Here is a 55,199-nt window from a genome sequence, read left to right as displayed (position 1 = left end):
CAGGGCCTGCTGACGGGAGACCTCCAACTCGTGAGTGCGATCGAGGACGCGCATTTCGAGATCGTTGGCCAGCACAGTCAGGTGGCTGTTGGCGTTGTAGAGCTCAAGCGACTTCGCCTCGAGCAGCCATTCGGCCGCTTCACGTGCTCGCCGTTCGCGTTGGAGACGCCGTTCGAGACGCGCAACGCGGTCCTCGAAATGGCCGGCTTCCGAGAGCATTTAAGCTATCGCACCTGTCTTCTGGATCGAAAAACGAACGAATTTCTCGCCGCCGTTTTCGTGGGAGCTTCGCTCTATTCGCACAGTCTCACCGTAGATCTGAGCCGCGCCAAGAATGAGGCCGGAGGCAAGCGCCTCGAAGGGACGGCTGCTGCGATAATCAAGGTTCATTGCCCCATGACCGACGCGCTCGGCCCGAAATTCGGGCAGCTCGGCATCGGGGTAGAGCTTGCGCACCTCCACATGGATGTGCCTATCGATGCTTTCGAGGAAATCAAAGAGGGTGGCTGCCGTCCTGAAGAAGTCGGGAAACGAAGCCTTGAAACGCCCGATCAAATGCTGGCCGAATAAACCCAGCAAATCGTCTGGGGGCGTGTGGCTTTGCACGGCCAATGTGGTGACGAGAGTTTGCATCTCCTTGTGGTCATAAGTACCCACCGCGGTGTAGGCGCCACCGCTCGGCAGATCGGAAGCCTCTATGAGGTCATCCACCGCATCAGCCCCATAGGTCTGTTCCACGAAGCCCAGCAGCTCGGTGAATACCATACCCTTCATGTTGCCCTCACTCGCCTATTGGAGCGGCCCCAGTTCTGAGCCTAAACCGCAGCATAGAATGTATAGTTAAGGGTATAATTAAGAATGAAAAAAACATCGGTCACATAAGTTGCCTCTCCATGCGCTGGGCCGCCTGTCTCAAGGCGGCGGTCGCTTACTACGAAAAGCCTCGGTATCACCGTCGCCCCGGTCATGACCGACAACGGATCTTGCTACAGATCGGAAGCTTTCGCCAAGGCCTGCCGCGATCTCGAGCTCAAGCACGTCCGCACCAAACCATACACGCCCAAGACCAACGGCAAGGCCGAGCGCTTCATTCAGACCGCGCTCAGGGAATGGGCCTACGCCATCGCCTATCCGACATCCCGATGCGGCGCCCAAGACTTGCCCAACTGGTTGCATCGGTACAATTGGCACTGGCCACATGCCAGCCTAAAGTCCAAAACGCCTATCAGTCGCCTCGCTCTAACCGAGGACAACCTGTTGAGGCTCCACACCTAGAGGAGCGGCCGGACCTCCGCGACGGCGTGGATATTGGATCGCTGGCGACCCTCACTCCCACTCAATTGTTCAAACACCCTATAACTAATTGAAATTACATTTAAATGCCGACACCAAGACCGTCAAAAAAATTATGGTTTTGATGTTAAAGGAAAAATCGTCGCAACAATTTTTTTGCGGCTTCATCAACTATCGATACCAATCGAGCATGTTTTGACCTTCAGGCGTTTGACGAAGCGCCTGTTCAGATTCAGAGAAGCTGACTTCATGATTTTGACAGGGGGCAATGTTGTGAGGCGGTACTCAACCTCTCCTCGTCCAGTTACCCCAGAGCGCATCGAGCGAGCGCTCGACCGCGTTGCAGAGATCATAGTCGCGCGTGGCAAGCAAGGCGAGGCATTGCTTCCTCTTTATGATCACTTAGAGCGTGCTTTGCAGGATCTCCACAACAGTGATGAACGGCTCGCCGAAGTGCGCGAGCGTGTCAAACAATTTCACAGCTGAGCGAAGGCACGATCTTCGTAAGCTTTCTTTCCATATCTGCGGGCTGATCGCGCTTCGATCGGCGCGCCAATCATGCCCGTCTCCAACCCGACATACTGGCGGGCGTCGATCAATTTGTTGCCGAGCATGACGTTTGGCGTCCCGAAGCCGTCCGATTGATCATTCTTGACTGGCTGACCAGACACCCAGTGCTGAAGGCCGAGTGAAACCGCACCTGCTGGCCCCCTTCAGGCGGGTTTCAAGGAGGCCTACCAAGCAGCGGTCGACGGCCGGAAAGTCCCCAAGCGCTCCGGTCCTCCAATTCTTGCGGCGCGCCCATGCTTCGCGCGCATCATGCCCACTCGTTCTGACGTTAGCGTTGGTGCGCAATCTACGTCTCGCCTACCCATATGGCAAAATTGCAATGCTTTGGAAGCGCCCCGCTAAGGACGGTGTCTCGATGCAACAAGCTCTGCCTTGCGCCGTGCCGTCTCCAGCCCAAGACCGATGAAGGCGCGCGCGTGCTTGGCGAGTGCCAGATTGTCTGTCCACAGATTGCGCCAGATGGCGGTCTTCTTCGACAGGTTCTCATCGACGATTTCCGACGAGAAGGATTCGAAGCTGAGGTCGTCGTTGTAGCCTATAGCTGTCAGCGCATCGAAGATCGCGGCGAAGTCGATATTGCCGGTGCCAAGGAAGCCGCGATGGCTCTCGCCGATATGGACATAGCCGATCTTGCTTGCGGCATGGCGGATAGCCAGCCCCACATCGGCTTCCTCGATGTTCATGTGGAAAGTATCGAGATGCAGGAAGATATTGTCCGACCCGGTGTCTTCGATGAAGGCCAGCCCTTGCGCGGCGGTGTTGAGCAAATTGCTTTCGAAGCGGTTGACAATCTCGAGATTGAGCGTGACGCCGGCCGCCTTCGCCGTCTCCGCGACCTTGGCCAGCGTGCCGGCGCTGCGCTGCCACTGATCACGCGTGGGCGCAAGCGTCTGCAGTCCGTGGCTGGTGCTGAGAACGCCGCCAATCTTCTGGCCGCCCAGATCGCGCGTCAGCGCGATGGTGTCCTTGAGGATCTCGACGCCACGCGCGGCAATCGCTTTGTCGGCGCTCGAAATGTCGCCATCACCAGGCAATCCGATGCTGATCGCGACGCCGAGGCCGAGATCGGCGATGCGTCTGGCCAGCCCTCTGATGTCGACATCGGCCGGGTCGAGATAAGAGAATTCGATGAGGTCGAAGCCGGCCTCTTTGGTCTTGGCCAGAGTGCGTTCGAGGTTGGCCTGTGCCGAACTCGCCGACCAGACGAAAGAATGGATTCCAATACGCGACATCATCGTCTCCGGCTTCTGCGCATCGGACCCAGAAGCGGAGCCGATGCCTGACAAGACGTGCGGCCGGTGACCCCGGCCGCACGCTTCTGAAGGACGTTAGCGGGCCGCGGTCCAGCCCTTGTAGTCCTTCAGGTTCTCGGCCGTGATCAGCTTCGGGTCGAGCAGCACGGTGGCCTCGGCCGGCTTCTTGCCTGCAAGCAGATCAGCCGCCATTGTCAGCGACTGCCCGGCCATCACATAGGGATCCTGCGAAGCCGAGGCTTTGATCATCGACGTGCCGGAAGCGAGTTCCTTTTCGATATCCGGCGCGCCGTCGACCGCGGTGAAGATGAACTCCGAGCGGTTGAGCTGCTTGGCCGCAAGCTGGGCGCCGATCGCCGTCGGATCGTTGATGGCGAACACGGCGTCGATCTTGTCGAAGCGGGTCAGCAGCGACTGGAAAACCTTCAGGCCGCCGTCGCGCGAGCCTTCGGCATTCTGGTCGTCGGAGAGGATCTTGATGTCGGGGTGTTTTGCGAGGACCTCTTTACAGCCCTTGACCCGCTCCAGGATCGACGATGATGCCGGGCCGTTGAGGATGACGTAGTCGCCCTTGCCGCCGGTATGGTCGACCAGGTACTGGCAGGCCTCTTCGCCGGCCTTGACGTTGTTGGTCATCACGGTGACGTCAGCGCCCGGCGCCGAAACGTCGAATGCGGCGACGATGACGCCGGCCGCCTGCGCCTTCTTCACCGCCGGCGCGATCGCCTTGGCATCGACGGCGTTGAGCATGATGACGTCGACGCCGGCGGCGATGAACGAATCGACTTGCGAGACCTGCTTGTTCAGGTCGTAGTCGGCCGATACCGACGTCACCTGGACGTTCGGGTTGATCTTCTTGGCTGCGTCTTCGATGCCCTTGATAGTAGCGACGAAGAACGGGTTGCCGAGCAGGCCGACCGAGATGCCAACTTTGTTCAGATCCTTGGCCGATGCCGGCGCGGTCACGACGGCCGCAAGGGCGACGCCGCAGAGCAGTTTAGCGATAGTCTTCATTGCTTGTTTTCCTCCAATTGCCCCGCGCCTCTCACGGTGCGTTACACATGAAACCGGCTCCCTTGCCGGCGACTAAGGGCCATCACGTTCTTGCTCCTGCCTGGAGCCTGTAGCGGTCGAGGGCGACTGCCACGATGATGACCAATCCTTTGATGATGTACTGCCAGATGTCCGAGACACCGGCCAAGATGAGCCCGTTGGAGAGCACCGCGATGATCAGGCCGCCGATCAGCGTGCCCCAGATCGAGCCGACGCCGCCGATGAAGCTGGTGCCGCCGAGAATGACCGCGGCGATGGCATCCAACTCGTAGGACTGTCCGAGCTGCAGCCCGTTGGCGGCGTACAGCCGGGCCGCCGACATGGCGCCCCCAAGACCGGCCAGAAGGCCGGAAGCGCCATAGACGAAGAGGAGCACCAGCGGCACCTTGATGCCGGTTAGCCGTGCCGCCTCGGCATTGCCGCCGACGGCGTAGATCCAGGTGCCGAGCACGGTGCGCTTGAGCACCAGCCAGGACAGCACGACGACCGCCAGCGCGATGATGACCAGCCAGGGAACGCCGAACAGCGAACCGTTGCCGATAAAGTCGAATGGCAGGTCCGAGTTGAACACCGTGGTATCCTGGCCGAGCAGGCGGGCGATGCCGCGCACGGCCGTCAGCGATCCCAGCGTGACGATGAAGGGCGGCAGCCTGATATAGGCGATCAGCAACCCGTTGATGACGCCGAAGCCGAGGCCGACGAGAATGGCCGCCGGCACGCCCAGCAGTCCCCAATCGGGCACCAGCGACACCATCACCGCCACCATCGCCGAGGCGGCAAGGATCGAGCCTACGGACAGATCGATGCCGCCGGTTAGGATGACGAAGGTCATGCCGGCCGCAAGCACGATGTTGATCGACGACTGCTGCATGACGATCAGCAAATTGGTCTGGGTGAAGAAGCGCGGGTTCATCAACTGGAAGCCGACCGCCAGCAGGATCAGGATCGGCAGCATGCCGAGCGCGGCGAAGGCGGTGCGCCACCTTCTGCTCGTGCCGACCGCCCGGTCGTCCGCTTTTGTCGTGTCGGCCACCTTGTCGGTCATCGCTGAGCCGCTCCCGTTGCAAGTTCCATGATCGCTTCCTGGCGCAACGGCTCGCCCTCCGACGCCGTCACCTCGCCGACGATGGCGCCGTCGCGCATCACCAGCACGCGGTCGGCGATGCCGATCACCTCCGGCAATTCGCTGGAGATCATCAGGATGGCGATGCTTTTCTTGGCGAGATTGTCGATCAACCGGTAGATTTCCGACTTCGCACCGACATCGACGCCGCGGGTCGGCTCGTCGAGGATGACGACCTGCGGCTCTGTTTCCAGCAGCCGGGCGAGCAGCACCTTCTGCTGGTTGCCGCCCGACAGCGAGCCGGCATTGGCCTGCACCGAGCGGGTGCGGATGGAGAGATCGGAGACCGCCTTGGCGGCGCGCCTTTCGGCGGCATTGAAATCTCGCAAACCACCGGCCTTCGCATCCATGGCCAGCACGCCCATGCTGATGTTGTCGGAGATCGACATGTCGAGGAACAGGCCAAGCTGCTTGCGGTCCTCGGTGAGGTAGGCGATGCCGGCGTCGAGCGCCTCGCGCGGCGAATCAATGGATATCGGCTTGCCGCCGAGCTCAAGCGTTCCAGATGTGCGCCGGTCGGCACCGAAGATCAGCCGTGCCAGTTCGGTGCGGCCAGAGCCGACCAAGCCGGCCAGTGCCAGCACCTCGCCTTTGTGAAGGTCGAAGGAACAATTCTTTAAGAGATTGCCGTCCGACATGCCGCGCACCGACAGCGCGACGGCGCGCTTCTCGTCCGGCGGGCGGTGATCCTTCTTGTAGAAGGTCGACAGATCGCGCCCGACCATCATCGATACCAGGCGCGAGGCGTTCAGATCGGAGCGGTCGAGCGTGCCGACATAGCCGCTGTCGCGCAGCACGCTGACGCGGTCGGCGAGCTGGTAGACCTCTTCCATGCGGTGGCTGATGTAGATGATGGCGATGCCTTGCGACTTCAGCGTCGCGATCACCTCGAACAGCCGGTCGGTCTCACGCGAGGTCAGCGACGTGGTCGGCTCGTCCATGACGATGATGCGCGCATTGGTCGACAGCGCCCGGGCGATTTCCACCAGCTGGCGTTCGCCTAGCGATAGGCTTGCGACCGGGGTGCGGACCGAGAAGGTCACGCCCAGCCGCGCGATGATCTCCCCGGCGCGCCGATTGCACTGCTCGCGGTCGACGATGCCGAACCGTCGCGGCTCGTTGCCGAGAAAAATGTTCTGCGCTACCGACAGATTGGGCGCCAGCGACAGCTCCTGGTAGATGACGGCTATGCCCTGGGCGCGTGCCTTGATCGGGTCGCCGGTGGCGGCCGGCACGCCGTCGATCAGGATCTCGCCGCCGGGATCGGGCCTATAGGCGCCGGAAAGCACCTTCATCAGGGTCGACTTGCCGGCACCGTTCTCACCCATCAATGCATGCAGTTCGCCGGCATGGACAATCAGCGATACATCCTGCAAGGCGCGGATCGGGCCGAACGTCTTGGAGATGTGGCGCATTTCCAGCACCGGCTGGCGGGCCGTATCGATCCGGGCGGCGGCGCTCATCGTGCGCCTCCAGAGGCTGCTCCGGCTGCACGCCGGTTAGCGGCGAGGCCGCGCCAGTCGTTGCGGTAGCCGGCAAGGCCGCCGAAGCTTGCGGGGCGCACCGCCTCCGGCGCCTCGGTGGCAAACGCGGGTCCGGTGCTTTCGAAGGCAAGTGCGGCGGCACCGGTGGCGCTGCCCTCGAGCGTTGCTCCCTGCAGGAAAGCCTGCCCCGGTCGCAATTGCGCCAGCAGCGAGGCAAGCATCCCGCCAGTGTTCAGGCCGCCATCGACGATCACGGTGTTGTCGGAATGGATCAGCTCGAGGCACCGATCGACCATCAGCGCGACATAGAGCAGCGCCACGGCTGCGCGTTCCTCGGCACTGGGTGTACGCCCGACCAGTTCGCCGCGGCGGTGAGGCATCGGCCCGCCCGGCGCGAAGCTCGGCAGCGCCATGATGCCGGCATCGATCACCCGCTGCACTGCCGCCGGAGCAATCGGGCCATGCCAGCCGGGGCTGATCGTGGCGAATTCGCGGCCGCCCATGAAGCGGATGGTCGGCACCGGGCCGCCGTCGACATCGACATTGACCAGCATGTCGCGCTCGCCGTCGAGCGCGTCGATCGGGCAGTCCGGATTGAGCACGATGACCCAGGTGCCGGTCGAGACCACGGTCACCGGCCCAAGCTGCTGGCGGCGATAGGCATGGAGCGCGGCATTCGAGTCATGGACGCCGTTGTGGATGGCGACCGGCTTCGGGGCCTGGCCGAAGCGCTGCTCGCCGATCACAGCGCCGGCGCGCTCGAAGCCGGGCATCTGGCCGCGCCAGCCTTCGGCGTCGACCAGCGAGGAGAAATCGCGATTGCGCGGCGCCCATAGATGCGAGTGGCAGCCGAGATAGGACACTTCCGATACCGGCCGGCCGCCAAACCGCCAGCTCCAGTATTGCGGATAGCCGAGGATCGATTTCGCGGCAGTGAATGCACCGGGTTGCACCGCCTGTAGCCACAGCATGTGGCGACCGTAGTTGAAGCCGAGTGGCAACCGTGGCGAGAAGGTCTCGGCGAAATCTGGAACGCGGCGATCGATTTGCGCAGCAATATCAGCCGGCGGCTCCTGCTCGTAATCGAGTATCGGGTGCGTCAGATCCGCCTCATCGACGAGGGCAAAGGTGCAGCCATGGCCCGATACCATCAGCCCATCGATATTGTGGATATCGACCGCGTCATCGATGGCGCCAACCGCCCAATTGTGAAGTGCTGCCTCGTCGAGCACGCTGAAGCCGCCTTTGCGGATCCAGCTCGGCCGGGTGCGGCGCTCGTCGAGGATGCGCCCGTCCGGGGCGAAAACGAACAGCTTCGAATTGGTCTTACCGAAATCGAGGACGGCTATGTTCACTGACCGCCTCCCGAAGAAGAGGCGATCCGCACCATGACGCCGGCGTCTTCGAGCATGCGCGCATCGGTATCGGACAGGCCGTCATCGGTGACCAGCGTGCCGATGCGCGATAGCGGCAGCGCCACGTTGCGCGCGTGGATCGACAGTTTGCGGCTGTCGGCCAGCACCACGATCTGGTCGGCGCAGAGGCTGAGCTCGACGATCGAGCGGACCAGCAGCGGGTGCGATTCCAGCAAGCCGTCCTGGCCGATGCCTTGCGCGCCGAGAAAGAATTTCGAGGCGTAGAACGGCACCGCCTGGGTCAGCGAATGGATGATGCCCGGCTCGCGGTAAAGGTCGCCGCCGGCGACGGTCAGGCTGCAATGGCCGTGGTCGCTGAGATAGGCCGCCAGCGGCATCGAGTTGGTGTAGAGCCGGATGTTGCGATCGGCGAGCTTGACGCCGAGATGAAAGCAGGTCGAACCGCCATGCACGATGACGGCGTCGCCGTCACGCACCATGGTCGCTGCGAGCGCGGCGATCTGCCGCTTGGCCTCGACCGCAAGGTCGCGGTTCTCGTCATAGGGCCTGGCATAGGCGACACCCGCTTGCGAAGAACCATCGAGCGCCGAGATGCCGCCATAGACCTTCCTTGCTTCGCCGGCCTCGTCGATCTTGTCGATGTCGCGCCGCACCGTCGCCGCCGACACGCCAAGCCGCTCCTGCAGCTCCCGTACCGATGCGAAGGGGCGATCCCGCAGCAACTCGACGATCTGACGCTGGCGGCCGGAGTCGCTCAATCGTTTTTCCTCCCGGAAGCCGTTTTGCCACGGCCTTTGATGTAACTTACTCAAATGCTCTCTGATTGCAAGAACGTTTGATGATATTAGATCACTGTTGACGTAAGTCGCTCGCGTCTGCGATACAAACATCAACGTTGGCCCCTGCGACGGTGTATCCGAAGCTGCGAGGCTGGCGGAGCTGACAGAGGAAATGGGCCATGGCGACCTATGCGGATGCGCAGGAAATGGCTGCTTTGCGATCGCTTTCGGCCAGCATCGGGCGCAGCCCAAATTTGACCCAGGCCGCCGGCGGCAACACCTCGCTGAAAGCCGGCGACACGCTGTGGATTAAGGCTTCCGGCACCTGGCTGAAGGATGCGCTCTCCGAAGACATCATGGTACCGGTGGCGATGACGCCACTGCTCAGGGCTGTCGAACAGCACGACAGCGCCGCCGACCAGCCGCAGATCTTCGCCATCGAGACGCTCAACGTCGGCCGCCTGCGCCCTTCGATTGAAACCACCGTTCACGCGCTGATGCCGCAGCGCGTCGTCCTGCATGTCCATTGCGTCGAAACCATTTCGCTGGCGGTACAGGCCGATTGCGAGGTGGAGGCCGCCAAGCGCCTCGATGGTCTCAAATGGGCGTATGTTCCATATTTCCGGCCGGGCCTGCCGCTTGCGCAGGGTATTGCCGCGCGGCTTCAGCCGGGGGTCGACGTGCTGATCCTTGCCAATCACGGGCTGGTCGTCGCGGCCGATTCCGTCGCCGAGGCCGAAGTGCTGCTGCGCCGCGTCTCGCTGCTTCTGGCGCGGCCGGCGCGCCAGGTGGTGGAACCGGATGTTGCGGCATTGACGGCACTGGCTGGGAACACCGGTTACAGGCTGCCGGCGGAAATCGAGGCGCATGCGGTCGCCATCGATCCCGAAAGCCGCCGCATGGCGTCCGGGGGCAGCCTCTATCCCGATCATGTCATCTTTCTGGGCCGGGGATCGGTCCTGGCGAAGCCCGGTGAGGATGTGCCGCGCGTCACAGAGCGGTGCGGTGCCAAACCCGCGGCGATCCTGTTTCCCGGGCTGGGCGTGCTGATGCGCGGCGACGCCAGTGCCGGCGCCGACGCCATGCAACGCTGCCTTGCCGACGTGACGGCACGGATCGACATTGCGGCGCGGCTGAACTACCTCACCGCCGCCGAGAATGATGAGCTAATCAACTGGGACGCCGAGAAGTATCGCCAGAAACTCAATGCCGCCAGCCGCTGACACACCGCTTGCCATAGGCATCGACATCGGCACGTCCGGTGCGCGGGCGGTCGCCATGCGTCCGGATTTTTCCATTGCCGCCCGGTCCGCCGTTCCGCTCGAGTCGTTTGGCCAGAATGCCCGCGACCCGGCAGTGTGGTGGTCAGCGGTCGGCGCAGCGCTGGCGGAGTTGCTTTCGCGCATCGATCGAAGAGCGGTCCGATCGATCGCTATTGACGGCACTTCAGGCACGTTGCTGCCGGTCGACGGCGCCGGGCGGCCGCTGGCCGGGCCGCTGATGTACAACGATACGGTCGCCGACAACGCCATTCTGGCCGCTATCGCTCGCGAAGCCCCAGCGACCAGTGCCGCACTTGGGGCGACGTCCGGTCTCGCCAAGGCGCTCTGGTTCCAGCGCACGCCCGGCGTTGCCGCAGTGCTGCATCAGGCGGACTGGATCGCGGGACAATTCTCCGGTCGCCTCGATGTCAGCGACGAGAACAATGCCTTGAAAACGGGTTACGACCTCGCGGCCCAGTCCTGGCCGGACTGGATTGCGGCGACCGGAATGCGCATGGAGTTGCTGCCCGGTGTCGCCAGGCCGGGCGATGTCGTCGGCAAGCTCACCGCGGATGCCGCGGACATGTTCGGCTTACCGCGCGAGATGGCCGTCGTCGCCGGCACGACTGATGGCTGTGCCTCGTTCCTGGCGACAGGCGCCGCCGCCGTCGGTGACGGCGTCACCGTCCTGGGGTCGTCGTTGACCGTCAAGATCCTGTCCGATCGGCCTATCTCGGCGCCACGCTTCGGCATCTACAGCCATCGGCTTGGAGATGTCTGGCTGGCGGGCGGCGCATCGAACTCCGGCGGCAAGGTGCTGGAACAGCATTTCCCTCTGGCGCGCATCATCGAGCTAAGCACGGCGATCGACCCGATGACCGAGACCGGCCTCGACTATTATCCTCTTGCCGCTGCAGGCGAACGCTTTCCGATCGCCGATCCGGAACTGCCGCCGCGGCTTGTGCCGCGGCCGGTGGAGGACGCCGACTATCTGAAAGCGATGTTGGAGGGTATCGCGGCGATCGAGGCGCTCGGCTATGACAGGCTCGCAGAGCTCGGCGCGCCGCGGCTGACGTCGGTCAGAAGCGTCGGTGGCGGTGCGGCAAATGCCACCTGGACGGCGATCCGGCAGCGTAGACTGGGCGTTGATTTTCTGCCGCCGCTTTCGGACGAAGCCGCTGCCGGCACGGCGCGGTTGGCGCTAATGGGCGCAAGCATGGCGGGACTTCTATGAGCGCCAAACCAGTCGAACACCTCAACGACATCAGGCCGCTGGCCGAGCGCTATGATGTTTTCCTGCTCGATCAGTTCGGCGTGCTGCATGATGGCACCAGCCCCTATCCAGGCGCGGTGGAAGCACTGTCGGCCCTGAAGCGCGCCGGCAAGACCATTGTGCTGATCTCGAACTCGGGCAAGCGGGCAGGCCCTAATGAGAGCCGGCTGCTAAAGCTCGGCTTCGAACCAGGAAGCTGGGACCATTTTGTCTCTTCCGGCGAGGTAGCATGGGAGCTCTTTCACGACATGGCGGCATCCGGAAGGCTGCCGCCAAACACGAAATGCCTGCTGATAAGCCGCGACGATGACCGCTCGGCGATCGAAGGTCTGCCCTTCGCATTGACCAAGGACGGTGACGATGCCGGGCTGGTGCTGATTTCGGCCAGCGAGGGCGACCGCTACGATCTTAACCACTACCGCAGGCTTCTTGCACCGGCTGCAGCGCGGCAGGTGGCATGCTTCTGCACCAACCCGGACAAGATCATGCTGACGACGGTGGGGCCGCGCTTCGGTGCCGGCCAGCTGGCGGATCTCTACGAGAACCTCGGTGGTAGCGTCACGCGTGTTGGCAAGCCTTACCCCGCGATATTCGACACCGCGCTAGCTCTGGTAGGCAATCCGCACCGCAGCACCGTGGTCTGCGTTGGCGACAGCGTCGAACACGACATCGCCGGCGGATTTGCTGCCGGCGTGTCCACGGTGCTGGTTCAGTCTGGAATATTGGCGGACACCGTTGACCTGATCGACTTGTTCGACACGATGGACGCCTACCCGGATTACACGATGGATCGCTTCAGGTATTGCTGATTTGATTGGCTTGATAGGCTCGCGCCTGAATCCGGCCGAGCAGTTTTTCCTAGCGGCGGATCATTTGCCGAGCGCTGTGGCGTTGTGCCTATGTTTCGAAATCGAAAAGCTTCCGCGTAACGAGAGCCGCATCGGACCAAACGGCACATCGCCAAACGGTACTGCTTCGCCGCCGCTGACAATCAGCGGATCGCCCATACCTGTCTCGGTTTCAGCGCTCGTTTGGCCCCGACCTTCCTTCCTGCATTCCAAGCGTGTCGATCATGCGCCGCAGGATCGCACTTGAAAGCCCGCCCTCCGCCTAAAGCCCGCGCCTAACGCAAAGCCCCCCGGCCAGGCAGCGGGCTTACTTTTTCTCCAGATCAGCGACGAGTGCTTCCAGCGCCTTAACGTCACTGTCATAGGAGGCGGCGTGAGCAGGGTATCGCTCGCGTTGGTGGCGGTAAAAGTCGAGCCACTTTGGAAGATCGGCAATCGGGAAGGTCCCGCGCCATTTGTCTTTCACGATTGTGAAAGTGCCAGTCCCCGAATCGTAAGTCGCAGTCGTTTGCATGCCCGGTTGTAGACGCGCCCGCGATTTGCGTCATGTGAACGCGTGCAGCTAGACGCGACATCCAACCTCAGGAACGATCTCCAAGAGCCCTCGGTGGCGTCCATCACTGGCTGTCAACTTCCGACTGGAGTGCGAGGATCCATCTGACAAGGCGGCCAGCGGCTGAGTTTTCACGACAACTGCCGGGAGGATCGCTAGAAGCGGAAATAGTTCGTTCAAGGTCCGATTAGGCATTAGGTTGATGTAAACATGCCAGGGATCAACGGACGCCGATGCCGATCCTTTCTGTCAAGCACACCACTGTCTATCGCTATAACCAGCCTGTGAAGTTTGGCGAGCACAGGCTCATGTTCAGGCCGCGCGACAGTTTCGATCAACGACTCCTGGATCACGCCTTATCCGTAAGACCCGAGCCGAGGGAGGTTCGATGGATCCATGACGTTTTCGGAAACTGCGTAGCCGTGATCGATTTCCACGGCTCGGCCAATGAACTTCATTTTGCGACAGACATTCGGCTCGATCACACACCTCAGCATGCGCCCGATTTCCGTATCGATGAGGCCGCGTTGAACTATCCATTCTCCTACGACCCTGACGAGGTAGCCGACCTCGCGCAAACAATGGAGCGCCATCACGCCGATGATGGTGACGAGGTCGGCAAATGGGCACGACAGTTTGTCAGGGCCGGAGGGCAGACCGAGACCGGAAAACTGTTGATGACCCTCTGCTACGCCATCCACGAGAGCTTCGTCTATTCCCGTCGGTTCGAAACTGGAACGCAACCACCGCTCATGACCTTGCATCTGCGCAACGGCACATGCCGGGACTTTGCGCTTTTCATGATGGAAGCCGTTCGCTCTCTTGGCTTTGCTGCTCGTTTCGTGACCGGTTATGTGTATGTGCCGAGCCGCGACAGTGATGCTTCCGCGGCGGAGGCTCAACGCATGCCTGGTGCCAAGTCTACTTGCCCGGGGCCGGTTGGATCGAGCTTGATCCAACCAACGGCATTGTCGGCAACCGGGATTTGATCAGGGTGGCTGTGGCTCGCCATCCCCGACAAGCCGTCCCACTTTCTGGAAGCTACTACGGAAGCGCGTCAAGTTTTCTGGGCATGAGCGTGGAGGTGAAGGTGGCGAAGGAAACCACGCCAACAAAAATTAGCGCTGTCTGATGTTCTCAGGAACTGTTTGGCAAACACGGAGTTTGCCCAGTTCCTGGATTAGAACATTGGAGCATCGATGCGGATCCGCGCAGGTTTCAGCCTTACCTACGAATGCTCGCAGCCGACACCGATGCTGCTGGTCCTTGAGATCCATCCCTCACGCCGCGTCGATCTGCTCACGGAACAGGTCATAGGTTTTGATCGCCCGATCGAGGCCCGCGGCTACATTGATGCTTTCGGCAACGCATGCACGAGAATAGAAGCGCCAGCAGGGGTGACCACGATATCGACGAGCTTCGAGATATACGACACCGGCAAGTCCGACGTTGTCCTGCCGAACGCTGTTCAACACGATATTAAGGAACTCCCGGACGAGGTGCTTAGGTTTCTGCTTGGAAGCCGCTATTGCGATACCGATCGGCTTGGCGACCTCGCTTGGGCGAACTTTGGCAACACCACGCCTGGATGGACCCGGGTTCAGGCGATCTGCAATTTCGTGCACGATCACATCGCTTTCGATTACCAAGCCGCCAATCCGCTGCGGACCGCCTATGGCGCCTTCGAAGATCGAGCCGGCGTCTGTCGCGACTTTGCGCACCTGGCCATCTCGCTATGCCGCTGCATGAATATACCGGCGCGCTATTGCACCGGCTATCTCGGCGACATCGGCGTGCCTCCAGTGCCGGATCCCATGGATTTCAGCGCGTGGTTCGAAGCATATCTTAGCGGTCACTGGTTCACATTTGATGCTCGGCATAACCGCCCTCGAATCGGTAGGATCCTGATGGCGACGGGTTGCGACGCGACTGATGTTGCCCTCTCAACCAGCTTCGGGTCATCGAGACTTGCCGGCTTCGAAGTTGTCACGGAAGAAATCCCGGCGGAGCACTTGTTGGCGACCCCTATGACCGCGCAAGGCCATGTCGTGAAGTGGACGTGACGGCTGGATAGCGCTAGCCGAACAATGCGCGAGAATCAGCGGGCGCTTCGGAACGCCCCTTCAAACTGTAGTCCATAATCAAGCGATGCTTTTCAAGATTGCGCCAGTGTGCCAGCGGAACTTCGTCGCGCCAGAGTGAAAAAGAGAGGAACTTTCCGGGTTCTTGGCAGCTTTCGAACCGCTCCGCAGAGATGAAGCCGTCGATCGACTCCAGTAGCGGGTGCAACTCTGCTGCCAAGGAGACGTAGTCACTTTGGCGGTCCGGGTAAGGCCACAATTCCGAAATAACAGCGATCATAGGAAAATCTCCCGCCGATGAAACACACTTCCTAGTAGGTAGGAACACCCCTTCCTCAAATGGCGCTTAAGCCAGCCCTGATCTCCGCAACCGAGCGAAGCTGCTGGCCGTCCGCGAAATTTCCGGGATCGAGCCAGGCCTCAAAAGCTGAGCGATGGGCTGGCCATTCTCTGGAAAGCATCGAATAGACGCAGATGTCGCAAGGCTTGCCCTTCAGGAACAAACCCTGGCGCTGCGTGCCCTCATAGACGAAGCCCAGCCGCCGCCTTGCGCGAGCGCTGGTTGGTCGAGGTGCATGTCCATTCAAGGCGCCGGTAGCCGAGATCGTCGAAGACATGGCGCAGGATCAGGTAGAGCGCCTCGGTGGCCAGCCGCGTGCGCTGCAGCGGCGGCGTGTAGAGCACATAGCCGAGCTCGACGACACGATGGGCGGGTCTTGCCTCCATCAGGCAGAGCCACCCCAGCGGCTTGTCGTCGAGGCCGGCGACGGCGAAGAAGGCCCGTTTCTTGTCGGCCAACAGTTCGGCTACGTGGTCGGTGAACGCTTGCTCACTGGCGAACGGGCCGACCTTCATGTCGACCCAGGTGGCATGCATATGCTCGTCGTGCGAGAGTGGGTAGAGACGGGATGCGTTGCGCTCGGCGTCGAGCGGGCGCAGGCTTCCCCAGCGACCGACCAGCACGACGGCAGCGGGAACCGGAGCGTCGCCCGGCGGGATCTCACCCGGTTTCGCATTTGATGACACGGTCGCCCCGACGCGCTGGCTAGTTCCAGTAGCGGAATACTCTGCCCATTCTGTTGGGCATCATGAAAATCTCCTCCGCGCGGCGAAACCCGGCATCCCGCCCCATGCCGAGCCATGTGTCGGCGGTTTCGGGGAAATCGGCCACAAGCATATGCCGTTTCATGGCAGCGAACTCCTCGTCGGAAAGGGTTGACCATCTATCGCGCTGCAAGGAGAAGCGGGCGAGCCAGGCGGCGCGATCCTCTCCCTCGAACAGGGTCGGCTCCCAGATGACGAACAGGCCCAGGCCGCCCAAGGCCCTGCGGGCGTGCCGCATCAGCCTCGCCTTGCCTTCGGTCGCCAGGTGGTGCAGCGACATGCCGATCCAGATCACGTCGACGGGTTCCGACCAGTTCGCCATCGCTTCCGCGAAATCGCCGCGGCGCAGCTCGACCGGGCACGGGAGCCCTTCTAGCGCGCGATCGGCCAGCCTCAGTGACGCTTCCGACAGGTCGATGCCGACGTAGCCGCCGATCGCGGTCGTCTTCAGCATCGCGGCCGAGGCAGCAGCATCGCCGCACGCCACGTCGAGGAACCGAAACGACCCTGGAGCATGCTCGACGAGCAGATCGCGCAGGAGCCCGTAGACCTCGCGGTGGAACATGAGGTTGGTGGCCACGACCCTGCGATACGTCTCCAGCTCCTTGTTAAATATGTCCTGGGTGCCGGTTGGCTCGTCAGCTGTCGTCACCGGTATACTCTCGCTCGACGAACTTGCCATGTTATCCTCCATTGATGGGACACCGCTAGGGCGTGGCACCCGCTGCGTAGAGGTGCAAGGCGCGGAAGACTGCCGTGTGGCCCGGAGTTGCGACACTGAACTTGTTTCCCAACTCGTGCATCCGCCCGGAAAGCCAGGCGACCTCGATCGGCTTGCCCCTTTCGAGGTCGTTGGCCATCGACGATTTTACGTGCGGGGGGAGTGCGGTCCATCTGGTCGTGACGCGCCCTTCGAACCCCTCGGCCATCGGATGGCCGGCCGCCGCCGCGACCGCCATCCCCTCGTCGCGCAGTTGCTCGATGAAGACACGTGCCTCGGGGTCGTCGAGGATCGGACCGATTCCGGAGCGCATGAGCGACGTCCCTCCGGAAAAGGCCGCGAGTGTCACGAACTTCTCCCACAACACATTTTCGATGTCGGCAACCGGCTTCAGCTCGAGCCCGACAGCACGATCGCAGAGCGCCTGAAGGTCCTTGATGAGAGGGTCGCGGTGCCCGCCGACCAGGATGTCACGCAGCCCGCCAGCGTGGACGACTTCTCCCGGCTGTTTGATGAATGCGGACAAGTAGGTGGCTCCGCCAATCACCTGGTCGCCAGGAACATGACGACCGAGCGTCTCGACGCTGTCGATGCCATTTTGCAACGTCACGATACGCGTATTCCTGCTGATCAGCGGTCCCAGCGCTGCGGCGGCCTTCTCACTGTCGTAGAGCTTGACCGCAAAAATCGCGAGATCGACGGGACCGATGTCGGCCGGCGCGTCGCTCGCGGACACACTCGGGAGAAAGACGTTGCCGAGATCGCTTTGAATTCGCAGGCCGCCCTGGCGCATTGCCTGCAAATGGGCACCGCGAGCAATGAAGCTGACGTCGCCCCCCGCCTCGGCCAGCCTTGCGCCGAGATAGCCGCCGATGCCGCCTGCCCCTATCATTGCGATCCGCATGCCGTCCCCTCGACGCCAGCTGCCGCCATTAGCCGCGCGAAGATGGAATGGTATTCGCCGGCCCGACCAACATTAGCATTTCCTTGAATACAAGGCCAGCCGACAGGGTAGACGTCCGACGGCAATCCGATCACGACGAGCCCTCACCTACCTTACCGCCCGCCACGCCGCGATCATGCTGCGACGCTACACACATCTAAAGCCCGAGACGCTTCATGCCATCCACGCTTCGAAGGCAGCATAGTTGAGGTGCGAGGGGCGGGAGCAAGAGCTGGCCACCCTGAGCGCAGTGTGCGCGCAACCACGGCAGGGCTTCGAAGAAGCGGCGGTTTTGGAGACCGAATAGCCCATTTCGTGCATAATCAGGCAATGACCTCTCTCGAAATTCTCATAGGCACCCTATAGAGCACGCATCGGAACGGGCTACCCTTGTGCTCGCGGTTGAGACCCTGTCGGCATATGGCATCCCAGCGGTTGTCCTTGCCAACGCGAATTTCGGCGGGCGGCTAATTGATCTCGTGGCCTCGGTTGGAGCCATTGGTGTGGAAGCGGTAACCCAAATCGGGTCGAGTGCTGCACCAATAAGGAAGGATCAGTTATGGAGTGAGCGACTATCCTTTGGTCAGGCCGCGCGCGATCAGCCGCGCCAGACGCTGCGAAAACGCACTGGCGTCCGCTGGTTTGTCGCCGTCGAGCACGCGAGCCTCGTCGTAGAGAAGGTGGGCTGCATCGTCCTTAAAGGCCTGCTCGTCTTCGCCGAGGCTGGCGAGCGCCAGCACGCGCTCATGCCGTGGATTAATTTCCAGGATGGGCTTGGCCGCCTTGTCGAGGCGGCCGGCGGCGTTCATCAGCCGCTCGAACTGGCGGTCCGGACCGTGCTCGGGGGCGACAAGGCAGACCGCGCTTTCGGTCAGGCGGTCGGAGGCCTTGACGTCCGAGACGGCGTCGCCGAGAGCCGACTTCACGAACGCCAGGAAGGCATCGACCTCAGGCGTCGCCGCCGTGTTCAGCTTTTTCCTGTCGTCGAGCAGCGGAATGTCCGATAGCTCCGCCACGCCTTGCGTCACCGACTTGAAGGGCTTGCCCTCGAAGTCCGGCGCCATCGTCACCCAGAAGCTGTCGACAGGATCGGTGAGCAGCAGCACCTCGATGCCGCGCGCCTTGAACCCTTCGAGCTGAGGCGAGGCTTCGAGCCGGGCCTGGTCGTCGCCGGCCATGAAGAAGATCGCTTTCTGGCCTTCTTTCATCGAGGCGACATAGTCGGCGATGCCGCGCCAGCCTTCGCTCGAAGCAGTCGAGCGGAAGCGGGCGAGTTTCAGCAATTGCTCGCGCCGCTCATAGTCCTCATAGAGTCCTTCCTTGAGGACAACGCCGAAATTCTCCCAGATCTTGGAATAGGCCTCAGCTTCGTTTTCCGACAGCTTGCCAAGATCGCCAATCACGCGATTTGTCAGACCCTTGCGGATCGACGCTAGCAGCGGGCTTTCCTGGATCATTTCGCGCGAGACGTTGAGCGGCAGGTCGGCCGAATCGACCAAGCCGCGAACGAAGCGCAGGTAGCGTGGCAGAAGGTCGGCATCATCAGTGATGAAGACGCGGCGCACATAGAGCTTCAGACGGCCCTTACGGTCCTGGTCGAACAGGTCGAAGGGACGCGAACCGGGCACGAAGGCTAGCACGCTGTATTCCTGCCTTCCTTCGGCGCGGAAATGAATGGTGGCGGCGGGCTCGTCATACTGGCCCGCAACACTGCGGTAGAAGTCGGTGTATTCCTCGGGCTTGATCTCGCTCTTCGGCCTAACCCAGAGTGCCGTGCCGTCGGCAATGTCGCGCGCGTCGGCGCCGGGTTTCTCGATGAGCGTTATCGGCACCGGCACATGGCCCGACTGCGACTTGGCCAACTGCTCAAGCCGGTAGGATCTGGTATAGGAGATGGCGTCGTCCATAAGGTGTAGCACGACGCGAGTGCCGCGCATGGGGGCTGCTTCAAGCGGAGCCGGCGCGATCTCATAAGAGCCTTTGCCGTCGGACGACCAGCGCCAGGCCTCGTCACTTCCCGCCAGGCGACTGATGACATCGACGCGTTCGGCCACCATGAAGGCGGAATAAAAGCCGACGCCGAATTGGCCGATAAACTGCGTATCGTCGGCCGTGCCGCCTACGCCGACGCGTTCGACGAAGGCGCGCGTGCCCGAGCGCGCGATCGTGCCCAATGCTTCGGCCATATCGTCACGGCTCATGCCTATCCCGTTGTCTTCGACGGTGATCTGCTTGTTATCGGCATCGGCGGAAACGGTGATCCGCAACTTCGGGTCGTCAGCTAGCAATTCGGGCCGACTGACCGCTTCGAAGCGCAGCTTTTCGCAGGCGTCGGCGGCGTTGGAAATCAGTTCGCGCAGGAAGACGTCCTTATCGGAATAGACAGAGTGCACCATCATGTGCAGCAGCCTCGAAACATCCGCGTCGAACGCTCTGGTTTCTTTCACCTTCGTGTCTATCGTCATCTCACGTTTCCTGTTGTTTGCTGCTTGGTCTCCGCACGAGGTCGTGTCGGATGTCAATCGTTTCAGACGGTGTTGCTTGTCCTGGATGCGCCGCCAGCCAAACCCGCGGGCGCCGACGAACCATGGCGGCGGACGAAGGCAATCAGGGTGCGCGGACGGTTCCGGCGCGCTCTCGCCTGCGACGCCCGCTTTTGCGGCTGCAGGCCGGCTAATCCTGAAGCAGGGCATACGCTCCCACCACGCTCTCGATCTAGTCGGAAAACCCATTCCGACCAGCAGGTCACCGGCGTGTCAAACTGCCTGTTAGTCATCGCTTGCGCTTACTGTCGACGGTGCAGGACTTGGAGCGGACCGAGCAGCAGAAAGCGCGGCCTTTCACAACCGGCCAGTGATCATGTCTCCACCTCCAAAACAATTTGTTTTCATCACATGGCAATGGATCGTCGAAAGTGTTCCCGGTCAGCCACCAGATGCCTTGGAGGCCGCCGATACCCGCTGCGCGGAGAGACACATCAGTGCTGACGCCACCGTGACCTAGTTTTCCCTTTTTTCAGTTTCAAGAGGCCGGCCATAAAAATGACACCCCACGAATGAGAGCGCCAACAGACTGTTATCATGCAGCTATTTTGTTAGAGCACGGGACTTTCCGCTTGATTTCCATGCGATCCGAAAAATTCGATCATTCCCTTTCTTGCCCCCGAAACATACGATCCGGTGAGCAAGGTCGCTTGAAAGCGCAAGGACCCTTGTAAAGGTCTCTATCGGATGGCGAAGAAACTCAAAGTCTATCAAACCTCGATTGGCTTCTTTGACCTTGTCGTCGCAGCACCATCGATGAAAGCTGCCGCAGAGGCTTGGGGTGCCGATCCCGACATCTTTAAACGCGGATTCGCGAAACCGACAGAAGACCCCAAAGTGGTCGAGGCAACAATGGCCGCGCCAGGCGTCGTGTTGCGGCGGCCGGTCGGATCGCATGGGAAATTCACTGAGAAGGCTGTGCTTCCGAAAGCACTCGAGGGGGTCCAGCGGGCTCCGCAGGGTCGTGCGCAGCGCGCGGACACCAGCAAGCAAGCCGACATGAAATCCGACGAGAAAGCGAAACGGAATGCGGCAGCCGCTCTCGAAAGGGAAAGAAAAAGTGAGGCCCTGGATCGCGCAAAGGCGGAGGCCAGGTGGGAGCGTGCGAAGAAGCAACGCGAGCGGATGATCGCCAAGGCTAATGCCGCCTTCGCGCGCGCTCGTAGCCGCCATGAGAGCATCACGAACTCCATCAGACAGCGACGAGAGGAGCTGGACAAAGAGGAAGCCAACGAGAGCCAAAAATGGGAGCGCGAACAGCAGGCGCACGGTGACGCGCTGAAGGAGGCAGAAGAGTAGGCAAGAGGTTCCCGTTGCTCCTTGCTCCTGCGAGCCGGCTGCTAACGCAGGGCTGGCGGCCTTCAGCACTCGGTAATCGCCATCGGTTGAACCTCTCCAGGCTTAGGAGATGTTTATCCGGCGTCAGGCGCGACGGATGGGCCGGAGCGTGGGGTCCTGGCCTCTTCGGCTACGACGAGCAAAGCCTCGAGTGTGATCGCGACTCCCGACATGAGGATGGCTATGTCGCCGCTAGCACCGGTTAACGAGAGCTCTGTCGCGCGATTTTGCAAAGTGACGCTGAGGTCCTTAAGTCTCCTGCGGAGGTCGTCGTCCATTTGTGTTCTCCAAGGTTAGCCCTGGAGCAACGTGCCTGCTGACAACCTGTTCCGCCGTGGCGGCAAGTAACAACGGCTGACCGAGATTACACTTTTGGCTTTCGCCTGCTCTTCGGCAGAGCCGGTTTGGGATTGAGCCTTATCCGCTGACGAGCCGCAAAATTTCGCGCGAAGTCTTCGGTCTCGAAGAGATGCTGGGTGACCGGCCGTCTTCCATGACCTGCATAGCCCATTGGCCGTCTAGCTGCTCAATCGAGACACTGTTTTTCGGATGGTCATCCAACGCGCTGCACTCCCACAGATCGGAAATGAAAACCAATCATGCCGGTCAGCTTAGCCGTAATGGAGTTTTGGTTTTGGCTCGGTGCCGGTAAACTTCACACCGATGCGGTCGTTTCGCCGCCAACGAACCTCGCAACGGTAGGCAATTCCGTCGGTTGGCACGTATAGCAGGAAGTGCTCCGGCACCCTTGTATCGGCGGCTACGCGCAATTCTGCACCCTCATCATGTTGGTTCCTAAGTGAGCAAGTGACCTCCGAATTTTGTATTCCGGTTATTATCGCCCCGCCTTGCAGCACGCGTTGGCGATGCTGGCGACGGTTGCCATCAGAGGGAAGATTTGGTGACATACATTTTTCCGCGAAGCTTTTGCCCGTCCAATGTTGTCAGAATGAATTCTATCATAGCACCTCCTAAACCTAGCGTCTTGCTATCCTGAGTAACAGCGCACGAAGGCGCAGATCGTGGTCCGTTCAGGAAGCGCCTTTCGACGACCAGTTCAGCAGGAAACTACCTACTACTCGACCTCAAACATCCCTTTTACAGTGGCAATCGCCTCATCGAATGTCTTGTGCGGAGTGGTTATTCCGGTCTCGCCCAATCCTGGCAGCACAATGAACAGCAGCCAGCCCGTATCGGTGCGCTCAAGTTTGACTGACGAATTCACGGGTAGCGGAGGTTTCTTTTTCAACGCCGAATTGCCTTGGTCTGCCGGTGACAGAACGGCGATTGGCCCGCTCTGTTCCATCACTTAGCGCACCCGCGCAGACCGGGGAGACCATCCATGCCAGGAACCGAGTTGACGGCGAAGCTGTCGCGCTCGGTCGATGAGTTCATGATCGACCTCAACGTTGGCTATTTCAGACGCCGCATCGCCGGGAACGGCAGCACCTTGGCCGTGCCTTCTAGTTCCAACGGATCGTGACCCGGCGCTTCGTGATAGAAAACTTGCCGGGCGGTCGGCTCGGCGCCGCGTCGCTTACTGGGGATTGGTGGGCCAAGATCGGACAGGTTGGTCATTTTCGGCCTACGCCTTATCGACAAGCGGCGTTTTCCGCTTCGGCGTCACATAGCTCTCGACCAGGCGAACATGCTCAGCGTCGACAGTCACCAATGGCCGAAGGCTAATTGTCACTTTGTCGCCCTCGACGCGCGTGACCTTGCCGGTCAACTCCATGTTCTGGCCGATGACGGCCTTCGAAGTCGAATCGACAACCGAATGTGGGAAGGCGTAGGAAGGAATGGTTACGCTGATGCGATCGGGTGTCACCCGACCGCGCACAACCGCTGTGACGGCAACCTCGTCGCCCACCTTAAAGCTGTTACCCCTAGCCATGCCAAGAGTCTGGCGCGGTCTGCCGGTTAGTCAAGGGGCTGCTAATATGCGGTTCTCAAGGGCTCTATCCGTATGCTTTTCTCTGCCAGCGGCGCCACATTCAATTGTCGGTGACGATACGGCTTTCACCTTCAGGGCCGGCCCGCGATGACCCAAGGCATCCGGTCCAAGAGATCGACGAAGAAATCGCGTAAGGTTCCAAGACTCATGCATCCGGAACGTAAGTGATCGTCAAATCTTGAGCTAGGACTAGGAGGCCGACGGTCGTTTGGGACAACTGCATCGTGGAAGCGGTGAGTGTTACTCCGGCTTAAGTTTCGCAGATTACTGGCGCGCTCGGAACCACATCCGATTTCGAGCGCGGCAAAGGAGTCTGCGGTAGCTGCACCCAGGCCAAGACCGTGATCCGTCCAAAATAGCAAATTGGCAGAGAATGCCCGCGCGGGCCATGACCTGGTGAGTCATCCCACAGGTAGTCCCCAGATGGCCTATCTAGGTGCCGAGCGCGGCACGAACATCGTCTGGAATATTCCGGACCAGGAGCGCTAGTGCGGTGCTGATATCCAGTCCAGTCATCCCTTCTGCGGTGCCGGCCTTGACGGCGCTGGTGAAAACCAGGGTGCCATAGTCCTCCCCGGCTGCCCTGAGATGTTCGGCGGCAACGATCGGGTCGGGCGTTCGCAAGCAGTGCTCGACAGCCAATCTCTGGACCAGCCATTCGATCGCGCAAAGCCGGTCATGTCCGTCTGGAAATGACATTTTGTAATCCCCCTTATCCCACAAGGGCGGTGATAATGCAGTATCTGTAGCCAGATTGTCGAATCCCGAGGCACTGTGATGCGCGATAGCGAGCTCCTGATTTTCTTGGAACCGTCGTTTCGGTGAGATGTTTCGTCACCGAAGGGACGTGCGAAAATCGGAGTTCACCATGAAACGGCTTCTTTGCGCTGCAGCCATTGCGGCATTATCAACCGGGTTCGCCTTTGCACAATCGACCAGCACCACCACGGGCGGATCCTCGACAACGACAGGCGGATCGTCAACAACCACGACGATGCCGAGCACTACGACTGACCAGAGAACCGACTCGACTACCACGAGTGGGACGAACTCGAATTCGGCTAAGGATTGCGCGCCAGGTCAACAAACAGGCAGCGCCAAACAGGCGGCACCCGGCCAACGGGATACAGATGCAAAATCTGCAGCTCCTGGTCAGATGAAAACGACGACGGAAGGTTGCTGACGAGTAGCTATCAGGACGTAAACCGCCCGCTGGCGCGAGCCAGCGGGCTTTTTTGTATCCTAGGGAACACGAACATCTCGCCAGTTGTACTATGGCAGCGTTTCCTTGCGCTGCGTCGTCGAATGCCAAAGCTCATCGCGGAGACCGGCTGGCCAAGGTTCCCGGCTGCGTCAAGACCTTTGCCGGGCTCTGGCGCATCGTCGGGACTTCCTCGATCTCGTCGGCGGAAGCGCATCTGACATTCAAAGGTTTGGCGGATGGCGAGATCGCCTTCAAGGCGGCCGTCACCGGAGGGAATACCCAGCGGCCGGCCCAGTGAGCCATGCATGCCGATGAAGAAGGCGCCCGTTGCAATGAAACGGTGCCGTTGAAGCGCGAATATCGCTTCCTTCTTCGGCCGGTGTGATCGATCGACCCGACCCAACGACTTCCTGCTGCTGAAGGAACCGAAGCGGCGCGGCATCGTTGATCAAGTCGCAGACGGGGCTTCAAGTCTTGCTGATGATCTTGATGCTTTCGATGGACCGATTTTATGGCTGGCAGCGCCATCGAGCCGGCGAAGCCTGGCTCGCTATCGCAGAGTGTGGCGCCATCACCTGTTGAGACACAACTGGCGCTTGGAGATATGGCCCGCGCAAACGCTGGCGGTCGCCTTTGGGTCATCGCCGCTGCGGTTCCGCTCCTGTTCATGATCAGCGGGCTTGTCATTCGGTATGCTGCATTCCATTCAGTCTCGGCAGTACCAGGCTTCGAAGCTTATGCGCGAGCGCTCTGCAGGTGGTATGTGGACATTTCCGAACACGGCTACGAGGGTTTTCCCATTCCAGGCCAGAGCAACGTCGGACGCTGGGGCTTCTTTCCATTGTATCCCATGGTCGTGGCGACTCTTCGGTTTGCTTTTCCTTTTTCCACGATTCTGATCGCAACGATCACCTCGATTGCATGCAGCTACGCTGCCTGCCTTGTGGCATGGCCACTTCTGGAAAAGAACATGCGCGCTTATATACTGTACTGCGCTTTCCTGCTTAGCGGCCCGTTCTCCTTCCACTTCACCACGTTCCTTACCGAACCTCTTTTCGTGCTCCTGACGGCGTGCGTCTTTTTGGCACTCAAGCGCTCCAACTACCTGGCCGCTGGCGTTTCATGCGCTTTGCTTTCGGCAACGAGGCTAGTCGGGGTCCTTGCTGTGTTTGCAACCGTCATTCAAATGTTCGAACAGCACCGCCAGCAGGGCGGGTCGGCGGTGTCTTTCTCGCGATGGGTGCTTGGTCGCCCGGATATGCTCGTAGCTATCTTCATCTCGCCCGCCGGCTTGTTTGCTTACATGCTCTTTTTGTATCTCCATGTCGGGGACGGGTTTGCGTTCTTGCACGTCCAGCGCGCGTTTGGGCGGGTTGCTGGCGATCCGCTCCTGTTTCTATGGGACGGTCTCACTGCTGTGCCTACAAAAGGATGGCTGCCCACGGCGCCGCAATGGAGCGCGCTCGCAGCGATTATAGGGCTGACCCTGTCGGTCGTTCTGGCGGCTCGCAGGCGATATGGCGCCGCGCTCTTCTGTGCGAGCAGCATCATCCTGCCGTTGATCACCAACCTGGCTTCCATGGTTAGATACGTCATTGGGCTTGCGCCGCTTATGATGTTGATTGCCGAGCTGCTGTCGGTATCGAAGCTGACCTATCTCATGATTTTGGCTCGCGGGGGCCAGGCGGCAGCGAAGGAAATGCCGAGGGTTCGCCGTTCAGCGGCACCGCGATGGAATAATCGCGGTGCCGCGCACAGCTAGCAGTTCGCATCAGTCTGCGGATCGCACGCTTTGTTTTTTTGCTTCTGTGGCTTGGGCTTGGCCGCCTGCTCGGGCTCGGCTTGCTGCTGCTCGGCGGCGGGCTGCTCCTTGGCCTTCGGCTTCTGAGGTTTGGCCGCCTGCTCGGGCTCGGCCTGCTGCGGCTCGGCGGCGGGCTGCTTCTTGCCCTTCGGCTTCTGAGGTTTGGCCGCCTGCTCGGGCTCGGCCTGCTGCGGCTCGGCGGCGGGCTGCTTCTTGCCATTCGGCTTCTGAGGCTTGGCCGCCTGCTCGGGCTCGGCCTGCTGCGGCTCGGCGGCGGGTTGCTTCTTGCCCTTCGGCTTCTCAGGCTTGGCCGCCTGCTCGGGCTCGGCCTGCTGCGGCTCGGCGGCGGGCTGCTCGCCGACCTTCGGCTTCTCAGGCTTGGTGGTTTCTTCGGGCTTGGCCTGCTCGGGCTCGGCGGCGGGCTGCTTCTTGCCCTTCGGCTTCTCAGGCTTGGCCGCCTTTTCGGGCTCCGCCTGCTGCTGCTCGGCGGCGGGCTGCTCGCCGACCTTCGGCTTCTCAGGCTTGGTGGTTTCTTCGGGCTTGGCCTGCTCGGTCGTTGCAGCGCCTTCGGTCGGCTTCGATTTCCGGCCAGCCTGAACCTGCTTCACCTCGTCGATGTCTTTGAGCTTGGCGGGTTTGGCCTTGGGGTCGGCTTTCACCTTCCCCTCAAAGATAGCGACCGTATTGTTTTCCAGTTTGCCGGACTGCTCGAGCGCGTCGGTCTTGCTAACCTTGACGGTAGTCACCTTCTGGTTCGTCTCTTTTTCGATCACATCGACATCAATGATTTTGTTGATCACCACGTTGTTCTGGATCGTGACGTCGCCGGCCGGCTCGGCCGCCTCGACGATGCGCACAAACTCCGGCTCATCACGGATAATGACGGTAGAAATGTCGGCAGCAAGGAATTCGCGGGTGGGGACCACAACCCAGTAATAATCAGGCGTCGTGTCGAAAGTCACCTCGATTGAAATCAAATCCGGATCGCGGCGCGGCGGCAGCGGAGCCCAAATCATGTACTCCCTGTCACGACGCCAACTCACCCATGCTGGCGCCCAACGAGTGCCCGGAACCCAGTACCAGCCGATATCGTCGGCATAGCCCCACCGGCCGTAATGGTACGTCGCCCAGCCGAATGGCTCGTCAGATACCCACAGCCAACCATACTGCTCGGTATAGGCCCAGTGTCCAACGGTATACGGACGCCAATCGTCAGGTACATCAACCGGCACGAAAACGAACGCGCCGTGGTACGAAACCCAATCACCATGAGGAGACAGGTCTTCATAGAATGTGCTGATCGAAAGCTGGGTGGCAGCCGCCGCCTCGGACACAAGCGACAATGGCATAATCGGGTTTGGAATCTCGACGACGGTGAGCAGACAGGCGGCCACCCCGCCCAGCATCAATCGCACCGCATTTTGGGCAAGGACGCGTTTCATCCCGGTCTTCCTCCGAAACAGATCGCCCTTCATCTTAAAAACTCGCCGGGTGTCGGATTGTTCCACGTTGCGAATGTGGCCCGCATCCACATCGGGCTGGCGTCGCACCATGTCACTGGCAATCAATTGAGGCGGTGAACCTGGTCATCTCCGTCGTCACAAATGCGTGCCGAAGAGGCAACGGGAAGCGCTTTGCTCACCGATCACGGTCGCCCGCGAGGTTAGGAGGAACCTTCGCTAGTACGATAGGTTGAGTCTAGTGACGGCGAAGCATTTGTTTGTCCCTCAACAGCGATGTCGGGTCTCGGACCCTAATTCGCCGTCACAGTTTACCCCCAAATCATCGTTCCGTGCTGGATCGTTTCGACGCTCACCGCGTTGGTGGAAATCCAACAAGGAGGATCACCATGGGCGAGGATCGGCACCAAAGAATTCGGCAACGGGCATACGAAATTTGGGAGCGCGAAGGCGGCGGGCATGGCGACCCGGAGAAACACTGGCATCAGGCCGAGGCAGAAATCGAGCGCGAGGACCAACTGGAAGCCGAGCAGGCATTTACAGATCCAAGCGCCGTTGGAGCGACGGTACTGTCGGCCAAGTCGAGAAAGCCGCGCCGCGCTGAGACCGCCAGTTCCGACGTCATGACGGTAGAAGCTTTGGCGATGCGCACCGGCATTACTGGCGACCAAGCCCAAGACCTAATTGATAGGTTGGGCAATGACCGCGAGGCGATCGAGGAAGCGGCCCGGAGTTTGGCGACAGGTCAACAGAATTTCAGCAAATAGGAAGCCCGGCCGAAGCGGGCTTCGGTCGTTGCGATGCGGTGGGCTAATGCAAATATCCCAAGAGCCACAGAATGATAATGATTGGGATCGGGATCCCGAGGAGCCAGAGTAGTCCGCCTCGTAGCATGATTTCCTCCCTTAGTTGCTGGCGGTGAACGCTCCTCGATTGTCTTAGTTCCGCGGCGGGCTCTTTGTCGTTCTGAGATGCTGAGAGCGGTCAGTTTTCCGTGTCCAAATCGTCGCCGACGAACAGCCGCGAAACGCGCGACCCTTGCGAAAGAAATCAACAAGGTATGTCGGTGGACCGTCTTGGAATTCCGACCGATACTTCGATCCTGCGTCAGGAGGTCGAGAGCCCTGATCTATCGTCTTTTCATCCACCGGCTCACCGGATCAGAGGCGGCGATGTAGGAGAGATCGCGCAAGGTGGCGGGGATAATGCGGGGGGTAATGAGGCACCCAAGCGGTAGGTTCGCTTCCCGCTAGCGGGCGGAGTGTCGGAGGTCTTGACCGGCCCCGTTGCCAGTGACCTACTTCGGACCCGCACGCTATCGGTTATCCAGGAGACGGGCGAATGGACATTCGATCGACACTGACGGAGCTATGCGATGCCTTCAACGCGCACGACCTCGATCGCATCATGGCGTTCTTTGCCGACGACTGCGTCCTGGAGATGCCGAGGGGAAGCAACCCCTGGGGCTCGCGCTTCGAGGGCAAGCGCAACGTGCGCGACGCGCTGGCGACACGCTTCGAAGGCCTGCCCGACGTCCACTACGGCGACGGCGAGCATTTCGTCGATGCGGCTGCCGATACCGGCATGTCCAAATGGATCCTCACCGGCACCACCCGCGAGGGCGTGAAAAAGGAGGTACGCGGTTGCGACTTTTACACGTTCCGCAACGGCAAGGTTATCCGCAAGGATTCGTATTGGAAGATCGTGGAGTGAAAGCTGGCTCTGTAGCGCCAATCCGCGAGATCGCGGCAAGACTGGCAGCCATGTTCTGAGATCGCACGGGTGCCGGGGAAGCTCTGAAAGCTGACGTCTCGGCCAGGGGCCGCCGCCAGCGCGTTCACCCTTGTGTCTTGGCGCCTCGCTGTGGCCTGCAGACAGCGTTTCTCAACCCGCTCCCGGAATAGGTCGAGATCACGCTGCTTTTGGCGCTCTCGCTCAAGCCGATAACGTTTTATTAGACGGCCCGATCAGAACTCTTCTTCTTCCGTTCGAAAAGCGCAACTTTGGCTGGGTAACCAATCCGAACCCGTGTCTCGCACTGGGTGCAGGTGAAAGCGGAAATAACTTTAAGCCAAGAGCCCTTCTTGATGATCAGACAGCCGCAGTTTGGGCATTCAAATTCCAAATCCTCGTCTCGCATGTCGTCTGAAATAGGCATTCCAACTCCCCATACGCAACAGTGCCGATGCGGAGGCTCGGTCCGCGGTCTCATTAACTTCGCGGTCCTCGTGCGGTTCCTGGAGCACGCGAAAAATCTCGCGCCAAGAAAGTGGCAGCGAGCCAGTTGGGGCCTGTCCGCTCATACCAAGCCCGCTGCCGGACCTTGAGGGGATTAGACGGCAGCGGGCCTCGATCGTCCATGGAGGGCGATCTGCAGTGGACAAGAAAGCCGTTCAGCCCACCGCAAGAAATCAACTACAGACCCAAAAAAGTCCGCCGGTTTGAGCCAGCGGTCCCCACCTTCTAACAACTCCTATCTCCACTCAGAGAGGAGGGTAGATCAGGCAGTGAATGATGGTGCTGTTTTTGCCAAAGGCAGCTCCCGCGAATTCTGATCGCTGTTGCCAGTTCGCTACAGCGAATTTTTCGGCAAGCTCATATGCTGTTTCTCAGCGCTCGGGCTCCGGGTTGTGGCGGGGGCCAATCCTTGGAATCGGAGCGCAGTACGAGGGAGATGGCCCGCTGGCTTTGGTCGGCGGGTTTTTCTTTTGGTACGCAAAGTTCCGGCCATGCAATTGCCTGGCCATCGGTAAAGGCCTGATGCGGTCGTGTTGTTGGTCATTCGGGCGCCTTGGGCGAGTAGAAAAGCCCACGCTGGGAGAGGCGCGGGCCGATCGGAGGCCCGATCTTCGGCGAACGATGGAGGGCACCACCCGCCGCAGGTCAAACCATCAGCGGCAGCTAATGTTCCGTCAAGCCACGATCTGCCAGCGGAACCTAGCCGCCGGCGTTTCAATGCTGTGCAACCAAGGGGGCCACGGCCATGGATGCGTTGAAGGTAACTGGAGGCAGGTCAAGGGCAAGGTCAAGGAACAGTGGGCAAGCTGACTGACGACGATCTGGACCGCATTGCCGGCAAGCGCGATCGAGGGAAAGATTCAGGTGAGATACGGCATTGAGAAGGACCGGGTCCGAAGGGACGTCGATGGCTGGTACTCGATGCAAGGCTGGTAGATCGAGATCTCTATTCAAGACAGACCTGTAATTTCAAAGTTGCGCCCGATGGGCGCCCTTTCTGTTAATTCATTCATCTCTCCAGATCACCCGCCGCTCCCATCGAATCTCAACCAGGCGCCGGTACCGGATCGTCACATGCTCTTGCCCCACCGGGTGGAACAGCTCCGCGCTCATTGATTCCTTGCGACCGCATTTTTCGCAACGAACCTTTGCTCGCACCTGATCAATCGACACATTGCCGATCACCTCGCACAACTCTTTCGGTTTGTAGAACCGCTTGATGTTGCAATACCCGCACCGGATGCGCGCTACCTGCCCGGCGTCGTGGGCATGCAACAACGTCCAAGGGACGCCCTTCGGCCACTTTTCTGGTTGCTCCGGCATGCCTGGAAATGGGAGCATTTTCCCATCTCGTCAAGCCGGGGTTGACTATTTTGTTCTTATTTTGTTCACTGTTGCCAGAATAGCCATAGGAGGCGGGCCGAGGCATCAAAGAAGCGATGGCTGGCTTGCCACAGCGAACGGGAGAAATTGTTGTGATTGAGGTGCTTTACACCGCTGAAGGACGGCAGGATGAACTGACTTCCACCATCATGCGCGACCGTTCGGAAATCGAGAAGGCGGCCAAGAAGGCCTGCAAAATCTTGAACAAGCTCACGCCGGACGGCGCCATCTTTGCGACCGGTTGGATTATGACCGACCTGATCGTCAGCATCATGCCCAATGAGGAAAAGGCAATGGAATTGTCCCGGATCGTGCAAGGCCAGATCGAGCGCGAATTCAAGACAGCCTATGCCAACCTGGCGCGCGGGCTGTGAATTAGCGGGGGGCTGTTAAATTAGGGCAACGCCATGTGCGGTCGCTACACCCGATATCTATCGTGGTCGGAAATCCACCGCCTCTACCGGCTGACGGCGCCGGCTGAGGTCGGCCGCAATGACGCTCCACGCTACAACATAGCGCCTACCGATGAGGTGCCGTTCATCACCGCCGGCGATGACGGCAACCACAAGCTTCGGACCGGCCGCTGGTGGCTGGTGCCCTTCTGGGCGAAGGAAATGCCCAAGGCCGCGATGTTCAACGCTCGGATCGAAGGCGTCGACACGACGGCGGCGTTTCGCGATGCCTTCAAGTCGAAACGGTGCCTCATCCCAGCTGATGGCTATTTCGAATGGACGATATCGCCTGCGGACGGCAAGAAAGATCCTTGGTTGATCTTCCAGCCAGGCCACGCACCGTTCTCCTTCGCCGGCCTGTGGGCATACAACTCAAACCTTGAAGTCACCAGCTGCACGATTATCACTGAGCCGTCCGCAGCGCCCGTCAATCAGATCCATGACCGCCAGCCGCTCATCCTCGATCCAGCCTACTACGACGCCTGGCTGGATCCCCAGACGCCGGCCGGTGACCTGAAGGACATCTTGCGCCACGACATTGATGGAAACCTGCAGTTCTATCGGGTCGGCCGAGAGATCAATGCGGCGGCCATCAACAAACAGCCCAACGACCATGCCGGGCTCATCGAACCGATCAAACTGCTTTGAGCGACGAAATCAGACTGCCCAGGCAGGAGCACGTGACCTCGCCGGGAATTCAGCATCATTTCTGCGAGCACTACGGATGCGGCAGGGATGCTGGCTGGGGTTTCGCGAAGCCTAAGCAGACACCCCATTGGTTCTGTTTCGAGCACCGCGCTGAAGGCGAACGGTTTCTGTAGGAGATGTGAATGTCGGACAACGTGCTGCCCACTCAGGCCAAGCCGAAGTTGATTGTAGTCGTCGCCTTTGATCGAGGCGACGACGGCGAGCTTTTCACAGCCTATGGCCCGACCGACCAGCAGAGCGAAGCCCGGGCGATCCGCATAGCCAAGGGCCTTTCAACCAGCCATGTCGGCGTCTTGGCCTGGAGCCGCGACGCAGATCCTGCTCTTGGAGATTATGGGCCGCCGACCACGCTCTTTGTCAGCGGCGATGTGCCGGACATGGAATAGAAGCAGCCCAACAAGGTTAGTGCCGACACGGCATGAAGCGTCGAAACCCGGCGGGCATGTCTAGCCCCTTTGTTCGAGGCATGGCATCGACAAGCGGTGGAACTCTTCAAAATGACCCGGAAAGTTCCTGGCGAGATATCGGACCACTCTGGAATTATCCATCATCCGGTCGAAAAAACGGTTGGCTGCGACAAGCTCCAGGCCCACTTGGCCATGATTTTCCATGGCGCTTAGAACCGCAAGGCTCAGCGTGCCGACCCCGAACACCATCGCCCCACGCTGGTCTTCAGCCTGTGTGGTGATCGTTGAGAGATTAACATCTTTGGCCAGCAGGGCTTGTGGTGTCAGAGCGACGAGTAGCCTCGCGTAGGTGATCGTGACCCGGTCCATCGCCACCATCAGCCGGGCAATCTCCAATTGCCTGACTGGCAGCACCTTCTGCAGAAACCCGAAGATTTTTGTTTTCACCGGCGCGTCCCGAAGCAGGTCGAGCACATCAGGGCAAATTCCGTTGACGGGCTTCCGGTTCTCGCCGTTCTCGGAAGCGGGTTTCCCGGGAGGGCAGAACATTTGCGGCTCGCGGGTCGCGCCAGGCAACCTATGTGCCAGTAGCCTTGGCATTGTCCCGAAGCCCTCAGACACCAACATGGTGCAAAATTCCTTGTCGCGCATCATCAGGTGGAGCGCCGCGACGATCTGGTCCAGGCTCTGTTCAGACTTTGCCGCTTCGGTGACGAAGTCGCGCATGCGTTGGCATTCCGTATCGTAGGTCGCCAAAAATTCGTGTGAACGAAGCCTCTTTTTGGACCCTATTGCGCCAGCTGCAATATTCCTCGGATGTCTGTCGCCGCCGTTTTCCAGCGCGCGGTAGGCGGCGTCCTTGGCTAAGCGTTTGACTACCAAGTCGCCCCCCCGACAGGCTCTCGCTCTGCCAGCCTGATAATTGGGTTGAGCGTGGGAAAAATATAGGTGTCCAGCAGTGCCCCATTGATGACGTGCAGTTCCGATTTGCCCGCGATCGCATGCGCAGGAGCAATCAAATAGTCCCGAATGGTCAGGTCGCCGGGATTCATACGGACCAGGACGAAAATATCCGGTAGCGGCCGTTGATCGGTCTTCGAAAACCAGCGTGGATAGCCGAAGCCGGAAACCCTGCATCGTCCTATCGTGATCGCCACGGTGATCTCCTCGTTTATCCGCAGGAGGTCTGTCGCCATGTCATGGGCAGCAACCCCGCCCTGCCTCTCCATCGCGCCCACGAGATCCCCGATAACCTGCAGCCTCATTGTTTCCAGGCGCCGGTTCACGCCGATGTAGCGGTAGTTTTTGGATGGCTCGTATCCGATCAGTTCATAGGCTTTGACAATGGTTCCAAAACGCCACTGGTAGCGTTGGGACGGCGGGCATTCGGAATCGGCGTCGATCATGGCTAACGACAAGGCGCCACGGCGAGCCAAAAGTGCCCTAAGGGCGGCCAGCATCTCGTCATTGGTCATGTGACGATAGATGGTCTTGAGGACGTTCTGCGCCCTGTCGAACAGTTTGCGGTCGACGATAGGCTCCAGGACGTTTTCCACCCGCACCCACTGTTCCGGGGGATTGTGGACTTGATGGCTTCTCAGCCGGGCCGAATGCTTGTTCCAGACGCTGTTGCCAATGTAATTTTCATTGGTCAGCACGGAGTGCATGGATTCTCGCGTCCATGGTCGCCCCAAATCGCTGAGCACGCCGCGCTTGTTGAGCAGTCTTGCCATCTCCAGCTCTGTCTTACGTGTTCTGACAAAATGACTGAAGATCCACCTCACTGTCGCAATCTCGTCAGGCGGTCCGAGCACCAGAACTATTCGATCCGTTTGCTGGCTCTTGTATTCGTAGGATGAAAGGATGCCCTTTGAGCGGCCGTGTTGACTGACAAGCAAGCGCCGCAGGCCAAAGCCGGCCTTGCCGCCTTGCCGGAAGCCCAGCCGGACCAACCGCGCCTGGCCGATGAAGACTTTTTGCGAGAGCATTCTGCTCTGCTCGGCAGCCATGCTGCGTTTGATTGCCTTGAGTACATCCGAGCCGATGCTGCCGTCGTTTGCGAATTGCTCGGCGCAAAATTCGATCCGGACGCCGGCCATCTGGCACCGATACTCATAGACGGCGCTCTCATCGATATTCTGGAACCGTCCCCAGCGGCTGACATCGTACACCACCACCGTTTCGAAATCGGCTCTTCCGCTTTCGACATCGGCCAGCAACCGCTGAAGGCCGGGACGGCCTCCGAGGTTGAGACCGCTACGACCGGCGTCCTCGTAGGTTGCGACAATGTCGTAGCCCATGATCTCGGCGTAGTCTCGTATGGCATCTCGCTGGTTATCGATCGAATAGGTCTGGTGGTCTGTCGACATGCGCAGATACTGGGCTGCACGCGCCATGCGCCTGCCTGAGGGGGCTTTTAGGGCCGCTGCAACCTCGTCCATCGCTCGTGCTGTCCTGCCGAGATTACATGCTAACAAGAGGTGACCTGTCCTTTGGTTGATAACTCCCGTCCAGTTTGTGTCGAATGCCACGCTTTTCCGTTTGGAAACCAACTTCATCAACGCCCGGGAAACCGTGACACACTTCGTGTGCCGGCATGCCGCCGTTTAGCCGCAATGCGCCAGCAACTGGCAACCATTCGCTCCAATCCGCGTTTGGGGCTTCAAAGGAGTTCCAAGATGATCATCAGACAAGCCATTGCCGCCGTGCTCATGACTGCCGCGTTGGCAGGCTGCGCGACCCAGACCGAACAGCAGCAGAGGGCCACCACCGGCGCACTCATCGGCGGAGGCGCCGGCGCGCTGGCCGGCCAAGCGCTGGGCGGCAACACCAAAAGCACGGTGATCGGCGCCGCCGGCGGCGCCCTGCTTGGCGCCGTCATCGGCCAGGCCACCACGCCGCAGCGCCGCGGCGAACAGCTTTGCCGTTACCAGGACCGCTACGGCCGGATTTACACCGCGCCCTGCGACGACCGGTATTACAACGGCGATTATTGAGCGAAGTGCCTTCGCTAACATCTTCTCCCCTCCTGAGAGAAGGTGTTAGCGAGGGCAACGAATGAGGGGGCCCAAGAAAGGCCAACACCCCACTTTGCCGGTACACCCCTCATCCGTCTCGGCGCCGCTCTCCGATCCACCTTCTCCCACAAGGAGAAGGAAAGAGCTGCCGCGCCGCTTTCCGGCAGCGCCAGTTGCGTCTCGGCCAGCGTCAGAAATCCCATCATACACTGCACCACCTCGGCCCTCGCAACTGCTTAAAGGCACTGTGCGGCGCGAAGCCGTTGGGCGTTCTTGTCCCATCCACTCGCCTTAGGACGGGCGGCGGTAGTAGCCGACGGTTGTTGCGAGATCGGCCCGCATCATTTCGCCGTCCTGGCCTGGCGATGGTCAGCCCATGCCATTTTCCCGACTGCGGGATGATCAGGCTTTCCAGCCCCCGGCCAGTCGGTTGAGTGTGCGCCGCAAAACTTTCTTGTGCATCGCAGCAATCGGTGCGTAGATAGGCAAAGTAAAACTGACGGAAACGGGATGATCGAGACGCGGGATTCAAGGACGGCCCACTTCGACGCGCTGCATGGACTTAGGGGCATTGCTGCTGTCTTGGTGATGCTCGGCCACTTCAGCGAATACACGGGCCGGCGATATGATCTGGCGCCTTCAGGGTTCCTCGCCGTGGACCTGTTTTTTCTGCTGAGCGGCTTCGTGATCGCCCACGCCTACGACGACAAGTTCCGAAAAGGCATGTCATTCTGGGGCTTCGCGGAGACCCGTCTTCTCAGGCTCTACCCGCTCTACTTCGCCGCACTCGGCCTGGCCATGATCGGCGTCGGTGCAATCATCGCGACACAAGGGATCGGTGCGTATTCGCGGCTGGATTTGCTTGCAACCCTTGGGTTTTCCGTTCTTTTCCTGCCCACGCCGCCGGCGCTCTCGACGGCTCCCGACCTGCTTTTCCCGCTTGATGGTCCAGCATGGTCGCTGTTTTATGAACTCGTCGCCAATGCCTTTTTTGCCGCGTTGGCCACAAGGCTGGTTGCGCGTTCGCTGGCTGTCATTGTCGGCGTCGGCTTGCTGGCCCTGGTGCTCATGGCCTGGCATGGTGTCGCGCTTGGCGGCGGCGCCTACTGGGACAACACGATCGCGGCTCCCGCCCGGATCGCCTTCTCGTTCTTTCTCGGGGTCTTTCTCAACCGGTATGCGACCGGGGACAGCCGGGACGGCAATCTCTATATGCTGGTCCTGCTGGCGCTATGCGGAGCGCTGATGTGCTTCGATCCGGCCGAACATGTCCAGTTGTACAGTCTGGTGGTTATCGTCCTGATCTGGCCCTGGCTCGTTCTCGTGGCCTCGCGCCTGCGGCTTTCCGGTTTCTGGCGCTGGATTGCGCTCTTCTCCGGCAACATCTCCTACGCCATCTATGTCCTTCACACCCCGCTCATCCGCCTTTCGAACGCCGCGGTCGAAGCTGTGACCGATATTTCATGGAACGAGCACGGCCTGCCGTTCATCCTGGCGACATCCACCCTGATCATCGCGGTCTCGGCATTCGCCCATTATGTCTACGACAAGAATATCCGCGCCCTGCTGCGGCATTGGCTTTCACTTCGCCGCGGGCGAGAGCGCGTGACCCAGTTCTAGGGTTAATTCAGTTCGAGGAGACCGGCTGGCTTCGCGCCCCTACTCCGCCGGCGTCCTCTCCAGCGCCGCCGCGCCGCCCTTGCGGCCAAAGCGCTGGACGACGAAGCGACCAGCCTTCTGGCCGGGGACCTCGATCAGGTTGTAGGTGATCCAGGACAGCAAGGTCACCGTCGGCAGCACCACGGCAACGACGATCGCGAAGCGCAACGGCGCCGCCAGCTCGTTTCCGTATTGGCTGATGACAAACGCCGCGACGGGCTGCAGCACCAGCAGATGGATGAGGTAGATGCTGAAGGAAAGCTCGCCCATGAGATGGAAGAACCGGTTGCTGAGCGTCACGGCGATGGCTCTCGCCAGCGTTCCCGCCTTTCCCGGCAGCATGCGATAGAGAACCAGCGCAAAGAAGCCCGCCACCAGCGCTTCACGCACCACAAGCTTGCCCAGCCCGTAGTCGCCGCCAAAGGGCAGCGCCGCCAACAGCAGCGCCAGTGCCAGGTACAGGATCGGCCGGGGCTGGCTCTGATGCACGATACCGGCAAGCAGCATCCCGCACAGGAATATCTGCATCTTCAGCGGCAGAAACGACGGCATCGGAAAATGGATCGACAGCAGCCGCATCGCAAACACGATGATGCAGCCAAGCGCCGCGACCAGGATGGCGCTCCTGATCCAGTCCAGCCTGCGCACCAGCAACATGACGGCCGGGAAGACCGCGTAAAACTGCATCTCCAGCCCCAGGCTCCAGTCAGGCAGCGGCGTGCGGTAGGCGAGGTTCGGCACCAGTCCGAACAGGAAGGTGACATGGGCAACGATGTTTTTCAGGCCGCCGTCGAGGTAGCGTTCGGGCGCCTGGTGCGATCGCGACAGGAAATCGTCGATGATGATCCGGCAATCGTAGAGATAGGGGCCGAGCGCCAAAGCCGCGAAAAGCATGACGTAGAACAGCGGCGCGATCCGGAAATAGCGGCGCGTCCAGAATTTCAGCCAGGTTTGCGGTCTTTGCCAGGGTTCCTTGTCCTGGCGCAACTGATAGTGGAACACCATCAGGAAGCCGGACAGCATGATGAACAGGTCGACGCCAAGATCCGGCTCGCCGAGGACCGGAATTTGCCAGCCGGTCAAAAGCAGGCAGTGCCCGACAAGCACCCAGATCGCCGCTAGCGCGCGAAGTCCGTCCAAGCATTCGATGCGCGACGATTTGATATCCGTGATGGTGGTTTCGTAGCTAGCCATGCTGCAATGCAGCATGGCGCTTGAGGCGCGATTGTCAACCCGTGGAAGGCAAACATGCTGTGACGACGGCAGTGTGTGCCTTGACGGACGGCGGACACTGCGACCACGGGTGCAGCATTGGTGCTGCCGCGTAAACAATCTACCGCCAATGGTCGCCCAAGGTCAAAGCTCACGAACATCATTGGACTTCTGCGTCCGAACTAATTCACTGCAATTGCAGCCTCGATGCGCCTGCCAAAAATGTCCGCCATAGAGCGTGAATAGGTTGCGGTCAGGTGATCGGTATCACGCCAGACAAAGACATTGCCGATAACCGCGGGACAATCGCCACTGGGGCACACGATGTCATTGAAATCGACGAGTGCCACATGTGGATAGAGGCGCTGCGCGAGGACGAGAGGGTCCGACCCTGCGACGGGCCTATACGGAATGGAGCAATGCCGGTTCCGAGCGAGGCATAGCTCGGGCTTCACTCCCCAATATGGGGTGTCGGCGATGACGACCACCTTGGAGCCCAGCGCCTCGATTTTGCGCCACAGTTGTACCAGCGTACCGCTGACAGGGACCTGCTTGCCGTCGTCGGGATAGGCACGCAGATTGTCTCTCTGCCCCAGAATGACGATGTCCGGCTTTTGCTGTTGAATAGTTCGCATCACGTACTGCCCCCAACTCAGGCAATCTGGAAAAGGACGATCAGTATCCCCGTAGAGGATCATGGTCGGGAATAGCGGGCAGCCAGGCTTGGTAAAGCTTTTCGCATTCCAGCCACGATCCGACGCTGTCCTGTCAAAGGCTGGCACCCACTGTTCAGCATGCGAATCCCCAACCAGAAAGACCTTGAGGCGCCCGTTTGGGTCGCCAAACTGGCAACCGAGAGGCTCCACTCCGTCGGAGGGCGGTCGGCAGCCTTCCCTTGTTGGAAGGTCCCTCTTAATCGTTGGCAACGACGGAGCATAGGCCTCCACTTTCGGCACGGGTGCGTTGCCGAACAAAGCTCTGGCGCCTGGATAATCGTCTGGATTGCTGGAGATCAGTGCTTGCTGTCGCGTAATCTCCATTGAGACCGCGCAGAAGGCGACGAGTGGCACTAGCGGGACTGGAGCAATAACAGCGGCCAACCCGACGAGCTTGAAACGTGACGGTGTTGACGTTTGCCGGAAACGGAAACGATCCTCAACATGAATCTTCGAAACAGCAGCCAGACCAACACTTGCGGCAAGAATAGCCAGGCCACGCCATAGGCCGATCGGTTCGCCTGTTTGCTGTGTGATAAACACGACTATCGGCCAGTGCCAGAGATACAGCGAGTAGGAGACGTCGCCGAGGAACTGGAACGGCCGCGTCTTAAGCAAGGAAAAGGCGCTGAACGACGATTGGCTTTGTCCCGAGAGGATGACCAACGCGGCCGCTATGGTCGGCAACAGCGCGGCATAGCCGGGAAAAGGTGACTTGGCAGAAAACAGGAAGGCGGCCGCGAGGATTGCAGCGATGCCGATCAGCCCAAGTAGGCGCCGCGTCCGTTCGCCGAGCGCTCTTTCGTCCACTAACGGCGAGCAGAGGGCCAACAGGCCGCCAAGCGCCAACTCCCAGATGCGGGTATGGGTGACGAAATAGGCCGGCGCGGGATCCGTGAGTGTGAGCCATACCGATGCGGCAAGCGATGCAACAAAGATGGCGCCAAACAGGGCGACCAGCAACGTTCGCCAGGACGCACGAATCGCGTGTGACAGCCACAATGCGGCGATGATCAACCCGGGCCAGCCGATGTAGAACTGCTCCTCGATGGACAACGACCAGTAATGCTGGACCGGGCTTGGTGCGCTCGTCGCCGCCAGATAATCGACAGCCTTCGCGGCAAGCCGCCAATTCTCCAACTGGAAGGCGCTGTACGCCAATTCATTCGTCCCATCCCTCCAAAGGGCCGAAGGGAGCCAAAGCGGGGTTAGCAGGCCGACGAGTAAAAGCACGAGCAAAGCAGCGGGTAACAGCCGTCGCACGCGGCGTCCATAAAAGGCGAGCAGGTCTATTTTTCCGGTTTGCTCTGCCTCACGTAGTAGGACGCCCGTGATGAGATATCCGGATATGACAAAAAAGACGTCGACGCCGACATATCCGCCCGGAATGAGAAACGGCCAGACGTGGAAGATGGCAACGAAGCACACTGCGATTGCACGAAGCCCCTGAATCTCGGGACGAAAATCAGACCTGGTCAAAATACTCCACACCATTTCTCTAAGCGTTGGGGCTATAAGTCGTGGAAGAGAAAACAGGCTATATGCACAAGCACTGGCAAAATACAGCACTAGTTGCTTTCTCTCGTTGTGCCATGGAGCAAGGCGGCAATTTGGGGAGCGCCACAGTCGGCTGCCGGTGGCTCGGCCATTACCGTGCCAGGCCTGCCTTTCCTGCGGGATTTCGGGGTCGTTAGACCGGGCTGCGGTTTCGCCCTTACCTTCGCAGCGATCAGTGTCAGCTTGTGCCCGCTAACCCCGCAGTTATTCTCCACTCATGACGTCACGTTAGGAAACAGCAATCGAGCGGGCCGCGGGCAGGCCTGGCTCAGCCTGGCAGGCGCCAATCAGGCTACCTCCAGGCGGCGCCGGCATTTTCTGCTCGCTGAAATAGCCAAGCACGCCCTTCGGAAAGCCGGCTTGCGTGCGGCATGTCTTTGGCAATTGGCCTGACAAACTATGATGGTGGCCTGCGGTTTTCAAAGATTGCCATTTTGTACGAATAAGTCAGGCGGATCTCATTGCCGCAACCCTCACATGTCAGAGACCTGGAGCTTTTGATCAGGCGACCTTTGCGGATCATCATTCGCTTGCAGTTAGGGCATTGGACGATCATATCGTCTTCATCCCGATCTCGTGAAAGTATCATGTGGTTTGCCTCCTGCCGTTCGCAGGAAGCAAGCTGCATGCCGCATTAGCGTCTCTTTTCGAAACACTTCGCACGCGAGAGTGCATTCACCAGATTGAGAAAGATGGCGAGCCGCTACAACCTCATCGACCATAACACCACCAGCGCCACCACGCCGCCGACGAAACAGAACGCGACCCAGACGCCGGCCATGGATGGCTCACTCAGCCAAGCCGGCATCGTGGTGCACGATGGCGTCCAGGAGAGCCTCGTACACACTGCCGGTTTCTTCCTCGATCTCAACGCTGCTGATGCCGATCGCTTTGGCGTCGGCTAATAGCTTTTGAGTAAGCTCGGCAACGGAGATGATGTCGGCGCCGACGGTCTCGGGGACGTTGGCCGAAATCCACTTGGACAAAAAGTCCGTGCCGCGGGTGCTCATCAAGGATTAAGCGGAGCGACTCTATTAGGTTCCGCTGATGAGTTTCCCCTGTGTGAGAACGACGTTCGTACCCGTGGTTGAAGTCACTCCGGACCCAGGTCCTGATTCCGTTGAGATCACCCGAATGCCTTGGCGAGCGGTTTGTCCGCGTGCGAAACGGCAGGCAAGCATCAGCAGCTTTGAGAGCGAATTCTACGCTCGCTCTTTCGCCGAGGTTCAGCGGATAGGCTTATCTGCCTCCAAGAAAGAAGTCCCAATGAGTAAGCCCCAAAGTTCTGCCGACCCTGCCTCAACAAACTACCTGCACGACACGGCGGATTTTACCGGGAAGCACGATCTTTCACTACGGAAGCAGACGTCATTCTTTGCCCAAACGGTCCTTTGAAGGTGGCCTGCGATGCAGCCCACGCTTTCGCCGAAGCGGTGGCGCAACGAAACAGGCAGGGGCAACGCGATTGACCGTTTAGCTGCCGCCTTCGCCAGCCGCGGCCTCTGCTTCGATCGCCGCCAGTTTGGCTTTGACCTCTTTCGGATCTGCGTGTTCCAGCCCGACGACATCATTTCTCGTTCGTTCAGCGCTATGATGATTTCGTCCAACTTCGCATGGATGGCGGCCGTGTCGCGATACCCACACCAGTGATGATGATAGCGGCAACCGAAAGTGCATAGGTAACCACGTTCGTCAGGCCGAACGGCACCAACAGCGTGCACAGCACCATCGCAATGACCAAGGTGTAGAAGCCGGGCGGGAGCGACAGGAAGTCAGCTGCGGAAAACAGGAATCGATTCATTCAAGCACCACCAGCCATTTCTGTTGGCTGCAGCCGTCAGCGTCTACCACAAATGTTGCATTCGATCCGCCGCCAAGCAGGTTGCGGGATCGGGAAGCGAACCTAAGCCAGCCCCAAAAAACGCTTACAGCCACCGGAACCTTCCGGGCACGCGCGTGTTCAACGCAGAAATTCCGCCGGCGGAGATGACACACATGCCAGGACGCAAACCCAGTAGTGACCCCCATGCCGACAACTACCCTTATCAACTCCAATCCTTCATGGACAAGCACGGGCTTTCCAAGGACGCGGCTGAGGTCATTCTCCACACGAACGGTCCATCAAGACACAGGTGCGACCATGCGGCAAAAGCGTATTTGCAGGCCCTGCGCCTACGCCAAACTCGGTGGAAACCTCCGGCGCCGAGCATCCGGGCGTGACGAGAAGTAGCGCCGCCCTTCAGATTGCCAGATGTAGCCGGCTTGAGTGCAAGTGCTTGTCGTCACAGTGCGGGTCCAGCAACCCGGCAAATGATTTGTCATTCGCGGAGCCGCCCGCCTAGCCACGGTCCTGCGATGGCCAATGTCCTATTACCCACGAAACTGGGCCCGTTCCGACTCAAGCGATAGGACCGGGCCATGGGGCAATAGTCACTAGCTAGAATCGCAAGACGACCGCAGGACGCCGTCTGCGATAGCACCGGACGCGACGCCGGCCATGTCGCCAGTAGCTACGGCAGACCCGTCTCCAGCCCCGCCGGCGATAGTGTCGGCGGCGATGCCAGTACCGATGGTAGACCTGCTGCACTTCTGCCTGTGCATCGTCGGCGGCCTCGGCTTGAGGCGTCTCCAGTTCATCGAGAATGCCGGCGCCTGGAACACCGGCCATCGCGTTGATAGGGCGGACAGTTCTTGCAAGGGCCGCCGCCCCGGCAATGCCGAAGATTGCAGTCAAGAAGGATCGCCGATCCATCGTAAACCTCCCAAGGTTGCATGAGCTAAAAAGCGCCCTGCCTAAGCAGGTCCAGCGCACGGTGAAAAAAAGGGATCCGCCAGCCGCCCAAGCAACTCGCGAATCCTATCAACGCAGGAAGGGACGTAACTGCGCCGATCCACGACACGTCATCCAAGCGCCATGGCCATCACCAGAAACGTAACGGCCGTCGCGAAAATTGGCAGGAGCAACCAACGCGCTTGGACAACACTTTTATCCATCTTCTTCTCCGATTTTGGAGAGACAACACGCGTTTGCCTAAGCCGTTCCGTCTAGTTCCCGTGGTACGACCATCGAGTTTTAGCGACGGCACTTGGTCCGATCCGGCATCAGACTGAAGTCCAGTGCAGGAACATTCGACCTGAGTTCGAGTTCGTTTGGCAGGCGCACAGGCGTGGTGCCGTCGCCAGGTTACCAGAGGAGAAATAGATGCGAATGCATTTCACAAGCGCCGCAGCGGCGCTCTTACTGTTGGCAGGCGTCGGCGCCGTGGCAGCACAGGATGTCGTCATCACACCGGAACAGGACACGGTCGTTCGCGAATACGTGAAGAAGCAGCCACTCGCGTCGATCAAGCTTCCAGGCGTGGAGCTGAATGTTGGCACCGCTCTTCCAGACACGGTGGAACTTCATGAGGTTCCCAACGTCAAATACCGCTATGTCGTGGTCGACAATCGCACGGTTCTGGTCGACCCAGGCACCCGCAAAATTATCAAGGTTTACGACTGATCGAAATAGCTATCGCCCGCCGCCCATTGTGGCGGCGGGCTGCGAATTCACCACGCGACCTAGGACGATTGAAATGATGAATGACGTCGAGATTTCGCCAGCCCTCGAAACCCGCGTGGCTGATCTCAAAGCCAGAATGCGCGACGCTCGCATAACAGAGACAGATATGAAGGCCTTCAAAAAAGTTGCATCGATCATGAGCCACATCAGCGGCCGGATTGACGGCGATGACCTCATTGCAGCTTCGTTCCTGCTGGACGGCCAGCAACAAGATCCCTAACCAAATCCGACATCAATGAGACTCACGGCCGGGGGGCGGCGAGCCTTGAAATGCTGATTTCGTCCGATTTCACAAGGCTTGCGCGATGCCGGGCTCTCAAAAAGCAGACTCGGCCTCGTATCTAAGGTAAAATTGATGAACGAGCTTCCCATTCCCATTTCCGGACGGCTGATGGCGCGATCGAGATGCCCGCCATACCCCAGGGCGGGTCAAATCCGGATGATGCGATCAAGGCCGAGCCGTCTTGGGTACCCAAGCGAAGGACTCAATCTCCAAAGTACGGGTGAGTTCTTCGCGATATTTCGACGTCCAGTCGTCCAGCCCTCGGCGGGTGAAGATGCGCCTGCCGTCCTCGTCGATCACCATCTGCGATCGGTAGCCGTCGAACTTGACCTCGTGAATCCAGTCGCTCCCCCCCTGGTGGTTTCTCCACTAGGGTCGGCATCAATGGCTCGACGAACTCCAAACGCATGAACTGACCACACTCCGGCGGATTCAATTAGCACGCGCTTAATTAGTTCTGGAACATTTTAACGAATCTTTGACCGCGCTGTCCCAAAATAGGACGGCGCGGTCAAATCCTACCCGGCTGCGCAGGCGGCTCCGACAGCCCCAACCCAAGCCGCACTGTCGGAGCCGCTCCCACACCCATCCTAAATACCAGCAATGGTTGAATCAACGGTTTACGACACGTGCTTTCCAAGTGGTTGGGGCAACGGTGGGCGTAGGCTTACTCGTGCGATTTCTTTTTGCCTCTGCCGATGCTTTTCAAAAAACGAGCTTGTCTGAATAGCCAATCCGAACCTTGTCGCCGCATCCAGCGGAACCGGCGATCACTTTAAGCCAGGAGTCTTATGATGACTGGAATAAGCAATAAGGACACTCGAACTTAATACAGGTCACGCATTTCGTCAGAGAATGGGCTTTTGGACTGGACTCGCCTGTGCTTGAGGAAATTCAGCCCATTAGGGTTTGTTGCCCCTCTAGGCACAACGCGTCGGCGAGTCAGACTTTTGCCGCTTTGCGGCAGCCTGCGCCACCTGTGTGGGCAGCCTGCGATGCGGGCCCGCGACCAAAGGCAGGACGCGGGCCCGGCCAAGTCTTGCGGACCTTGGCCAGCAGCAGTGCTGCTGCGTAATCAACCGATGGCCTCATATGCTGTTCCGGTAACACAACGAAAAAAGCCCGCCACCGTCATGCGGCAGCGGGCAATCGGTCTGGAGCAGCTGGAACGAGCCAGTGCGTGTCAACGAGCGGTGAAGGGGTTTTCAAACTCCCAACGCAAACGGCGATATCGTCGAGCCGGCAGTTGAAATCAGCGGCTTGTTGACCATAGGTGGCGCCCTCTTGAAGGCAAAAATCCTGAAACCCATATCGACCTCGCGCGGAGCTGGTGTCGGCTCGCGTTAACACAAAGCCCAATGTTCGTTCGACTTGGAGGATCAGATGAACGATCGGATGTTTCAGAACGCCGTCTTCGTCAAAAGCGGTAACGACCTTGTTCAGGAAATCGCGTGTCTCGAGGGCGCTCTAGAATTTCTCTATGAATGGCCGAAGGACAGGCGCGGCCCCATTCACCAGACTGCTTTGCGCGCCTGCCAGCGGGCTTTCGATAGCGACTATCCGCTGTCCGCAGCCAGAGACGCGTTTAGCGGTTTTGCCAAAGCGGCCAGAATCCTTGAGGAGGTGTCCATGACAATGCCGTGGATGACAGGCAAGGGTCGCCAAGGCGGAGGAGTGACGGCCTGATAGGAGGGTCATGATGCTATCGAAACCTTTCGAAAAGCCAGTCCGGGTGTGGGTAGGATTAGGCTTTCCACGCCAACTCAACACGGTCGCAGACGCTTATCAATTCGCAGCGGAATGGTGTGGCAACAGCCCGGAGCAGAAAGCTGCTATTCGCGCTTGCAAAGCCGCGCTGATTGGCGATGTCGACCCGGAGACCGCACGAGGCGTCTTCATAGCGTTCGCTCGCAAGAAGGACATTCTCATGGAGGACGGCATTGAGCCTGCGCCTGTCAGGAAGCTGAGGACGCACCACGTCTAAAAATCGAGGCGGCTGCCATGACCGTGGCCGCCTTCCCAGCTAGGGTCAGGAGTCATTGATCCAGAAGATGAAGGCTGCAGCCAGGGCGATCGCGGACAGGAAGGTGTGAGCACATCGGTCCTATCTGGTATGGATGCGTCCCCAGTCTTTGAGGCGTGCGAACATGTTCTCGATCCTGTGGCGTTGTCGGTACAGGACAGGATCGCAGCTGTGCTAAACAGCATGCTTGGCATGGGGTGGAATGCATGGCGTGATACCGCGCTCGACGAGCGCCTCGCGGAAGGCCGCTGAACTGTAGGCCCGATCGGCGAGCAGGGATTTGGCGGCGGGCAAATCCTCGATCACTGCCGCAGCAGTCTTGTGACTATTGGCATAACTTCGCCCAGATGCAGCAGCCGCGGACGTCCCTTGCGCTCACAGACCACTTGCAGCTTGGTGGTCAGTCCGCCTCGGTTGATGCCGGCGGACTTTCCTTCCGGTCAAAGCGAACGGTTAGCCCATGCCGGATGGCGTATTTCGCAATCATATTATCAAGGGCCTCAGCCCCGATCGGCGGCGAAATAATCTGCCGGATCGCCTTGGAAGCAAACTCCGTAGACACGAAGTCATGGTTCTTTTTCCGTGCTTCGACGTACTGCTCCACGAGCATTTTCAGTCGCCGTTCCGCAATATCCCCTGCGAGCATTTAACAGGCTCCTTTTTCGAGGTACCCAGTCAGTTAGCGATTTCCGAGCGTCTTGGCTTCCTGCTCCAATGTCTCGCGAATGTTGCCATGCTTCTTGATAAGTTCCCGCACTTGGTCGGTTGAAGACCGAACTTCCTGGCGAGATAGCCAACTTCATTCTCCTCATCGCCGCTGACGCGAGCGCGGTCCTGATAGCCAAGCTTGTTTGTCGGTCATGTCAGTGCTCCTGTGAGTGACGCCCCCCAACGTCGCTCGCCGCACTTTGTTTCAAGCCGACCTCGGGTTCCGGGAACTATCTCAGCGCCACGATCAGAGCGTTCGCTTGTGATGTCTGCTTTTGGAGAGCGACGGAGGCGACCTGCAATGAGGCGCAAAGCGGACCCCGGTGAAGCTTCGACGCGCTACTGCTAGCTGAGTGACACGGCGGATTGCCGGAGGTCGTCGCGATCATGTCCTCGACATAGTCGAGCAAAGAAGAGCCTGCATGTGCTCCGGCAGGTCAAGTTCGCCGCGCGCCTCGACATCTAAAAGGTATCTGGCCTTGGCTAAGCGATCGCCTTCGCTAACCGCAGGATAAGCGCAGATTCCTATAAGCGCCGTCTCCTCTTGCCGGTTGGCTCTGTCACAGCCGCTGCGCGCCCGCTGACAGCCCGTTCCGGCGGCAGGAAAAAACGGCTGACCGGGTTTACACCTTGGGCTTTCGCCTGCTCTTCCGCAGAACCGGTTTTGGATTAAGCCTTAACCATTGGCTGGCAGCGTAATTCCTGGCGAATTCTTCTCGCTCGAAAAGCCGCTTGGTCACCGCCCCAGCTTCCAGGATCTGGACAGCCCACTGGTCGCCTAGTTGCTCAATCGAAACACTGCTTTTAGGATGCTCATCCATCGCGCTGCACTCCCATAGCCGGAAGTAAAAAAGACTTATGCCCGACGGCGCTGATCGACGTTTGAAATGCCCAAACCCGGTGCTGTAAGGTTGCCGTCCAAACCTCTGAACCAAGCCAGATTCGTTTCTGAAGCCAAACGCTCCGCAGCCTCCCGCGATAGCCCGATAAATACCTTTCCATCTCGCTCCGCCGGCATCCCGGCGACCTCATCGTAAACCAGCCAGTGTTCGGCTGGATCCATGATCGCAATAAACCGCATGCATCGCTCCGAAGCGGTAGCGCTAGCTAATTTCGCGACGTCTAAAATGTTCCGCGTCGGATGAGAAAAATCCGGAGGCGAAAATCCGGCTATGGCCGACCTCGAGTGCGGAAGCCGCGGCGCGTTCAAGGCGCCGGCTTATCGAGGCTCTCGTACAAACGTAAAGTTGACGCCGTCCGTAGCTGGATCACGGTAACCCATGAGACGATACCACCGGTGCAAGCTGGGATGCTGAGAATACGTCGAGACAATTGCCACGCCAGGCAGTTTCTTCATCTTGGCGTCGAGGTATCTCTTGAGAAACCTTGTTGGTAGCCAGCCGGTGAAAAAAGCCGCTCGGTCGCCATAAAGAGCGTGCCAAGCACGTTCAGATCCTGGTTCACAAAAATCAGGATCGCGATGGGATATCGTCGATCGAGATAGCTACGGCTTCGCCCTTGCTGGCCCATTCGAGCCGGAATGCGTAGCTCATAGTCCGAACACGGATCTAGAGGCTGTATTCGAAGATGTGGCCGTGTTTTTCCTCAGTGACCCTGATCCAAATGGGTTCGCCAGTGCGCAGCGTCACAGCGCGTTCGGTGGCCTCCTGCACAACCCTCAACGGCGTCTTCGCATTGACGACGTGCGTAGCTGTAGGACGCAATCATTCGAAATCTGGCCGCTGTTGCCAGTTCGCTACAGCGAAGTTTTTGGCAAGCTAATATAACCTTCGACAGCGCTGGGGCGCCGGGTTGTTGGCTGGGGCGCCGAGTTGTTGGCGGGGGCCAATCCTTGAAACCCTAGGCGTAGTACGAGGGAAGATGGCCCGCCGACTTTGGTCGGCGGGTTTTTCTTTCGTAGCGGCAAGAGCACTAATGTTCCGTTTCCATGCCTTGGCCCGGCTGCTTTGGCCTTTCCCCTGGCGTTAGGCAGTTGGGCCGCTCTCACGTCCATTTGACTTCAATGAGGTGAGAGAGCCGCAAAGGACAGCGACAGCCCCAGAACAACGATGACGAGCGTTGCCAAAATCCCTGTAGCGCCTTCGCCGACCACTTCGAAACCGCCGATCTCGCCGAGGCTGCGCGCTACGCCCTCGCGAAACAACGGGTGGTTGTCGACAATGGCAATACGGATGGCTTGGGTCACGATTGCTTATTTATCACCGGGGGTAAGCGTGCTGCAAATTCTTCATCTGACAACATCATTTGCAGCTACGATACGATGGTCGTCGCACCATGGACCAAGGTCCCAATCGCGAGGAAATAAGGTCCTAGAAGGCGGATTGCAGGAACCCCCGGCCATCCTCCGAATTATGTAGCACCGTCGATTTAAGCCCTTTGTCGCCGGTAGTTGGTCCCGCCGCCCTTCAGCCCAGGGGATGGCGGGACCTTCCTTTTCGTAAAGGGTGGATTGCTTATTTGGTTAATTGCGTGACGGCTAAAACGCTTTAGCTTGGAACTCCGGCTCGGGACTCTGGTTGCGTACCTAAGCCTCGTCTAATAAATAGGCCTCACAACAGGGGGCCACCCCATGACGGACGAGCATCACCACCACGACCACGCAGTCGAACTAGCCGAACTAACAGCGGTTGTTGTCTCTGCCTACGTTAGCAATAACCCGGTGCCAGTCGGCAGCCTGCCCGAACTGATTGCATCTGTGCACGCTTCATTGTCAGGCTTGGGTAGCCAGATCGCACCGCCGGCCGAGCCGAAGGAGCCAGCCGTCGATCCCAAGCGCTCAGTGACGCCTAATTTCATTTACTGTCTTGAGGACGGAAAAAAGTTCCAATCTTTGAAGCGGCACTTGTCGACCTCGCACAACCTTACGCCAGACGAGTACCGCACCCAAATGGAACCTGCCTCGCGATTACCCGATGGTCGCCCCCAAATATGCGGCCACGCGGTCGGCGCTCGCGAAGGCCGCAGGGCTGGGCAAGGCTACCCCCGGCAAAGATGGCTCAAGTTAAGCGAAGGAAGCCGCTTCGTGGCGAGGTCGAACTAGCTGCCCTTTGCCTTGCCATATGCGTTCGGGCTGGTGTCTGGCGTAGATCAGGCCGACGTTATTGCCCTCGCACTTCTTGCAACGAAGCTTCGGCCTGATGTGCCGGGGGGCATCCGGGCCGTATCGGTCGCGAAGCTTTTTAAAATCGAGCTCTTGCTTATGGTGACAGGCCGGGTTGTGTCAGTACGCCGTCACCGACATTTTGTCATCGATCAGCGATTGGAACGTCCAGCCTTTTTACATCGATTAGCGGCCCAGTGGTTGCCTTGACAGAGCGATCAGCTCGGCTTCGTCAACGACGCCGGCCATAAAATTGGCTATTATCCGAGCGGCCAGTCTGCTTTGAGAATCGGCTGATTGGTCAGGGGTTTTCAACCGCGCGAAAACTCGCCCCAGCAAGGCCAGTTCGTCAGGATCAAAAATGCCGGCATCCACGGCTTTTCGTCTGATAGGCATCGACTATTCCTCCCTGAATCGCATTCGGACCGATCCGAGCCGCTACAAGTTCACCGACCATAGCACCACCACTGCCACCACGATGCCGACGAAACAGTATGCGACCCAGACGCTGGTCATTCCCCTTCAATCCGAAAGTCCTGCAGCGAAGCATGCCGCAAGTCCTCTTCGCCTCGCAGGCGCTTCACACGGCCGACAAGCCCCGGCTTGACCCACCGCGTCGCAGGCCGCTTCATTCCCTTCGGCGCCATGCCGGCGTGCTCCTGAACGCGTTTCCAGAGACGTTCGCGCATCTCGCTGCTCAGAGTGATGAAAGCCGAGCCGACATAGCGCCCGGTACCGCACTCTGCCAGCAGCGCGCAGGCTGGCTTGCCTGGTTCACGCTCGATGCCGAGCAGATCGAACTCGCCGATCGCGTGGCATTTCGCCTTCAACCAGTTGGTCGACGTTCCGCTGCGATACCGGCTGTCCTTGCGTTTCGACACGATGCCCTCGAACCCGGCTTGGTCTACGAGGTGAAAGACCGCGGCGCCGGTGCCTGGCAAAGCTTCGCTGAATTGGATGCGGCTGCCTTCGGGATCATCTCGGCCAGGATCTCGCGACGGTCCTCCAGCGGCATGTCCCGCAGGTCGTGGCCGTTTAGATGGGGAAGATCGAACGCCACGAAATACAGGTCGTGCTGCCGGTGGCTGATCGCCTTGAACGTCAACTGGACCCCGCCCGTAGGCTTGCCCATCGGAACCCCACGCAACTCGAATTTGATTCAATACAGCGGAGTGGTTTCAGTTCCGTTAGCCGTCTCTAATAAGCAAATCGGAACTTTTGGGCGAGGCTCTGGTTCTTTTCGGTAGGAGGATACGGCCATGACGGACGACAAGAACAACGATGACTATCACGGCCGCGACCGCGCATCAGTTGACGAGGCATATGAGGCTGCTTACATCGCGAGGAAATTTCAGCTGACTATGCCTGAGGCTCGATACCTGATCCGAAGCTGCGGCAACAATCGTACGGCCTTGGAGCAGGCGGCTAGAAAGCTTTCTTATCAATCCGTGAAACCAGGCTTTCGGGTCTAAATCAGTCTCGCTTGTTGATCCAAAGGGAGTAGAAGATGCTACGCGGAATCGCAATCGCAGCAGCGCTGCTCATCCTGCCCAATATTGGGTCGCCAAGGATGCCGTCTCGAAGCGGTGTGAGGTGGTCACGAAGGAGCCAGACGGAACCCTCGTCATAAAGCTATCGAAAACCACATATAAGTCTGAGGCGGAAGCGAACGCTGCATTGGAAAAGATCCCAGATGGCAAGAAGTGAAAGGCGCCCGCCAATTCCTCGTTTGACAATTTCTATCGCGCGCTCGATCAACACGTCCGGCAAGAGATAAATGCGTGGGGCGTCCGGCTTCCGTTGCCGGCGGCCGGAGGGCGCCACAAGCGAGCGCGGCCATCTCTACAACTGCCCACACTGCGGCCAGTTGGTCGACCAGCGCGAAGGCCCTGGGCACGAGCCGCTTAAGCCCGAGCCCGAAGGAAAGGTCATCGAATTCCGGCGCCGGAAAGATTGGCCCGGACTAATGCCGGGAACGTTCCGTCCCCGTCCAAGTTCGTCGCCCATGCCGCGTTGTGGCACGAGCAGCCCGATCATGAGCCGCTTGAGCTGAACAATTAGGAAGGAGCGACTTGGAAAACGCTCCCAGTCTGAGACAACAGAAATCGCCGGCATCGATATTGCACTGGAAGCTTTTGCACCGGCTTGTCCCCGGTCCGGATCCATCCTCTGATCAGGTGTTGGTTAGCCCGGGCTTGAGGTCATGGGGGTTTTCGCCCGGCGAGTTTTAAGCTGAACTGTACCAAGTGCCTGCCGCGTGCTCGGACCTTGCTCCAAGAAGTGTAACTATTATCCAATTCCAGCGGTTCGTGGTGGCTGTTCGTCCCGCATCACCTGCCGGAATCACGTCGGTCGACTTTGATATTGCCCCGACTCTTCTCAAGAGTGTGGCGCGGCTGGCGCTGGCGTCAAGACGAGCGATAGCTAATATATGGGCTCTCTCCAACTCCCAACGGTTCGGCCGCGGGCTTTTTCGTTCTTCGCCGGAACATCGGTTCGAACGCGTCGTTCCTTTTCCAGGTTTCACTGGATGACGGATGCATCACATGTTGCTCCTTAGATCGATGCACGAACTTGCAGCGGCGCGCGGGGATGGCTTGCACCCATATTTGTTGAAGATGATGACCCAGCCCAAGGCTCGGGCTGATATTGAAAGCGCGCTACAATCCTTGTCGGCAGACCGGCATATCGGTTTCCCAGACAACGATGCTCCAGTCAGGCGTTTAATGCCCTTTCGAGCCGAGGGCTTTGATTGAGCACCCGCGGCCCCAACTTCCTCCACAAGTGGATTTCGGCCAACGTCCCCGAGACCATCGGCGCCGATATCATTTCGGTAAGCGAATTGGCCGACAAGCTTTTTGCTGAAGCGAAAGCGATCGGCATAAGCAGTGTCGAGATCGAGGAAGAAACCTCGATGCGATTGAGCATCACAACGCCGCCTTGGCTGATTAAAACCATGCCCTGCAATCCATGATCAGCGTCTGGGTCGCATACTGTCTCGTCGGCATCGTGGTAGCGCTGGTGGTGATATGGTCGATGAGATTGTAGTGGCCGCCGCTTGCGAAGAAGATTTGCGCAACGCCTCGCTGCAGGATTTTCGCAAGGAGACGTAACGGTTTTGTTCGTTTTCGTACCATCTTTTTTTATTGAATTCCCGATTTCGGCGGACTTATGAAAATGGACATTTCCCATTGCTGTTGGAGGAGAATTGCAATGGACAGCGTATACCTGAACGACAACGTCCGACCTAGCGTTGAAGTGGCCGAAGCCTGTGGGGAATGGTTCGTCCGAGTGGTCGAGGAACACCAAGAACTTACCCGATCATTCGAGCTTGAATCGTTCGCACTAGCCTTTGCGGAAGGCCAGCGGATTCGCTTGGGGCTAGATAAGATCACCCGGCTATAAGCGCTGACCTCCGTCGCGCTACAGATTGGATCCTGAAGACTTCATTTGGGGGTCAAACATCAATTCATTGGAGTTGGTGGCGACGTTGAACAACGATAGAGACGAACATCTTTGGGCTTTTGACCTTGACGCTCTGCGCAAGGCTTTCCGTAAGTTCGCTCAGGAACACGACATAGCGGCTTCCGAATCGGGCGAACAAGCCCAGCGGTTTCTAGAAAAACAAAGAGACCGGACGCGCGAAGCGACCGCTACCCCAACAGTAGTGAATAGCCGACCGGTGCGGCCCGGGGCTGTCATTGGGGGTGCAGGCCGCACCGGTCAAAGCGGGTTGATTAAATCTCCTCCCCGCGCTGGACAACGTATTCCATAACAGAAATTGCGCAACTAGCCATTTCGGCGCTACCCAGCCTTAGGACGCTGCGCCCCTGTCATGTTCGGCTGGATGAACGGCGCCCTCTTACCGGTGATGGTCTCGATGGACTTCAACAGCGGTCCGTGGACCTCACGAAGCGCTTGGTAGTGCTCGCTGTGCTACGCCAGGAGGGGACCGACGATGCTCTTGTGCAGCGCTGAGGAAGCGCGATTTCGTCCTGCGAAAGCTGCTTGGAAGGTTTGATTCTGGCCATTGGCGATCTCCGTTGAAGGGTTCGCCGCAACGAGGACAACATTTCCTACATCTTGGGGCCGGCTGGCAAGCCCCCTACCTCACGGGAGCAATAGCACCATGGCGCC

Annotated in this window: 56 protein-coding genes and 6 pseudogenes (1 of these 62 running past the window's edge); 25 read left to right on the top strand and 37 right to left on the bottom strand. The window is 59.5% G+C overall.

What is annotated here, in order from left to right; genetic code table 11:
• Together AC04SG_RS27970 and AC04SG_RS27965 are read right to left on the bottom strand one after the other, a co-directional pair.
• A protein-coding gene (locus tag AC04SG_RS27970; RefSeq protein ID WP_488553689.1) for a putative bifunctional diguanylate cyclase/phosphodiesterase crosses the window boundary here: on the bottom strand, positions 1–219 show its beginning. It extends 1,311 nt beyond the left edge of the window; 219 of the gene's 1,530 nt are visible here — the first part of the coding sequence; it begins with the start codon at positions 217–219; its stop codon lies beyond the left edge, outside the window.
• Positions 220–774, bottom strand: coding sequence for a heme NO-binding domain-containing protein (locus AC04SG_RS27965; RefSeq protein WP_488553688.1), 555 nt, complete (start codon positions 772–774; stop codon positions 220–222). It lies immediately after the preceding gene.
• A gap of 131 nt (positions 775–905) precedes the next feature.
• Here AC04SG_RS27965 and AC04SG_RS27960 point away from each other — a divergent pair.
• A pseudogene (locus tag AC04SG_RS27960) lies at positions 906–1,275 on the top strand (integrase core domain-containing protein); the annotation flags it as partial.
• Positions 1,276–1,769: 494 nt separating this feature from the next.
• On the opposite strand, the gene AC04SG_RS27955 reads toward AC04SG_RS27960, so the two are convergent.
• The 7 genes from AC04SG_RS27955 to AC04SG_RS27925 all read right to left on the bottom strand — a co-directional run bounded on the left by AC04SG_RS27955 (position 1,770) and on the right by AC04SG_RS27925 (position 8,910).
• Entirely contained in the window at positions 1,770–1,907 is a 138-nt protein-coding gene (locus tag AC04SG_RS27955) for a hypothetical protein (RefSeq protein WP_488553687.1), read from the bottom strand.
• Between the two features lie 294 nt (positions 1,908–2,201).
• On the bottom strand, positions 2,202–3,095 hold the full coding sequence (locus AC04SG_RS27950; RefSeq protein ID WP_488553686.1) for a sugar phosphate isomerase/epimerase family protein: 894 nt from the start codon (positions 3,093–3,095) through the stop codon (positions 2,202–2,204).
• A 96-nt stretch (positions 3,096–3,191) separates the two neighbouring features.
• On the bottom strand, positions 3,192–4,130 hold the full coding sequence (locus AC04SG_RS27945) for an ABC transporter substrate-binding protein (protein WP_352591458.1): 939 nt from the start codon (positions 4,128–4,130) through the stop codon (positions 3,192–3,194).
• An 82-nt stretch (positions 4,131–4,212) separates the two neighbouring features.
• Positions 4,213–5,214, bottom strand: coding sequence for an ABC transporter permease subunit (locus tag AC04SG_RS27940; protein ID WP_488553685.1), 1,002 nt, complete (start codon positions 5,212–5,214; stop codon positions 4,213–4,215).
• Positions 5,211–6,755: a sugar ABC transporter ATP-binding protein gene (locus tag AC04SG_RS27935; RefSeq protein WP_488553684.1), complete on the bottom strand. Its 1,545-nt coding sequence runs from the start codon at positions 6,753–6,755 to the stop codon at positions 5,211–5,213. Before AC04SG_RS27935 ends, AC04SG_RS27940 begins: the two co-directional genes overlap by 4 nt.
• Complete coding sequence (locus AC04SG_RS27930; protein WP_488553683.1) at positions 6,752–8,131, bottom strand: FGGY-family carbohydrate kinase; 1,380 nt, start codon at positions 8,129–8,131, stop codon at positions 6,752–6,754. Before AC04SG_RS27930 ends, AC04SG_RS27935 begins: the two co-directional genes overlap by 4 nt.
• Positions 8,128–8,910, bottom strand: coding sequence for a DeoR/GlpR family DNA-binding transcription regulator (locus tag AC04SG_RS27925; protein ID WP_488553682.1), 783 nt, complete (start codon positions 8,908–8,910; stop codon positions 8,128–8,130). The genes AC04SG_RS27930 and AC04SG_RS27925 overlap by 4 nt, the downstream gene beginning before the upstream one ends.
• Positions 8,911–9,110: 200 nt before the next feature.
• On the opposite strand from AC04SG_RS27925, the gene AC04SG_RS27920 reads away from it, so the two are divergent.
• Genes AC04SG_RS27920 through AC04SG_RS27910 form a run of 3 tightly spaced genes read left to right on the top strand, consistent with a single transcriptional unit; the run spans position 9,111 to position 12,275 of the window.
• Entirely contained in the window at positions 9,111–10,154 is a 1,044-nt protein-coding gene (locus tag AC04SG_RS27920; RefSeq protein WP_488553681.1) for a class II aldolase/adducin family protein, read from the top strand.
• Positions 10,138–11,427: an FGGY-family carbohydrate kinase gene (locus AC04SG_RS27915; RefSeq protein WP_488553680.1), complete on the top strand. Its 1,290-nt coding sequence runs from the start codon at positions 10,138–10,140 to the stop codon at positions 11,425–11,427. Before AC04SG_RS27920 ends, AC04SG_RS27915 begins: the two co-directional genes overlap by 17 nt.
• Positions 11,424–12,275 (top strand): TIGR01459 family HAD-type hydrolase, encoded by an 852-nt coding sequence (locus AC04SG_RS27910; RefSeq protein WP_488553679.1) that lies wholly within the window; start codon positions 11,424–11,426, stop codon positions 12,273–12,275. The genes AC04SG_RS27915 and AC04SG_RS27910 overlap by 4 nt, the downstream gene beginning before the upstream one ends.
• A gap of 60 nt (positions 12,276–12,335) precedes the next feature.
• Here AC04SG_RS27910 and AC04SG_RS27905 read toward each other — a convergent pair whose 3' ends face one another.
• Positions 12,336–12,473: a hypothetical protein gene (locus tag AC04SG_RS27905; protein WP_488553678.1), complete on the bottom strand. Its 138-nt coding sequence runs from the start codon at positions 12,471–12,473 to the stop codon at positions 12,336–12,338.
• 627 nt (positions 12,474–13,100) lie between these two features.
• On the opposite strand from AC04SG_RS27905, the pseudogene AC04SG_RS27900 reads away from it, so the two are divergent.
• Positions 13,101–13,999, top strand: a pseudogene (locus AC04SG_RS27900) (transglutaminase family protein).
• A gap of 67 nt (positions 14,000–14,066) precedes the next feature.
• Entirely contained in the window at positions 14,067–14,930 is an 864-nt protein-coding gene (locus AC04SG_RS27895) for a transglutaminase-like domain-containing protein (RefSeq protein WP_488553677.1), read from the top strand.
• Between the two features lie 13 nt (positions 14,931–14,943).
• On the opposite strand, the gene AC04SG_RS27890 is transcribed toward AC04SG_RS27895, so the two are convergent.
• The 5 genes from AC04SG_RS27890 to htpG form a co-directional block, all read right to left on the bottom strand.
• The gene (locus AC04SG_RS27890; protein WP_488553676.1) at positions 14,944–15,228 is read right to left on the bottom strand and encodes an antibiotic biosynthesis monooxygenase family protein; all 285 of its coding nucleotides are present in this window, start codon (positions 15,226–15,228) and stop codon (positions 14,944–14,946) included.
• A gap of 242 nt (positions 15,229–15,470) precedes the next feature.
• The gene (locus AC04SG_RS27885; protein ID WP_488553675.1) at positions 15,471–15,974 is read right to left on the bottom strand and encodes a GNAT family N-acetyltransferase; all 504 of its coding nucleotides are present in this window, start codon (positions 15,972–15,974) and stop codon (positions 15,471–15,473) included.
• Between the two features lie 19 nt (positions 15,975–15,993).
• Positions 15,994–16,734 (bottom strand): class I SAM-dependent methyltransferase, encoded by a 741-nt coding sequence (locus tag AC04SG_RS27880; RefSeq protein ID WP_488553674.1) that lies wholly within the window; start codon positions 16,732–16,734, stop codon positions 15,994–15,996.
• 25 nt (positions 16,735–16,759) lie between these two features.
• Positions 16,760–17,677, bottom strand: a complete 918-nt coding sequence (locus AC04SG_RS27875; protein ID WP_488553673.1) for a ketopantoate reductase family protein — start codon at positions 17,675–17,677, stop codon at positions 16,760–16,762.
• A gap of 611 nt (positions 17,678–18,288) precedes the next feature.
• On the bottom strand, positions 18,289–20,181 hold the full coding sequence (gene htpG / locus AC04SG_RS27870; RefSeq protein WP_488553672.1) for a molecular chaperone HtpG: 1,893 nt from the start codon (positions 20,179–20,181) through the stop codon (positions 18,289–18,291).
• A 765-nt stretch (positions 20,182–20,946) separates the two neighbouring features.
• On the opposite strand from htpG, the gene AC04SG_RS27865 reads away from it, so the two are divergent.
• On the top strand, positions 20,947–21,558 hold the full coding sequence (locus AC04SG_RS27865) for a cell envelope biogenesis protein TolA (protein WP_488553671.1): 612 nt from the start codon (positions 20,947–20,949) through the stop codon (positions 21,556–21,558).
• A gap of 113 nt (positions 21,559–21,671) precedes the next feature.
• On the opposite strand, the gene AC04SG_RS27860 is transcribed toward AC04SG_RS27865, so the two are convergent.
• The 3 genes from AC04SG_RS27860 to AC04SG_RS27850 form a co-directional block, all read right to left on the bottom strand.
• On the bottom strand, positions 21,672–21,875 hold the full coding sequence (locus AC04SG_RS27860; protein ID WP_488553670.1) for a hypothetical protein: 204 nt from the start codon (positions 21,873–21,875) through the stop codon (positions 21,672–21,674).
• 333 nt (positions 21,876–22,208) lie between these two features.
• Entirely contained in the window at positions 22,209–22,505 is a 297-nt protein-coding gene (locus tag AC04SG_RS27855) for a PilZ domain-containing protein (RefSeq protein ID WP_488553669.1), read from the bottom strand.
• Between the two features lie 167 nt (positions 22,506–22,672).
• On the bottom strand, positions 22,673–22,906 hold the full coding sequence (locus AC04SG_RS27850) for a hypothetical protein (RefSeq protein WP_488553668.1): 234 nt from the start codon (positions 22,904–22,906) through the stop codon (positions 22,673–22,675).
• Positions 22,907–22,939: 33 nt separating this feature from the next.
• Between AC04SG_RS27850 and AC04SG_RS27845 the strand changes: the two genes are divergently transcribed.
• Positions 22,940–23,080, top strand: a complete 141-nt coding sequence (locus tag AC04SG_RS27845; RefSeq protein WP_488553667.1) for a hypothetical protein — start codon at positions 22,940–22,942, stop codon at positions 23,078–23,080.
• 102 nt (positions 23,081–23,182) lie between these two features.
• Here AC04SG_RS27845 and AC04SG_RS27840 read toward each other — a convergent pair whose 3' ends face one another.
• The 4 genes from AC04SG_RS27840 to AC04SG_RS27825 all read right to left on the bottom strand — a co-directional run bounded on the left by AC04SG_RS27840 (position 23,183) and on the right by AC04SG_RS27825 (position 25,197).
• Positions 23,183–23,491: a hypothetical protein gene (locus tag AC04SG_RS27840; protein ID WP_488553666.1), complete on the bottom strand. Its 309-nt coding sequence runs from the start codon at positions 23,489–23,491 to the stop codon at positions 23,183–23,185.
• Between the two features lie 492 nt (positions 23,492–23,983).
• Positions 23,984–24,250 (bottom strand): hypothetical protein, encoded by a 267-nt coding sequence (locus AC04SG_RS27835; RefSeq protein WP_488553665.1) that lies wholly within the window; start codon positions 24,248–24,250, stop codon positions 23,984–23,986.
• A gap of 135 nt (positions 24,251–24,385) precedes the next feature.
• Positions 24,386–24,556, bottom strand: a complete 171-nt coding sequence (locus AC04SG_RS27830; protein ID WP_488553664.1) for a hypothetical protein — start codon at positions 24,554–24,556, stop codon at positions 24,386–24,388.
• A gap of 188 nt (positions 24,557–24,744) precedes the next feature.
• On the bottom strand, positions 24,745–25,197 hold the full coding sequence (locus tag AC04SG_RS27825) for a hypothetical protein (RefSeq protein WP_488553663.1): 453 nt from the start codon (positions 25,195–25,197) through the stop codon (positions 24,745–24,747).
• Positions 25,198–25,266: 69 nt separating this feature from the next.
• Between AC04SG_RS27825 and AC04SG_RS27820 the strand changes: the two genes are divergently transcribed.
• Positions 25,267–26,517 (top strand): hypothetical protein, encoded by a 1,251-nt coding sequence (locus AC04SG_RS27820; RefSeq protein ID WP_488553662.1) that lies wholly within the window; start codon positions 25,267–25,269, stop codon positions 26,515–26,517.
• Here the strand turns inward: AC04SG_RS27820 and AC04SG_RS27815 are convergent.
• Positions 26,514–27,998, bottom strand: coding sequence for a DUF6600 domain-containing protein (locus tag AC04SG_RS27815; RefSeq protein ID WP_488553661.1), 1,485 nt, complete (start codon positions 27,996–27,998; stop codon positions 26,514–26,516). The genes AC04SG_RS27820 and AC04SG_RS27815 overlap by 4 nt on opposite strands.
• A gap of 407 nt (positions 27,999–28,405) precedes the next feature.
• Here AC04SG_RS27815 and AC04SG_RS27810 point away from each other — a divergent pair, with 407 nt between their 5' ends.
• From AC04SG_RS27810 to AC04SG_RS27800, 3 genes and pseudogenes are all read left to right on the top strand, one after another.
• Positions 28,406–28,783 carry a DUF2934 domain-containing protein gene (locus tag AC04SG_RS27810; RefSeq protein ID WP_488553660.1) on the top strand — a complete coding sequence of 126 codons (378 nt, stop codon included), beginning with the start codon at positions 28,406–28,408 and terminating at the stop codon, positions 28,781–28,783.
• Positions 28,784–29,357: 574 nt separating this feature from the next.
• Positions 29,358–29,729 (top strand): nuclear transport factor 2 family protein, encoded by a 372-nt coding sequence (locus AC04SG_RS27805; protein WP_488553659.1) that lies wholly within the window; start codon positions 29,358–29,360, stop codon positions 29,727–29,729.
• A 1,242-nt stretch (positions 29,730–30,971) separates the two neighbouring features.
• Positions 30,972–31,190: pseudogene (locus tag AC04SG_RS27800) on the top strand (CsbD family protein).
• Between the two features lie 69 nt (positions 31,191–31,259).
• On the opposite strand, the gene AC04SG_RS27795 reads toward AC04SG_RS27800, so the two are convergent.
• Positions 31,260–31,595: a hypothetical protein gene (locus AC04SG_RS27795; protein WP_488553658.1), complete on the bottom strand. Its 336-nt coding sequence runs from the start codon at positions 31,593–31,595 to the stop codon at positions 31,260–31,262.
• A 98-nt stretch (positions 31,596–31,693) separates the two neighbouring features.
• Between AC04SG_RS27795 and AC04SG_RS27790 the strand changes: the two genes are divergently transcribed.
• The 3 genes from AC04SG_RS27790 (at position 31,694) to AC04SG_RS27780 (ending at position 33,183) form a co-directional block, all read left to right on the top strand.
• Positions 31,694–32,011: a hypothetical protein gene (locus AC04SG_RS27790; protein ID WP_488553657.1), complete on the top strand. Its 318-nt coding sequence runs from the start codon at positions 31,694–31,696 to the stop codon at positions 32,009–32,011.
• A gap of 33 nt (positions 32,012–32,044) precedes the next feature.
• Positions 32,045–32,737: an SOS response-associated peptidase gene (locus AC04SG_RS27785; RefSeq protein ID WP_488553656.1), complete on the top strand. Its 693-nt coding sequence runs from the start codon at positions 32,045–32,047 to the stop codon at positions 32,735–32,737.
• A gap of 182 nt (positions 32,738–32,919) precedes the next feature.
• Positions 32,920–33,183 (top strand): hypothetical protein, encoded by a 264-nt coding sequence (locus AC04SG_RS27780; protein WP_488553655.1) that lies wholly within the window; start codon positions 32,920–32,922, stop codon positions 33,181–33,183.
• Positions 33,184–33,243: 60 nt separating this feature from the next.
• On the opposite strand, the gene AC04SG_RS27775 is transcribed toward AC04SG_RS27780, so the two are convergent.
• Entirely contained in the window at positions 33,244–34,086 is an 843-nt protein-coding gene (locus AC04SG_RS27775; RefSeq protein WP_488553654.1) for a plasmid partitioning protein RepB C-terminal domain-containing protein, read from the bottom strand.
• Positions 34,080–35,645 carry a recombinase family protein gene (locus tag AC04SG_RS27770; RefSeq protein WP_488553653.1) on the bottom strand — a complete coding sequence of 522 codons (1,566 nt, stop codon included), beginning with the start codon at positions 35,643–35,645 and terminating at the stop codon, positions 34,080–34,082. Before AC04SG_RS27770 ends, AC04SG_RS27775 begins: the two co-directional genes overlap by 7 nt.
• Positions 35,646–35,882: 237 nt before the next feature.
• Between AC04SG_RS27770 and AC04SG_RS27765 the strand changes: the two genes are divergently transcribed.
• Complete coding sequence (locus tag AC04SG_RS27765; protein ID WP_192255683.1) at positions 35,883–36,200, top strand: YMGG-like glycine zipper-containing protein; 318 nt, start codon at positions 35,883–35,885, stop codon at positions 36,198–36,200.
• Between the two features lie 531 nt (positions 36,201–36,731).
• A complete protein-coding gene (locus AC04SG_RS27760) occupies positions 36,732–37,841 on the top strand; it encodes an acyltransferase family protein (protein ID WP_488553652.1) in 1,110 nt (369 codons plus the stop codon).
• Positions 37,842–37,880: 39 nt separating this feature from the next.
• On the opposite strand, the gene AC04SG_RS27755 is transcribed toward AC04SG_RS27760, so the two are convergent.
• The 4 genes and pseudogenes from AC04SG_RS27755 to AC04SG_RS27740 all read right to left on the bottom strand — a co-directional run bounded on the left by AC04SG_RS27755 (position 37,881) and on the right by AC04SG_RS27740 (position 43,166).
• Entirely contained in the window at positions 37,881–39,074 is a 1,194-nt protein-coding gene (locus AC04SG_RS27755) for an acyltransferase family protein (protein WP_488553651.1), read from the bottom strand.
• 200 nt (positions 39,075–39,274) lie between these two features.
• The gene (locus tag AC04SG_RS27750; protein WP_488553650.1) at positions 39,275–41,287 is read right to left on the bottom strand and encodes an acyltransferase family protein; all 2,013 of its coding nucleotides are present in this window, start codon (positions 41,285–41,287) and stop codon (positions 39,275–39,277) included.
• An 866-nt stretch (positions 41,288–42,153) separates the two neighbouring features.
• Positions 42,154–42,375: a DUF768 domain-containing protein gene (locus AC04SG_RS27745; protein WP_488553649.1), complete on the bottom strand. Its 222-nt coding sequence runs from the start codon at positions 42,373–42,375 to the stop codon at positions 42,154–42,156.
• A gap of 463 nt (positions 42,376–42,838) precedes the next feature.
• Positions 42,839–43,166: pseudogene (locus tag AC04SG_RS27740) on the bottom strand (low affinity iron permease family protein).
• Between the two features lie 768 nt (positions 43,167–43,934).
• On the opposite strand from AC04SG_RS27740, the gene AC04SG_RS27735 reads away from it, so the two are divergent.
• From AC04SG_RS27735 to AC04SG_RS27715, 5 genes are all read left to right on the top strand, one after another.
• Positions 43,935–44,141: a hypothetical protein gene (locus AC04SG_RS27735; protein WP_488553648.1), complete on the top strand. Its 207-nt coding sequence runs from the start codon at positions 43,935–43,937 to the stop codon at positions 44,139–44,141.
• A 426-nt stretch (positions 44,142–44,567) separates the two neighbouring features.
• Complete coding sequence (locus AC04SG_RS27730) at positions 44,568–44,867, top strand: DUF1236 domain-containing protein (protein ID WP_488553647.1); 300 nt, start codon at positions 44,568–44,570, stop codon at positions 44,865–44,867.
• 73 nt (positions 44,868–44,940) lie between these two features.
• Complete coding sequence (locus AC04SG_RS27725; RefSeq protein WP_488553646.1) at positions 44,941–45,147, top strand: hypothetical protein; 207 nt, start codon at positions 44,941–44,943, stop codon at positions 45,145–45,147.
• A 1,446-nt stretch (positions 45,148–46,593) separates the two neighbouring features.
• Positions 46,594–46,896, top strand: coding sequence for a DUF982 domain-containing protein (locus tag AC04SG_RS27720; RefSeq protein WP_488553645.1), 303 nt, complete (start codon positions 46,594–46,596; stop codon positions 46,894–46,896).
• A gap of 13 nt (positions 46,897–46,909) precedes the next feature.
• Positions 46,910–47,194, top strand: a complete 285-nt coding sequence (locus AC04SG_RS27715) for a DUF982 domain-containing protein (protein ID WP_488553644.1) — start codon at positions 46,910–46,912, stop codon at positions 47,192–47,194.
• A 439-nt stretch (positions 47,195–47,633) separates the two neighbouring features.
• On the opposite strand, the gene AC04SG_RS27710 is transcribed toward AC04SG_RS27715, so the two are convergent.
• The 4 genes and pseudogenes from AC04SG_RS27710 to AC04SG_RS27695 form a co-directional block, all read right to left on the bottom strand.
• On the bottom strand, positions 47,634–47,879 hold the full coding sequence (locus AC04SG_RS27710; protein WP_488553643.1) for a hypothetical protein: 246 nt from the start codon (positions 47,877–47,879) through the stop codon (positions 47,634–47,636).
• Positions 47,880–48,564: 685 nt separating this feature from the next.
• The gene (locus AC04SG_RS27705; protein WP_488553642.1) at positions 48,565–48,762 is read right to left on the bottom strand and encodes a hypothetical protein; all 198 of its coding nucleotides are present in this window, start codon (positions 48,760–48,762) and stop codon (positions 48,565–48,567) included.
• Positions 48,763–48,797: 35 nt separating this feature from the next.
• Positions 48,798–49,022, bottom strand: coding sequence for a hypothetical protein (locus AC04SG_RS27700; RefSeq protein WP_488553641.1), 225 nt, complete (start codon positions 49,020–49,022; stop codon positions 48,798–48,800).
• A 1,011-nt stretch (positions 49,023–50,033) separates the two neighbouring features.
• A pseudogene (locus AC04SG_RS27695) lies at positions 50,034–50,147 on the bottom strand (DNA-binding response regulator); the annotation flags it as partial.
• A gap of 384 nt (positions 50,148–50,531) precedes the next feature.
• Between AC04SG_RS27695 and AC04SG_RS27690 the strand changes: the two are divergent.
• Positions 50,532–50,967 (top strand): annotated as a pseudogene (locus AC04SG_RS27690) (Ros/MucR family transcriptional regulator).
• Positions 50,968–51,248: 281 nt separating this feature from the next.
• Here the strand turns inward: AC04SG_RS27690 and AC04SG_RS27685 are convergent.
• The 3 genes from AC04SG_RS27685 to AC04SG_RS27675 all read right to left on the bottom strand — a co-directional run bounded on the left by AC04SG_RS27685 (position 51,249) and on the right by AC04SG_RS27675 (position 52,194).
• The gene (locus AC04SG_RS27685) at positions 51,249–51,458 is read right to left on the bottom strand and encodes a hypothetical protein (protein WP_488553640.1); all 210 of its coding nucleotides are present in this window, start codon (positions 51,456–51,458) and stop codon (positions 51,249–51,251) included.
• 116 nt (positions 51,459–51,574) lie between these two features.
• Positions 51,575–52,003: a hypothetical protein gene (locus AC04SG_RS27680; protein ID WP_488553639.1), complete on the bottom strand. Its 429-nt coding sequence runs from the start codon at positions 52,001–52,003 to the stop codon at positions 51,575–51,577.
• Positions 51,967–52,194: an ATP-dependent DNA ligase gene (locus AC04SG_RS27675; protein ID WP_488553638.1), complete on the bottom strand. Its 228-nt coding sequence runs from the start codon at positions 52,192–52,194 to the stop codon at positions 51,967–51,969. Before AC04SG_RS27675 ends, AC04SG_RS27680 begins: the two co-directional genes overlap by 37 nt.
• 127 nt (positions 52,195–52,321) lie before the next feature.
• Here AC04SG_RS27675 and AC04SG_RS27670 point away from each other — a divergent pair, with 127 nt between their 5' ends.
• Both AC04SG_RS27670 and AC04SG_RS27665 read left to right on the top strand, forming a co-directional pair.
• Positions 52,322–52,534, top strand: a complete 213-nt coding sequence (locus AC04SG_RS27670; protein WP_488553637.1) for a DUF3606 domain-containing protein — start codon at positions 52,322–52,324, stop codon at positions 52,532–52,534.
• Positions 52,535–53,814: 1,280 nt separating this feature from the next.
• Positions 53,815–54,036, top strand: coding sequence for a DUF768 domain-containing protein (locus tag AC04SG_RS27665; RefSeq protein ID WP_488553636.1), 222 nt, complete (start codon positions 53,815–53,817; stop codon positions 54,034–54,036).
• Positions 54,037–55,199: the final 1,163 nt, after the last annotated feature.

The organism is Mesorhizobium sp. CNPSo 4684 (genome assembly GCF_057784315.1).
Note: the sequence above shows the minus strand (reverse complement) of the source record. Positions and strands in the feature narration are given on the sequence as shown.

Excerpts from the sequence above, each read along its gene's own strand:
- AC04SG_RS27965 (WP_488553688.1), bottom strand. The coding sequence starts at position 774 with ATGAAGGGTATGGTATTCACCGAGCTGCTGGGCTTCGTGGAACAGACC.
- AC04SG_RS27955 (WP_488553687.1), bottom strand. The coding sequence starts at position 1,907 with ATGCTCGGCAACAAATTGATCGACGCCCGCCAGTATGTCGGGTTGGAG.
- AC04SG_RS27950 (WP_488553686.1), bottom strand. The coding sequence starts at position 3,095 with ATGTCGCGTATTGGAATCCATTCTTTCGTCTGGTCGGCGAGTTCGGCA.
- AC04SG_RS27945 (WP_352591458.1), bottom strand. The coding sequence starts at position 4,130 with ATGAAGACTATCGCTAAACTGCTCTGCGGCGTCGCCCTTGCGGCCGTC.
- AC04SG_RS27940 (WP_488553685.1), bottom strand. The coding sequence starts at position 5,214 with ATGACCGACAAGGTGGCCGACACGACAAAAGCGGACGACCGGGCGGTC.
- AC04SG_RS27935 (WP_488553684.1), bottom strand. The coding sequence starts at position 6,755 with ATGAGCGCCGCCGCCCGGATCGATACGGCCCGCCAGCCGGTGCTGGAA.
- AC04SG_RS27920 (WP_488553681.1), top strand. The coding sequence starts at position 9,111 with ATGGCGACCTATGCGGATGCGCAGGAAATGGCTGCTTTGCGATCGCTT.
- AC04SG_RS27915 (WP_488553680.1), top strand. The coding sequence starts at position 10,138 with ATGCCGCCAGCCGCTGACACACCGCTTGCCATAGGCATCGACATCGGC.
- AC04SG_RS27910 (WP_488553679.1), top strand. The coding sequence starts at position 11,424 with ATGAGCGCCAAACCAGTCGAACACCTCAACGACATCAGGCCGCTGGCC.
- AC04SG_RS27905 (WP_488553678.1), bottom strand. The coding sequence starts at position 12,473 with ATGGGCGATCCGCTGATTGTCAGCGGCGGCGAAGCAGTACCGTTTGGC.
- AC04SG_RS27895 (WP_488553677.1), top strand. The coding sequence starts at position 14,067 with ATGCGGATCCGCGCAGGTTTCAGCCTTACCTACGAATGCTCGCAGCCG.
- AC04SG_RS27890 (WP_488553676.1), bottom strand. The coding sequence starts at position 15,228 with ATGATCGCTGTTATTTCGGAATTGTGGCCTTACCCGGACCGCCAAAGT.
- AC04SG_RS27880 (WP_488553674.1), bottom strand. The coding sequence starts at position 16,734 with ATGGCAAGTTCGTCGAGCGAGAGTATACCGGTGACGACAGCTGACGAG.
- AC04SG_RS27875 (WP_488553673.1), bottom strand. The coding sequence starts at position 17,677 with ATGCGGATCGCAATGATAGGGGCAGGCGGCATCGGCGGCTATCTCGGC.
- htpG (WP_488553672.1), bottom strand. The coding sequence starts at position 20,181 with ATGACGATAGACACGAAGGTGAAAGAAACCAGAGCGTTCGACGCGGAT.
- AC04SG_RS27865 (WP_488553671.1), top strand. The coding sequence starts at position 20,947 with ATGGCGAAGAAACTCAAAGTCTATCAAACCTCGATTGGCTTCTTTGAC.
- AC04SG_RS27860 (WP_488553670.1), bottom strand. The coding sequence starts at position 21,875 with ATGGACGACGACCTCCGCAGGAGACTTAAGGACCTCAGCGTCACTTTG.
- AC04SG_RS27855 (WP_488553669.1), bottom strand. The coding sequence starts at position 22,505 with ATGTCACCAAATCTTCCCTCTGATGGCAACCGTCGCCAGCATCGCCAA.
- AC04SG_RS27845 (WP_488553667.1), top strand. The coding sequence starts at position 22,940 with ATGCCAGGAACCGAGTTGACGGCGAAGCTGTCGCGCTCGGTCGATGAG.
- AC04SG_RS27840 (WP_488553666.1), bottom strand. The coding sequence starts at position 23,491 with ATGGCTAGGGGTAACAGCTTTAAGGTGGGCGACGAGGTTGCCGTCACA.
- AC04SG_RS27835 (WP_488553665.1), bottom strand. The coding sequence starts at position 24,250 with ATGTCATTTCCAGACGGACATGACCGGCTTTGCGCGATCGAATGGCTG.
- AC04SG_RS27825 (WP_488553663.1), bottom strand. The coding sequence starts at position 25,197 with ATGCCGCGCCGCTTCGGTTCCTTCAGCAGCAGGAAGTCGTTGGGTCGG.
- AC04SG_RS27820 (WP_488553662.1), top strand. The coding sequence starts at position 25,267 with ATGGCTGGCAGCGCCATCGAGCCGGCGAAGCCTGGCTCGCTATCGCAG.
- AC04SG_RS27815 (WP_488553661.1), bottom strand. The coding sequence starts at position 27,998 with ATGAAACGCGTCCTTGCCCAAAATGCGGTGCGATTGATGCTGGGCGGG.
- AC04SG_RS27810 (WP_488553660.1), top strand. The coding sequence starts at position 28,406 with ATGGGCGAGGATCGGCACCAAAGAATTCGGCAACGGGCATACGAAATT.
- AC04SG_RS27805 (WP_488553659.1), top strand. The coding sequence starts at position 29,358 with ATGGACATTCGATCGACACTGACGGAGCTATGCGATGCCTTCAACGCG.
- AC04SG_RS27795 (WP_488553658.1), bottom strand. The coding sequence starts at position 31,595 with ATGCTCCCATTTCCAGGCATGCCGGAGCAACCAGAAAAGTGGCCGAAG.
- AC04SG_RS27790 (WP_488553657.1), top strand. The coding sequence starts at position 31,694 with ATGGCTGGCTTGCCACAGCGAACGGGAGAAATTGTTGTGATTGAGGTG.
- AC04SG_RS27785 (WP_488553656.1), top strand. The coding sequence starts at position 32,045 with ATGTGCGGTCGCTACACCCGATATCTATCGTGGTCGGAAATCCACCGC.
- AC04SG_RS27780 (WP_488553655.1), top strand. The coding sequence starts at position 32,920 with ATGTCGGACAACGTGCTGCCCACTCAGGCCAAGCCGAAGTTGATTGTA.
- AC04SG_RS27770 (WP_488553653.1), bottom strand. The coding sequence starts at position 35,645 with ATGGACGAGGTTGCAGCGGCCCTAAAAGCCCCCTCAGGCAGGCGCATG.
- AC04SG_RS27765 (WP_192255683.1), top strand. The coding sequence starts at position 35,883 with ATGATCATCAGACAAGCCATTGCCGCCGTGCTCATGACTGCCGCGTTG.
- AC04SG_RS27760 (WP_488553652.1), top strand. The coding sequence starts at position 36,732 with ATGATCGAGACGCGGGATTCAAGGACGGCCCACTTCGACGCGCTGCAT.
- AC04SG_RS27755 (WP_488553651.1), bottom strand. The coding sequence starts at position 39,074 with ATGGCTAGCTACGAAACCACCATCACGGATATCAAATCGTCGCGCATC.
- AC04SG_RS27745 (WP_488553649.1), bottom strand. The coding sequence starts at position 42,375 with ATGAGCACCCGCGGCACGGACTTTTTGTCCAAGTGGATTTCGGCCAAC.
- AC04SG_RS27735 (WP_488553648.1), top strand. The coding sequence starts at position 43,935 with ATGGTAGACCTGCTGCACTTCTGCCTGTGCATCGTCGGCGGCCTCGGC.
- AC04SG_RS27730 (WP_488553647.1), top strand. The coding sequence starts at position 44,568 with ATGCGAATGCATTTCACAAGCGCCGCAGCGGCGCTCTTACTGTTGGCA.
- AC04SG_RS27725 (WP_488553646.1), top strand. The coding sequence starts at position 44,941 with ATGATGAATGACGTCGAGATTTCGCCAGCCCTCGAAACCCGCGTGGCT.
- AC04SG_RS27720 (WP_488553645.1), top strand. The coding sequence starts at position 46,594 with ATGAACGATCGGATGTTTCAGAACGCCGTCTTCGTCAAAAGCGGTAAC.
- AC04SG_RS27715 (WP_488553644.1), top strand. The coding sequence starts at position 46,910 with ATGCTATCGAAACCTTTCGAAAAGCCAGTCCGGGTGTGGGTAGGATTA.
- AC04SG_RS27710 (WP_488553643.1), bottom strand. The coding sequence starts at position 47,879 with ATGCTCGCAGGGGATATTGCGGAACGGCGACTGAAAATGCTCGTGGAG.
- AC04SG_RS27705 (WP_488553642.1), bottom strand. The coding sequence starts at position 48,762 with ATGGATGAGCATCCTAAAAGCAGTGTTTCGATTGAGCAACTAGGCGAC.
- AC04SG_RS27700 (WP_488553641.1), bottom strand. The coding sequence starts at position 49,022 with ATGCGGTTTATTGCGATCATGGATCCAGCCGAACACTGGCTGGTTTAC.
- AC04SG_RS27685 (WP_488553640.1), bottom strand. The coding sequence starts at position 51,458 with ATGCCTATCAGACGAAAAGCCGTGGATGCCGGCATTTTTGATCCTGAC.
- AC04SG_RS27675 (WP_488553638.1), bottom strand. The coding sequence starts at position 52,194 with ATGGGCAAGCCTACGGGCGGGGTCCAGTTGACGTTCAAGGCGATCAGC.
- AC04SG_RS27670 (WP_488553637.1), top strand. The coding sequence starts at position 52,322 with ATGACGGACGACAAGAACAACGATGACTATCACGGCCGCGACCGCGCA.